The organism is Pseudomonas fluorescens, assembly GCF_000802965.1.
Lineage (GTDB): Bacteria > Pseudomonadota > Gammaproteobacteria > Pseudomonadales > Pseudomonadaceae > Aquipseudomonas > Aquipseudomonas fluorescens_A.
In genome coordinates this window covers 1-57,671 of the sequence record NZ_JSAK01000016.1, presented here as the reverse complement: position 1 = coordinate 57,671, position 57,671 = coordinate 1, and the positions used below count along the sequence as shown (strand labels likewise).

The 57,671-nt window shown below is 59.5% G+C and carries 42 protein-coding genes and 2 pseudogenes (1 of these 44 running past the window's edge); 14 read left to right on the top strand and 30 right to left on the bottom strand.

All coding sequences use genetic code 11. The features are described from left to right. On the bottom strand, window positions 1-277 hold the 5' end (the start) of the coding sequence (gene msbA, locus NL64_RS14195; protein WP_034148703.1) for a lipid A export permease/ATP-binding protein MsbA. Its footprint begins 1,529 nt before the window's first position; 277 of the gene's 1,806 nt are visible here — the first part of the coding sequence; the start codon lies at window positions 275-277; its stop codon lies beyond the left edge, outside the window. Window positions 278-292: 15 nt separating this feature from the next. Beyond that, complete coding sequence (locus NL64_RS14190; RefSeq protein WP_034148702.1) at window positions 293-1,465, bottom strand: O-antigen ligase family protein; 1,173 nt, start codon at window positions 1,463-1,465, stop codon at window positions 293-295. Window positions 1,466-1,575: 110 nt separating this feature from the next. On the opposite strand from NL64_RS14190, the gene NL64_RS14185 reads away from it, so the two are divergent. Then, window positions 1,576-2,181: a serine/threonine-protein kinase gene (locus tag NL64_RS14185; protein WP_034148701.1), complete on the top strand. Its 606-nt coding sequence runs from the start codon at window positions 1,576-1,578 to the stop codon at window positions 2,179-2,181. On the opposite strand, the gene NL64_RS14180 is transcribed toward NL64_RS14185, so the two are convergent. The 17 genes from NL64_RS14180 to NL64_RS30135 all read right to left on the bottom strand — a co-directional run bounded on the left by NL64_RS14180 (window position 2,176) and on the right by NL64_RS30135 (window position 21,631). Further along, complete coding sequence (locus NL64_RS14180; protein WP_034148700.1) at window positions 2,176-3,270, bottom strand: glycosyltransferase; 1,095 nt, start codon at window positions 3,268-3,270, stop codon at window positions 2,176-2,178. The genes NL64_RS14185 and NL64_RS14180 overlap by 6 nt on opposite strands. Window positions 3,271-3,315: 45 nt before the next feature. Then, window positions 3,316-4,077, bottom strand: a complete 762-nt coding sequence (locus NL64_RS14175; RefSeq protein WP_034148699.1) for a hypothetical protein — start codon at window positions 4,075-4,077, stop codon at window positions 3,316-3,318. 55 nt (window positions 4,078-4,132) lie between these two features. Beyond that, window positions 4,133-5,089, bottom strand: coding sequence for a glycosyltransferase (locus tag NL64_RS14170; protein WP_034148698.1), 957 nt, complete (start codon window positions 5,087-5,089; stop codon window positions 4,133-4,135). An 83-nt stretch (window positions 5,090-5,172) separates the two neighbouring features. Beyond that, window positions 5,173-6,573, bottom strand: coding sequence for a PIG-L deacetylase family protein (locus NL64_RS14165; RefSeq protein WP_034148697.1), 1,401 nt, complete (start codon window positions 6,571-6,573; stop codon window positions 5,173-5,175). A gap of 8 nt (window positions 6,574-6,581) precedes the next feature. Then, complete coding sequence (locus tag NL64_RS14160; RefSeq protein ID WP_034148696.1) at window positions 6,582-7,478, bottom strand: antimicrobial resistance protein Mig-14; 897 nt, start codon at window positions 7,476-7,478, stop codon at window positions 6,582-6,584. Further along, window positions 7,478-8,608 (bottom strand): glycosyltransferase, encoded by a 1,131-nt coding sequence (locus tag NL64_RS14155; protein WP_034148695.1) that lies wholly within the window; start codon window positions 8,606-8,608, stop codon window positions 7,478-7,480. Before NL64_RS14155 ends, NL64_RS14160 begins: the two co-directional genes overlap by 1 nt. Then, complete coding sequence (locus NL64_RS14150; protein WP_034148694.1) at window positions 8,592-10,349, bottom strand: carbamoyltransferase family protein; 1,758 nt, start codon at window positions 10,347-10,349, stop codon at window positions 8,592-8,594. Before NL64_RS14150 ends, NL64_RS14155 begins: the two co-directional genes overlap by 17 nt. A gap of 165 nt (window positions 10,350-10,514) precedes the next feature. Beyond that, window positions 10,515-10,850, bottom strand: coding sequence for a YceK/YidQ family lipoprotein (locus NL64_RS14145; protein WP_080757975.1), 336 nt, complete (start codon window positions 10,848-10,850; stop codon window positions 10,515-10,517). Between the two features lie 230 nt (window positions 10,851-11,080). Continuing rightward, window positions 11,081-12,532, bottom strand: a complete 1,452-nt coding sequence (locus NL64_RS14140; RefSeq protein WP_034148692.1) for a lipopolysaccharide kinase InaA family protein — start codon at window positions 12,530-12,532, stop codon at window positions 11,081-11,083. Beyond that, window positions 12,532-13,284 (bottom strand): lipopolysaccharide kinase InaA family protein, encoded by a 753-nt coding sequence (locus tag NL64_RS14135; RefSeq protein WP_034148691.1) that lies wholly within the window; start codon window positions 13,282-13,284, stop codon window positions 12,532-12,534. Before NL64_RS14135 ends, NL64_RS14140 begins: the two co-directional genes overlap by 1 nt. Then, window positions 13,281-14,015, bottom strand: a complete 735-nt coding sequence (locus NL64_RS14130; RefSeq protein ID WP_034148690.1) for a lipopolysaccharide kinase InaA family protein — start codon at window positions 14,013-14,015, stop codon at window positions 13,281-13,283. The genes NL64_RS14135 and NL64_RS14130 overlap by 4 nt, the downstream gene beginning before the upstream one ends. Beyond that, window positions 14,015-14,821 (bottom strand): lipopolysaccharide core heptose(I) kinase RfaP, encoded by an 807-nt coding sequence (rfaP, locus tag NL64_RS14125; protein ID WP_034148689.1) that lies wholly within the window; start codon window positions 14,819-14,821, stop codon window positions 14,015-14,017. Before rfaP ends, NL64_RS14130 begins: the two co-directional genes overlap by 1 nt. Further along, window positions 14,821-15,942, bottom strand: coding sequence for a glycosyltransferase family 4 protein (locus NL64_RS14120; RefSeq protein ID WP_034148688.1), 1,122 nt, complete (start codon window positions 15,940-15,942; stop codon window positions 14,821-14,823). Before NL64_RS14120 ends, rfaP begins: the two co-directional genes overlap by 1 nt. Then, window positions 15,942-17,003, bottom strand: coding sequence for a lipopolysaccharide heptosyltransferase I (waaC, locus tag NL64_RS14115; RefSeq protein ID WP_034148687.1), 1,062 nt, complete (start codon window positions 17,001-17,003; stop codon window positions 15,942-15,944). Before waaC ends, NL64_RS14120 begins: the two co-directional genes overlap by 1 nt. Before the next feature lies 1 nt (window position 17,004). Continuing rightward, window positions 17,005-18,039, bottom strand: coding sequence for a lipopolysaccharide heptosyltransferase II (waaF, locus tag NL64_RS14110; RefSeq protein ID WP_034148686.1), 1,035 nt, complete (start codon window positions 18,037-18,039; stop codon window positions 17,005-17,007). Between the two features lie 341 nt (window positions 18,040-18,380). Next, entirely contained in the window at window positions 18,381-21,320 is a 2,940-nt protein-coding gene (gene glnE, locus NL64_RS14105) for a bifunctional [glutamate--ammonia ligase]-adenylyl-L-tyrosine phosphorylase/[glutamate--ammonia-ligase] adenylyltransferase (RefSeq protein WP_034148685.1), read from the bottom strand. Further along, a complete protein-coding gene (locus NL64_RS30135; protein ID WP_155292756.1) occupies window positions 21,317-21,631 on the bottom strand; it encodes a hypothetical protein in 315 nt (104 codons plus the stop codon). Before NL64_RS30135 ends, glnE begins: the two co-directional genes overlap by 4 nt. 72 nt (window positions 21,632-21,703) lie before the next feature. Here NL64_RS30135 and aceE point away from each other — a divergent pair, with 72 nt between their 5' ends. The 5 genes from aceE to msrA all read left to right on the top strand — a co-directional run bounded on the left by aceE (window position 21,704) and on the right by msrA (window position 31,730). Next, window positions 21,704-24,349 (top strand): pyruvate dehydrogenase (acetyl-transferring), homodimeric type, encoded by a 2,646-nt coding sequence (aceE, locus tag NL64_RS14100; protein ID WP_034148684.1) that lies wholly within the window; start codon window positions 21,704-21,706, stop codon window positions 24,347-24,349. An 11-nt stretch (window positions 24,350-24,360) separates the two neighbouring features. Continuing rightward, window positions 24,361-26,322 carry a dihydrolipoyllysine-residue acetyltransferase gene (gene aceF, locus NL64_RS14095; protein ID WP_034148683.1) on the top strand — a complete coding sequence of 654 codons (1,962 nt, stop codon included), beginning with the start codon at window positions 24,361-24,363 and terminating at the stop codon, window positions 26,320-26,322. A 342-nt stretch (window positions 26,323-26,664) separates the two neighbouring features. Then, complete coding sequence (locus NL64_RS14090) at window positions 26,665-28,071, top strand: alkaline phosphatase D family protein (protein WP_034148682.1); 1,407 nt, start codon at window positions 26,665-26,667, stop codon at window positions 28,069-28,071. A gap of 253 nt (window positions 28,072-28,324) precedes the next feature. After that, a complete protein-coding gene (locus NL64_RS14085; RefSeq protein WP_034148681.1) occupies window positions 28,325-31,018 on the top strand; it encodes a sensor domain-containing phosphodiesterase in 2,694 nt (897 codons plus the stop codon). Between the two features lie 64 nt (window positions 31,019-31,082). Next, on the top strand, window positions 31,083-31,730 hold the full coding sequence (msrA, locus tag NL64_RS14080; protein ID WP_034148752.1) for a peptide-methionine (S)-S-oxide reductase MsrA: 648 nt from the start codon (window positions 31,083-31,085) through the stop codon (window positions 31,728-31,730). 134 nt (window positions 31,731-31,864) lie between these two features. On the opposite strand, the gene NL64_RS14075 is transcribed toward msrA, so the two are convergent. From NL64_RS14075 to putP, 5 genes are all read right to left on the bottom strand, one after another. After that, on the bottom strand, window positions 31,865-32,701 hold the full coding sequence (locus tag NL64_RS14075) for a 23S rRNA (adenine(2030)-N(6))-methyltransferase RlmJ (RefSeq protein WP_034148680.1): 837 nt from the start codon (window positions 32,699-32,701) through the stop codon (window positions 31,865-31,867). Window positions 32,702-32,971: 270 nt separating this feature from the next. Further along, the gene (locus NL64_RS14070) at window positions 32,972-33,295 is read right to left on the bottom strand and encodes a hypothetical protein (RefSeq protein ID WP_080757973.1); all 324 of its coding nucleotides are present in this window, start codon (window positions 33,293-33,295) and stop codon (window positions 32,972-32,974) included. 321 nt (window positions 33,296-33,616) lie between these two features. After that, the gene (locus NL64_RS14065; RefSeq protein ID WP_034148678.1) at window positions 33,617-34,351 is read right to left on the bottom strand and encodes a DUF4123 domain-containing protein; all 735 of its coding nucleotides are present in this window, start codon (window positions 34,349-34,351) and stop codon (window positions 33,617-33,619) included. Then, a complete protein-coding gene (locus NL64_RS14060; RefSeq protein ID WP_034148677.1) occupies window positions 34,341-36,341 on the bottom strand; it encodes a type VI secretion system Vgr family protein in 2,001 nt (666 codons plus the stop codon). The genes NL64_RS14065 and NL64_RS14060 overlap by 11 nt, the downstream gene beginning before the upstream one ends. Before the next feature lie 352 nt (window positions 36,342-36,693). Continuing rightward, window positions 36,694-38,178: a sodium/proline symporter PutP gene (gene putP / locus NL64_RS14055; protein ID WP_034148676.1), complete on the bottom strand. Its 1,485-nt coding sequence runs from the start codon at window positions 38,176-38,178 to the stop codon at window positions 36,694-36,696. A gap of 524 nt (window positions 38,179-38,702) precedes the next feature. On the opposite strand from putP, the gene putA reads away from it, so the two are divergent. Together putA and NL64_RS14045 are read left to right on the top strand one after the other, a co-directional pair. Then, window positions 38,703-42,653, top strand: coding sequence for a trifunctional transcriptional regulator/proline dehydrogenase/L-glutamate gamma-semialdehyde dehydrogenase (putA, locus tag NL64_RS14050; protein ID WP_034148675.1), 3,951 nt, complete (start codon window positions 38,703-38,705; stop codon window positions 42,651-42,653). A gap of 255 nt (window positions 42,654-42,908) precedes the next feature. Then, window positions 42,909-44,711, top strand: coding sequence for an acyl-CoA dehydrogenase (locus NL64_RS14045; protein WP_034148674.1), 1,803 nt, complete (start codon window positions 42,909-42,911; stop codon window positions 44,709-44,711). A gap of 158 nt (window positions 44,712-44,869) precedes the next feature. On the opposite strand, the gene NL64_RS31120 is transcribed toward NL64_RS14045, so the two are convergent. From NL64_RS31120 to NL64_RS14030, 4 genes and pseudogenes are all read right to left on the bottom strand, one after another. Continuing rightward, window positions 44,870-45,601 (bottom strand): methyl-accepting chemotaxis protein, encoded by a 732-nt coding sequence (locus NL64_RS31120; RefSeq protein WP_437176919.1) that lies wholly within the window; start codon window positions 45,599-45,601, stop codon window positions 44,870-44,872. 132 nt (window positions 45,602-45,733) lie between these two features. Further along, window positions 45,734-46,762 (bottom strand): annotated as a pseudogene (locus NL64_RS31115) (HAMP domain-containing protein); the annotation flags it as partial. 145 nt (window positions 46,763-46,907) lie between these two features. Next, window positions 46,908-47,210: a cell division protein ZapA gene (locus NL64_RS14035; protein ID WP_034148672.1), complete on the bottom strand. Its 303-nt coding sequence runs from the start codon at window positions 47,208-47,210 to the stop codon at window positions 46,908-46,910. Continuing rightward, window positions 47,207-47,437, bottom strand: a complete 231-nt coding sequence (locus tag NL64_RS14030) for a hypothetical protein (RefSeq protein ID WP_034148751.1) — start codon at window positions 47,435-47,437, stop codon at window positions 47,207-47,209. The genes NL64_RS14035 and NL64_RS14030 overlap by 4 nt, the downstream gene beginning before the upstream one ends. Before the next feature lie 275 nt (window positions 47,438-47,712). On the opposite strand from NL64_RS14030, the pseudogene NL64_RS31110 reads away from it, so the two are divergent. The 5 genes and pseudogenes from NL64_RS31110 to selO all read left to right on the top strand — a co-directional run. Further along, window positions 47,713-48,483: pseudogene (locus tag NL64_RS31110) on the top strand (MCP four helix bundle domain-containing protein); the annotation flags it as partial. After that, a complete protein-coding gene (locus tag NL64_RS31105) occupies window positions 48,466-49,338 on the top strand; it encodes a methyl-accepting chemotaxis protein (protein ID WP_437176918.1) in 873 nt (290 codons plus the stop codon). The pseudogene NL64_RS31110 and the gene NL64_RS31105, both read left to right, overlap by 18 nt. A gap of 268 nt (window positions 49,339-49,606) precedes the next feature. Continuing rightward, window positions 49,607-51,349 (top strand): potassium/proton antiporter, encoded by a 1,743-nt coding sequence (locus NL64_RS14020; protein WP_034148670.1) that lies wholly within the window; start codon window positions 49,607-49,609, stop codon window positions 51,347-51,349. Between the two features lie 34 nt (window positions 51,350-51,383). After that, on the top strand, window positions 51,384-54,734 hold the full coding sequence (gene mscK / locus NL64_RS14015) for a mechanosensitive channel MscK (protein ID WP_034148669.1): 3,351 nt from the start codon (window positions 51,384-51,386) through the stop codon (window positions 54,732-54,734). A 48-nt stretch (window positions 54,735-54,782) separates the two neighbouring features. Beyond that, window positions 54,783-56,246 (top strand): protein adenylyltransferase SelO, encoded by a 1,464-nt coding sequence (gene selO / locus NL64_RS14010; RefSeq protein WP_034148668.1) that lies wholly within the window; start codon window positions 54,783-54,785, stop codon window positions 56,244-56,246. A gap of 7 nt (window positions 56,247-56,253) precedes the next feature. On the opposite strand, the gene NL64_RS14005 is transcribed toward selO, so the two are convergent. Both NL64_RS14005 and NL64_RS14000 read right to left on the bottom strand, forming a co-directional pair. Beyond that, window positions 56,254-56,655, bottom strand: coding sequence for a helix-turn-helix domain-containing protein (locus NL64_RS14005; RefSeq protein ID WP_034148667.1), 402 nt, complete (start codon window positions 56,653-56,655; stop codon window positions 56,254-56,256). Beyond that, the gene (locus tag NL64_RS14000; RefSeq protein ID WP_034148666.1) at window positions 56,652-56,948 is read right to left on the bottom strand and encodes a type II toxin-antitoxin system HigB family toxin; all 297 of its coding nucleotides are present in this window, start codon (window positions 56,946-56,948) and stop codon (window positions 56,652-56,654) included. The genes NL64_RS14005 and NL64_RS14000 overlap by 4 nt, the downstream gene beginning before the upstream one ends. Window positions 56,949-57,142: 194 nt before the next feature. Between NL64_RS14000 and trxC the strand changes: the two genes are divergently transcribed. Beyond that, window positions 57,143-57,577 carry a thioredoxin TrxC gene (gene trxC, locus NL64_RS13995; protein ID WP_034148665.1) on the top strand — a complete coding sequence of 145 codons (435 nt, stop codon included), beginning with the start codon at window positions 57,143-57,145 and terminating at the stop codon, window positions 57,575-57,577. Window positions 57,578-57,671: the final 94 nt, after the last annotated feature.

The window sequence follows — 57,671 nt, the reverse complement described above, 5'->3', positions numbered from 1 at the left end:
GCCACGCAGCGATCAGGATGATCAGCAACGGCACGGCCATCAGTAACTGCAGATCCTTCAAATAAGGAACGTTGGGGAAGAGCACCGCTTCCGGGTTACTCAGGCCATCGACGAAATATTTGAGAATTCCCGCAAGCATCGGCTGAGTAGAGGCAAAGATCACGAAGCCCACGATACTCACCAGGAAAAGGCCGATGTAGGGTTTCACATACCCCAACAGCCGAAAATAGATTTTCAGGCTGGAATCCTGTCCCGCTTTGGGCGGTGCGTCACTCATCGTAGAGCTCACTGGTTAGGAAGAACGCGAAATTTTATCACAAGCGTCGGGCTTGGCCCGTGCCCATACCAAAACACTGGCCAGCCCTACGGGCAACCAGCTGATGAACCATTCAGCCCTCGGTGTCCCGGTCAAGCTTGCAGCATCGAATTGCATGGCCAGGGTCGAGAACAACCAGATGCCGATCATTCCCCGGCCATAGAGTGTTTCCCGTACCTTCCAGGCCTCGCGCAGCACCGCGAGCCAAAGCGCACACCACAACAACAACCCTGGCAGCCCGAGCACAATGGTTACATGGGTAAACAGGTTGTGGGCGTGATCAAAATACAATCCCGCTGTGAACACTTTGTAGTCAGCACCGAGACCCAACCCGCGCCACGGGTGTTCAGCGATCATCTGCAAACTGGCCATCAGGATCTGCGGACGGTACGACACCCCACGCGCCACGACCAAAGCCTCGAAAAACCAGAACGCCAACATTGCTACGATCAAAGCGGCCGCCGCGACAATGCGACTGCGTCGGTCACGGCACCAGATCGGCATGGCAAGTATTGTGATGAACATGGCCAGACCGGCACCACGACTCTGACTGAGGAGTACAAACACGCCAAGAAAAGCCAATGCAATCGCACAGACTATCTGCATCCAACCAGTGCGTGGCGCCCAGAGGATCATCCACACTGCTGCCAGACCAATGACATAGCCACCTAAAATCGGATGGGCCAATTCGCCCAGACCCTCAGCGCGCGCGATCAAGGCGTTGCCATCAACTGCATAAAACTTGGTCATGGCCACTACCGCGGTCAACGCCAACCCGATCCCACCCCACTGCATGACGCGAATCACTCGCTCTGGTCGACCGTTGGCAAAAACCGGAAAGAACAGCAGAAACACCAGGATGTATAGCAGGCGCTTGGTTTCGCGACCGATGTCCGGGGCGTTCGTCCATGAAAGGCTGATCAATGCCCAGATCACTAGGCCGAGCATCGGCAGGTAGATCCAGCGCTGCTCCTGGAGCATCACCTTTAGCCGGCTGCGCGTGGCCCAGGAGAATATAATTGCCGGCAACCAGAGCAATACCACCAAACCTTGCTGGTAAACCTTGTTGGAAGGCGCAATGGCGATGGCCAGCAAGAACCACAACAGACCTATCGCCATCCATGCTTGCGCCCAACGTGTTTCCTGCATCAAATTGCTCCTGAGAAAGTTCATCCGCACAACCCGGCGTGGTTAAAGCTGAATTTTTTCGGCATCATTGCCCGCCACAGCGCCCCGTTCTTCCAACAAGGCTTTCTACAATGCAATGTTCACGGCTTCCGCAAGCCGCTCTAAATCAAATGATTGACGGCGCCAAAATACTGGAGGCCGACAGCTACGGGCCGAAAGTCTACCTGTTGCAGGATGGGAATATTCTCAAACTGTTTCGTCGCAAGCGTTTTTTTTCATCCGCATTGATCCGCCCCTATTCGAAACGCTTCATCGACAATGCCTTCAAACTGCAAAAGCTCGGCGTACCTACCTTGCAGGTTCTGCAGTATTACCGACTGGAAGCACCAGGCATGACGGCCGTGCTTTACCAGCCGCTGCCAGGAGAGACCCTGCGTCAGATCTCCAGCAAGGAAGGGTTCAATTGGCCACAGGCGTTGCCAGAACTGGCCGGGTTGATTCGCAGTCTTCATCGATCGGGGATTTATTTTCGGTCGCTGCACCTGGGCAACATCGTGATCACCCCGGACAACCGAATGGGTCTCATTGATGTCGCGGACATGCGCTTCCTGCGCGGGCCGTTGCCGCGGCATTTGATCAAGCGCAATCTGCAGCATTTCGCCCGCTACATTGCCCGCGAGAAGCTGAACGACACCTTTCCGATGCAGGCTCTCGAGCAGGCAGTGCTGCCATCATGAAAGTAATGTTCGGGCGGCCTGGCTGAAGTCCAGCCAGGCTTGATCCGGTGCAAGAGCCTGGTATTGCTCTGCGGCGACCGTCTCGGCAGAAGCGCTGAATGCACGCACGATTGCATCCTTCCAGGCACTGACATCATTGGCCACGGCATACCTGCCAGTATCTGCCAACTGTTCACGAAACACGGGAAGCTCACTGGACAGCACCGGAACACCTGACATGACCGCTTCCTGCATGATCAATCCCAGGCCCTCTTCGAGCGACGGTATCGCAATCCAGTCGAATGCACGGTAGAGCCGCGCCGCGTCATTCAGATGACCCGGCAACAAGACTTTGCCGCGCAAGCCCAGTTCCTCAATCCGCGCTTCCAGGCCAGCACGGTTCGTGCCTTCACCAATAATCACCAATCGCAGATCGGGCGGCTCATGCGTTGCCGCAGAAAACGCGTCGAGCAGGCAGCGAAAACCTTTTTCGGAGACCAGGCGCCCTACTGCACCGAGCACCAGTCCCTCGTCCAGGGGCAGTCCCAATCGGATCCGAGCTTCCTTTCGCGGGAGCAGGGCGGAACGGAACGCGACAGGTTCGAACGCGCTGCGCAACGTCATGACCGGTACTTGCAGGCCCCTGCTCAGCGAGTCTGCGAGGGTGTTCGATACCGCAGCCAATGTCAGCCGGGATGCCGGGATCTGTTGGAAAAGCGATTGATCGCCAGAGTGCAGTCGTGGCGAGCCATGAAAAATCACCACCGCACGGATATGCGGCAATGTTTTAAGTATCGGCAACAACGCTCGCGCTACACCCAATCCATCCAGCATCACCAGATGTGCATCGCTGTCTACAAGCGCGCGCTTGAATCGGGCTCGCATCCAGGGCTTGGTCAGGCGCCAGAAATGTCGCCCTTTCAATCGGGCGGAAGACAGTCCCCACTCCCGCACCTCACCGACGTTCACCCTACATTCGGACGCCACCCCCTGAAGCAACCAGGTTTTGACCGGGGTAGAAGGCTCGGCCTGGGACAAAATCTGCTGATGCACCTTGTGAATGGAGGCAAACGGAGCGCCGCCGGCCCACATGACATTAAGAATATTCATAGGGCGAACAGCCAATGCATGGGTTGAAGATAAGCTGCTGTGTCGTTAGTTGATGAACCAGCCAATGCAGACTCCCAACAACAAAACCAAGGCGAACTTAATCTGTTCGCGCCGACTGCGGCGCGCCTTGCGCTGACGCTCGATAGGTGTTTGCACATGCAAGCCAAAACCGGTGTGCATGACAGCGTCCGCTTCGAGCGTCAGCGCCGTCAAATCCAGCTCTGCGTATCGAAGCGACAGAGCCTTCTCCCCACTGTAGCTGGTAAATGGCGCACACAATCGATAATCCTTGATTCGCCGCAGACCTGGGTTCAGCGAGAAGCCCTGCCATTCCGGTTTGTCAGAGATCAACGGGTAACAGGCCACTCCACCGACGATCTCACGCGCCCCCAGACGAATGTAAGGGCTGTGAACTCGCAGGTCATGATTATAGCTACGCAGCCACACCTGGAGGATTTCCGGGCGCGATTCGAGGATGGTCATGGAGTCTTCGACAAACCCGGGACGATAGAACTCCCAGTCATCCTCACAATGAAAGATGTACGCCGTGTTGACGTGCGAGTAGGCCAGATCAATCGATGCCAACTGGCCCAGTTTTGGCCGGTTGACGAACACCGTGCAGTGATCCTTCCAGCTTTCTGGAATGATCGCGTGCACACCTTCGTCACCCGCATCTTCAGTAATGAAAACTTCGCGAATGGCTGCGGTATTGAATCGATCGAAGCTCTCGAGGGTCATCTTGAGCAGATCGAGCCTGCCGCAGCTGGTGACCACCAATGTGATGTCACTTTCTTTTGAAAATCGCACTGGAATCCCAATCAGGTAAAAGTCGCCAGCAATATCAATGGCCGGCCAACGCTTGTCAAATGCCTAGTTTCAGGCGGATTTTTTCTAATAGTTTCAGAGGCGCACGAGCCCGCAATGGTGGCTCAAGCTCCTCGACGATACGCTGGCCTATGCGTGAAAAACTGAACTGGCTGACGGCCAGCTCGCGGCCATTGCGCGCGATACGCTGCGCCAGCTCCGGGTCGCCTCGCAACAACACCAGTTTTTCCTGAAGCTGCGCAATGCTCTGATAGAACACCACGTTGTGCATATCCTGCAAACCCAGCGCCTGGCTTTCCGCCGCGCCCTGGTCATAGGCCAGCAATACGCAACCGCAGGCCATGGCCTCGAAATTCTTGATCATGAACTCGCCCATGCCAACATCGGCACTGACGAAAAAGCGAATTCGGTTGAGCGTATCGCGGTACTCCTCACCGGACTTGGTGCGCGTCACCACCAGGTTTTCGACTCGCCCCAACTCGTCAAGCAGCGCCTTTCGACCGCTGTACGCGACACTGTTGGTGCTACCGACAAACGCCAGTTCGATATCCCGCTCGCGGCCCTGATCCTCCAGTTGCGTCTGGTCATAGCCCTTGGGAACGAACACCGCATCGAAACCTTCCCCGCGCAAGCGCTCGGTAACGACGAAACCGGAACTGATCACCCGCGCCCACGGCAAACGACGGTAGTGAGCGCTGAACTTTCCGGTGTACTTGCAGGGAATGTAATTCTGGTAAGCGTCGTGCTCGAGAATCACCAGGTTGGGAATCGTGCGAATGAATCCGACTTGACGGATCTCCTGCTTGAAGCGCAGGAAAAACACGATCCGGTCATAGCGCGAGACATCGACTTCACGCCGGAAATAGCGACGCAGGTTGCGCTGTTCATCACTGTTCAGCCAGCGCAAGTCACACTCACAATGCGCCGCCACGCCGTCGTACAAACGGTCAAGAATGGCTCGCTGATCTTTCTGCACCAGAAATAGAACTTTCATCGTCTTCCTTGCCGCAACGGCAAACCGAGCAACACCTGAAACCCTCTGCCTTCAAAGGCAGACGCATTCAGGTCCATGACACCTTACAAACGCCAGAACAATTCATGGCGACGCACAGCCTTGCGAAAAAATTCGTTTTCGCCATAAGGCGATCCGGAACGCCCTGCCAACAGGCGCTGTAACCCACGGCGCAAACGACGTTTGAATGGGGCTGGGGGCTGCAAGTCATGCATCATCCCCAATGCCATGGCCTTGTCACACTGCTGCGCCCGATCAAGCAAGAGGCAGTAGGGGCGGAGTGTCCGGGCCGCATCGAAAACCGGAGGAAGTGCCGTACCGTCTCCTGAGTTGCCCATTGGCCAGCGATCATTGTCGTGCAGGTGGTTGGCGTAACCCAGTAGCGTCGGTTGCCATTCCAGCCCTTTCAATGCTTCGAGTACGGCTTCTTGAGCACAAATATGATCGGGATGAGGATCGAGGGTCGGGTGTGGCAGCACGATCACTTCAGGTTGCGCCCGCAGCAGCAAGGCTCGCAGGTCCGCCAGCAGTTTGTTCCATGTCGGCGCGCCGTCGACATCTCCCGGCAGCGCAAAGGCATTCAACCGGCGAAACAGTCGGGTGTCGCTCAGATCCGCTTCCCGCGAGCCCATTGGCTGAGTCGGCGAGGCCTGCATCGCCGCCAGTTGCAAACAGAAATAACCCAGTTGCACGCAATGGGCTTCGGGTACCCCGGCCCAACGCGGCACGGCAATACTGTCCCAGGCCCGCAACCGGCCCTTCAAACGCGCCGCGTCGACCTTGCTCAGGTTCATCTGCTGATAGTGTTCGGCTTCGATCTCTCCGGCAGTGAGCGTGACGATCCAGGCCTCATCGGCCTGACTGTACAAACCGTAGGCCGCCAACTCCGCGTCATCGGCGTGCGGTGCAATCACCATCACCCGCTGACGGCGATAATCCGGATGTTCAAATGCCCACAACACAGGCTCACCAAGCAACTGGCAGAAGCGCCCGCGCAAGCGCAACTCGCCTCGTGACAACACTTGCGCCTGACCACTCAGATTGAAATACCGCAGCCCGTTCACACCCCGTTCGAAGGTCTGCCGGTCTGGATTCTCGCCACCCAATAATTCAACCACCGGATCGAAAAAGCGCCCCAACCAGGTGCTTTTTACCCGCAGCGCCAGAACAAGGGTAGCGTCATCAACCAGCATGACGCCTTCGTCCAGCCGCAAATGCTCACCGTTCAGATGGACCTTGGGCTGCGGGGTGTACGGCGGGAAGCTGTATTGGTAATCGTCTTGGGGGGAATAGAACAGGTGGTCGGCAAACCAGGCTTCGTGGGCGATCCAGCCTAGGACCGCGAGCATCAGCGGCAACCACCAGGCCACCAGCACGCCCACGACAATCAACAGCACGAGCGCGATCAACAGACCGATACGTTTATTGCGGCGATGGCGCTTGAGCAGTTGTTGTTTGCGACTCATGGGCTGACTCATACGGTGAAGACCGGCACGGGGTTGCACCAGCGATCCTTGTATTCCCGGTCAGCGCGACCAAAGGAAAAACGCAAGGGTTTGTCCAGCGCCCGGGCATGCTCCCAGGCGCTTTGGGTATTGAGAAAACTCAGCACGCTGCCAGGGCTGAATGCGCGGGTTTGCGGGTCGACCCCACCATTGATGTATTCGACGCTGATCCACTGCGGCGTCTCGACGCGGTACACCAGTTGAATCGCAATCGGCGCATCATTGAGGAAAATTACCGAGCCGATCAGCAACTCGCGCAACAACTCAATGACCTCGGCCATTCGCTCGGCACCCGTGGCCGCAAATCCCCAGCGGCGCTGGAACAAGTCGCAGTAGATCGCCGCCAGTTCGGCACTGGAAAACTCGGCAACCGGTCGCACCACCCCGCCCGCTTCTTCCAGCAGCCGTAGTTCGCGGCGCTGGTTGTAACGAAACTTCTTCGACAATTCTTCGGGTGTGCGAGCCATGGCCAGTTGCTCGGTTTGCAGCTTGATACCGGTGAAACGGCTTTCGTTCAGCGCCGACAAATAACGACCACGATGACGCAGGGGGGCCTGAGCATCGTCAGCGGCTGGCAAAATGATTTCCGCGTTGCCGAGGTCGAACAGGCCTTTTTTGCCGCGGCGTTTGAGCACGTCTTTGGACAGCGCAAGATCGCGGCCCCAGGTAGGGATCGCCGCTTTGACGTCGCCGCCTTGCTCCCAGGCCAGGTAGCGCACCGGAATGTCGGCCAGATGCGCCAGTCGCTCGACCACCAGCGGATGAGTCGCAACACTGCCGCCAAAACGTTGCCAGGCCTCGGCGTAGGTCGAGGCGTCGGTTACCGACCAGCCACGTTCGCGCCAGCCTTGAAATCGGTTGAGCATCAGCCCCTCGGTGCCAGTTCGATAACGTGTGGCAAATGCCAGAAGGCATCGCGTACCGCGCGGTCGGAGAAGCGTTCATGCAGGCGCTCGAGCATCAGCTCGGCGCATTGCTGACGTTGCTGCTCGTCCATCGCGGCCAGATGCTGCAGCCCTTGAGCCAGGTGCTCGGCATCGCCCAATGGGAACAGAATGCCAACGCCTTCGACCACTTCCTTCGCCCCGCCGCATGCGGTGGCGAGCAACGGCACGCCGGCGGCCATGGCTTCCAGTAGCACCATACCGAACGGTTCGTGATCGGAACTCAGGGCAAACACGTCGAAAGCACGGAAATAACGTCGGGCCTCGGGCACCTGACCAAGGAACAGCACGCGATCGCCGATTCCCAATTCACGGGCCTGGGCCTTGAGGTCTTGCTCAAGACGACCGCTACCCAGAATCACCAGTTGGCTGTTGGCCGGCAACCCAGGCAGCGCCGCAGCAAAACCATCCAGCAACGTCGCCTGATCCTTGTCCGGGTGCAGACGTCCGACGTTGCCGACAATCCAGGCATCCACCGACAGGCCGAGAATCTCCCGAGCCTCACTCGCCGACACCTGACTGTCCTGCAAGGCTTGCACATCGATGCGGTTATAGAGCGTGCGAATGCGTCCCGCCGGCCATTTAGGCAGGCATTGGCGCATGTCGTCGCGCACCGCATCGGACACCCCGAGCAGGCTCAGGCGCTTGCGAAAGATTTGCGCGAAGAGCTTGCGGCTGCCGCGTTTGTAATCGCCAAAGGCGTGATGTACGCCAATCACCGGCAACGAAGTGCCAAGCAAGGCGATGTAGATAGGCTTGAAACGGTGGGCGATACAGAAACTGAAGTTGCGCGAAGCGGCGATCTTGCGCAGATCGCCGATGGCGCCCAGCTTAAGGCCACGAATGGCTCTGGAGCTGTACTCCATGAACAACACTTCATCGGAAGCGCAGGCCGCAGCGACTTCGGCATCGGCAACCCCGGTCAGAAACACCGTGGTCACCCGATAGCCGGTCCCCGCGAACAGGCTGGCGTACTGCCGCGCGCAGTCCAGAAACGGCCCGTCATAGCCGTGGCAGAACTGCAGCACATGGCGTTCAGCCGAGCGTGTCATATGCGTTCGCGCCCTCTTTGACCACCAGAATGTCTTCCATGATCAGGTACTGTAGATCGGAACCGAAGAACATGTTCAGGGCATCGGTCGGCGAGCAGATCATCGGCTCGCCACGACGGTTGAGCGAAGTGTTCAGCGACACGCCGTTACCGGTCAGCACTTCCAGCGCTTTCATCATGTCGTAGTAGCGCGGGTTGTATTCACGCTTGAGCACCTGGGCCCGGGAAGTACCGTCTTCGTGGACGACTTCCGGCACGCGGGTTTTCCACTCTTCAGCCACTTCGAAGGTGAAGGTCATGAACGGCGCCGGGTGATCGATCTTGATCATCTGTGGTGCCACGGTGTCGAGCATCGACGGGCAGAAAGGCCTCCAGCGCTCGCGGAACTTGATCTGGTGGTTGATGCGATCCGCCACACCCGGCACGCTCGGGCAACCGATGATCGAACGACCACCCAGTGCACGCGGACCAAACTCCATGCGCCCCTGGAACCAGGCCACCGGATTGCCGTCGACCATGATCTTGGCGATCTGCTCCGGCATGTTGTCGAGCTTGCGCCACGTCGGCTTGTTCTCGTGACGGGCGCAGGCGGCGATCACGTCTTCGTTGCTGTACGAAGGGCCGAGGTAGACGTGTTCCATCTTCTCGACCGGTACGCCACGGGCGTGGGACACATAGGCTGCGGCGCCGACTGCGGTGCCGGCATCGCCGGACGCCGGCTGTACGAACAGCTCTTTGACGTCGTCGCGGGCGATGATTTTCTGGTTCAGCTTGACGTTCAACGCACAGCCACCGGCGTAGGCCAGTTTGCCGGTTTCCTTGAGCACGTCGCCCAGGTAGTAGTCGATCATCTGCAGCGAAATTTTTTCGAACAGCGCTTGAATGCTGGCAGCGTAGTGGATGTACGGCTCGTCGGCGATGTCGCCTTCGCGCTTCGGACCCAGCCACTCGATCAGCTTCGGCGAGAAGTAGTAACCCTTGCCCTTCTCTTTGTAGCGACGCAGGCCGATGACGTTGGCGTAGTCGGTGTTGATCACCAGTTCGCCGTTTTCAAACGAAGCCAGGCGCGAGAAATCATATTTGCTGGCGTCGCCGTACGGCGCCATGCCCATGACCTTGAACTCACCGTCGAGCATATCGAAACCGAGGAACTCGGTGATCGCGCCGTAGAGGCCGCCGAGGGAGTCGGGATCGAAGAATTCCTTGATCTTGTGAATCTTGCCGTTTTCGCCATAACCGAAGAAGGTCGTGGCGTACTCACCCTTGCCGTCGATCCCGAGGATCGCGGTTTTCTCTTTGAAACCGGAGCAGTGGTAGGCACTGGAGGCGTGAGCCAGGTGGTGTTCGACCGGCTCGATCTTGATCTTCTTCGGATCGAAACCCAGTTGCTCCAGGCACCAGACAATCTTGTTGCGATAGCGCTTGTAGCGACGGTTGCCCATCAGGATCGCGTCGAGTGCGCGGTCCGGGGCGTACCAGTAACGCTTGGCGTACTGCCAGCGGGCCTTGCCGAACAGGCTGATCGGTGCGAATGGAATCGCGACCACGTCAACGTCGGAGGGTTTGATACCGGCCTGCTCAAGGCAGAACTTCGCCGATTCGTAGGGCATGCGGTTCTTTGCATGTTTATCGCGCACGAAGCGCTCTTCTTCGGCAGCCGCGACCAGCTTGCCGTCGATATACAGGGCTGCGGAAGGATCATGGCTAAGGGCGCCGGACAGGCCAAGAATCGTCAATGCCACAGGGGTCTAGCCTCTTTAGTCTGCATGCAGGCGCAATGCGCCTCGAAAATTAATGTGCCCTCGCAAGGGGCGAGAGACAGCTAAAGGGCGGGATTATAGCTTAAAAGCAGCTTCAAGCCTCTAGCTGCAAGCGGCAAGAGAAAGCAGTGGTGACCTTGGCATGGGTTATCCGCGCGCGGGCCGCCAGTAAATGCGGATATTGCCATCCACACCCTGCCGATAAATTGTATAGGGCAAGACGGCGGTATCCAGCGCACCAGACAAGGCCAGATCCAGCAAAACGAGTGGGACGAGCATGCCCGTGGGATCGGGCGGCGCATTCAATACGCAAAAATCGTAGGCCAGGCCGCTATAGACCCGAGGGATGGACTGACAATAGGTTTTTTGTCGTCGAAGCCCCTGGGCCGCGTCGGCATCGTCCTGCAAGACCGTTACGGCGGTCCCGCATCCCGTCAGAGCCAGTGAGATAACGCCTGATGCGACTGCCGTCTTGATCGTCAAAATTTGCCCTCCGAGTACGTCAGGCAAACTAGCATCGTGATCATTCAGGCCACAGTTCATGGCTTCCCAAGATTGTGTAGGACAGCTCTTAAGAAACTGTCCCTAATCTTCGCTGGCAGTTCGGGCCTCATCGCGGGCAAGCCCGCTCCCACAGGTTTTGTGGTTGCCAGAGATCGCATTCTCGGACACCGTGGGAGCGGGCTTGCCCGCGACAGGACCGAAGGTCCGATTCAGGCAGCGCTGGAAATGTCTTTAGGCAAACGCTGATCAATGACCTGATACAGCGCACTACTCTCCGGCCAATTACGCATAAATCGCGCCCGATCCCGCGCATACGCCGGGGCAAAGCTGCCGAGCGAACCGTGCTGACACATCGAATCCAGATCGATCAGCGCCCAGCGATCTTCCTGCCAGAACAGGTTGTGGCCCTTGAAGTCGCCGTGGCTGATGCGCTCTCGAATCAATTCGGCGAACAGGTGATCCAGCGCCAACAGCTCGGCCTCCGGAGCGTCGCCGCTTTCAATATACGGCGCAAAGCGCTCGATGATATCCGGCCCCGGCAGATGCTCGGTGATCAGGTAGGCCCGGCTGCGCAGCCAGAAAAAACGCTTCTCCAACAATGCCAGCGGCTTGGGCGTGGCGATGCCGAGGAACGACAGCCGATTGCCTTCGCGCCAGGAATGCCAGGCACGGCTCGGGCGCCAGAAGCGCTTGAGCCAGTGGACGAAACCCTTGATGTTGTAGCGTTTGATCACCAGCGTGCGGCCGTCCACCTCGACCTTGCCAACGCTCGCCGCGCCGCCGGTCTTGTACAGGTGCCCCTGATCTAGCAAGGCATCGGCCTGAGCCAATATCGGCAGCATCGCTGCTTCTTCCTCGCGACGGATCGCGCGCAAACCGAACGCGCCGCGCTGGACGCTGAATAGCGTGCATTCACGACCCACTTTGATCAGATAGTCCTTGAGACGCCAGCTACGAACCTTGTCGATCTGCTTCTGCAAGGCTTCCATCGGCAAGGCGTGCTCGCCGTTGCTAAGCAGGTAATACACCAGCAACTCTTCAATGAAGGGTTCTATCGACTTCGGCAACTGGGCAAAAAACACCCCGAGGTTTTCCAGGACTTTCTGCAGTGACAGTGGCTGGCCAGGGGTTTCGCTGCGAATCCCGGCGCCGTCGATCAAATACAGACGACCACGCTGGCGCAACAAGTTGTCCAGGTGCAGGTCCTCCTGCCACAGCCCTTTGCGGTGCATTTGACCGATGGCACCTAACGCCTCAGCCAATACCGCTCCCTGCCCGTCGGACAAAACCGGTAAATTTTCGACCTGCTTCCAGGTATCACCCAGACTTTGCGCGCCCTCCAGAAACTCGAACAGCAGCCAGCCACCCTCGCCTTCCTTCAGGCCATCGGCCAACAGCTGCGGCGTGGTCAGGCCTTGAGCGGCGAGCAAGCGCACGCCATCCAGCTCACGCTGAAAATGCCGAGCGGCCTTGCTGCCAACCAGCAACTTGGCCAGCACCGGACGGCCGCGCCAGACACCGGCTCCGACATAGCGCTGCCCCGGCAACACCCGCAACAGGCTCAACAACTGCAATTCGGCGGGGCCGGCGGCATCGGCCAGGGAAAGACTCAACGGCAGGCTCGGTGTACGGCCGGCGTTTTTCAGTTCAGACAAACGCATCAGCGCTTCTCCTTATGGCCGCGGCGCGCGGTCAGTCGCTGCAGCCAGTTGTCGATCAACGAACTGTCCTGCGCCTGATCCAGATAAGCAGCCAACAAAATACGCAACTGCGCTTCGCTCCACTCCGGCGCTCGACGCAGCAATGGCTCCAGATCCTTCACCCGATCGCGCTGGCCAAGCAGCAATGGCCGGGTCTTTTCCAGGTCGATCAACTGGGCCTGGTAGCCGTCACCGCTGGCCTGGAGAAAAATGTGTTTGGGGTAAAAACAGCCGTGAACCTGACGCTTGCCGTGCAGACACTGCGCCAGTTGCCCGCAGGCCTGGAGAATGGCCGTGTGCTGCGTTTCGCTCAGGTCCGACCAGCGCTGCAACAACGAATCGAGGTCATCCCAACCGTCCAGGGCGCGAGTCAGCAGAATCGCGCGGACTTCACCTTTGACTTTGCGCTCACCGAAGAACACCGCTTTCAGCGCCGGGATGCCAAGCTTTTCATAGCGGCTGATGTTGCGAAACTCACGGGCGAAACTCGGCTCGCCGAAAGGCGCATGCAACGTGTGCATCTGGTAGTTGCTCTGGCGCTTGAGGTAGTAGCCATGACCTTCCAGATCCAGTCGAAACACACTGCTCCAGCCACCGCGAACGGAGTTGGGCTCGTCCACGGCATCAAGCTCCCGGGCCCAGAGCGCATCGAAAGTGCCGAGGCCGTGGCGCTCAAGCAGCGCACGGTCTTCAGCGGCCAGGAAATCAGTCATTCGCGTCCCTCGAAAAATCTCACCACATGCCGGATCCGTTTTTTATCCGCGGCGTTGAGCCGGGTCCGTTGGCGGTATTGCAGGTAAAAGCGCAGGCGCTGGGTGGCCGACAAGTGATACTTGGCCACTTTGTCGAGGCACGCCAGGTCTTTGGTAATGCGATATTTGAGCCAGAAACCGCGCCAGAAATCACCGTTGGGGCAATCGATCAGAAAAAGTCTGGCCTGATCGTCGATCAGCAGGTTGCGCCACTTCAAATCATTATGGGTAAAACGATGGTCGTGCATGGTCCGGGTGTAGCCGGCCAATTGGCGGCTGACGGTGTCAACCCAGGCGCGGTCCGCGAGCTTGGAGTCATGCCGGTCGGCCAATGCGGACAAGTCTTCGGTGTGCGGCAATTCGCGAGTGATCATCGCCCCGCGATCATACGCAGCGCCGCGTCGCTCCAGGCCCCAGGCGATGACTTCGGCGGTGGGAATGCCCCATTTGGCGAAGCGCTTGAGGTTTTGCCATTCCATTTTCACCCGAGGCTTGCCCAGGTAGCGACGCAAGCCTTTGCCCGCGCCCACATAGCGTTTCACGTAATAATTGACGCCATTGCGCTTCACGCGAATGACTTCGGACAGCGGATCCCGGGTCAGACGTTCGCCTTGAAGTGCAAACACCGCCTCAAGACTGCCGAAGTCTTCGGCCAGATCACCGTAAGCAGGCTCCAGATTCCAACCCGCCATCAGAGCGCGTCCCCGTATCGCTGTTTACGGTCGTAGAGTTTGTTGGCCTTGCCTTCAAGCCAGCTCAGCAGTGCCGCTTCCTCAGCCAGGATCTGGCGCAGCGGTTGCTGGAAGTAACCTTTGAGGAAACGCATTTTGTCGCGCTGGGTCAGGCCGATATCCAGGGCCGAAAAGTACAGCGCCGCCAGATCCTTGTTGCGCCAGCGCTGGGTAATGGCCGGACGGGTCTGGGCGCGGTGCAGGTCGATCACCGAGAGCTTGAAGTCTTCTGCGGTCACCGGTTTATCGGTATGCAGCAGGAAGTGGCAGATGTAGCAGTCGCGGTGGTTGACCCCGGCGCGATGCATCATGCCGGTCATGCGCGCGACCTCGGCGATCAGCGCGCGCTTGAGTTTTGGCTCGGGCGGCTGTTTGACCCAATCGATGCTGAAATCTTCAAGACTGATGGTTGGCGCCAGTTCTTCAGTGACGATAAACGAATGCTGGTCGGCCGGGTTGCTGCCCTTTTCGCCGTAAGCGACGGCGGTCATGGTCGGCACACCGACTTCCTGCAAGCGCTGGATCGCCTTCCACTCCTGGCCCGCGCCGAGTACCGGCAGCTTGGCGGTGAGCAGGTTCTTGAAGATCTCGCCCCAGCCGATGCCACGGTGGATCTTCACGAAAAACCCGTTGCCGTTCACTTCAGTGCGCAGGGTGCGGCGAGCTTCAAGTTCGCGGTACACCTCGCCCTGCAAGCTCTCGACTTCGGCGAACGGGTCACGTCCGGCCCAGAGGCTCTTGAACGGTTCAGCCAGCATCAACTTCATTAAGCGTGCTCCGCCAGAATCACATCGGCCGCGTGCTGCGGCATGCTATAGAGGTCGGCCGTCTCGGCAAAGGCCACACCGTTGCGGCTCCAGGCCGCCCGCGCTTGAGCGTCGCTCAACATGCCGGTCAGGTACTGCGTCAGTTGCGCCTGATCGAACGGTTCGTCCAACACCAGACCAGCGTCGGCCTCGGCAATGTAATGGGCGTAACCGCACACCGCGCTCACCAGCACCGGCAACCCGGCTACCAGCGCTTCGAGCAACACGGTGCCGGTGTTTTCGTTGTACGCCGGGTGGATCAACAGATCGGCGCCCAGCAGGAAGCGCGGGATATCGCTGCGACCCTTGAGGAACGTCACGTTGTCGCCGAGCCCCAGCGTGGCGCTCTGCATCTGGAATAACTTGGGGTCATCCTGGCCAATTACAAACAGCCGGGTACGCTTCTTCAGATCAGCGGGCAGCGCGGCCAATGCCTTGAGGCTGCGATCCACACCCTTGGTCTTGAACCCGGAGCCGATCTGCACCAGCAGCAAGTCGTCATCCTTGAGATTGAATTCGGCGCGAAACCCGGCACGAATTTCATCGGCATCCGCCGGGCGGCGACGATCCTGGGCGATGCCCGGCGGCAGCAAGTGGAAGCGCTCCAGCGGCGTGTCGTAATGCTTGATAAATAGCGGTTGCTGGACTTCGGAAATCATCAGCACTTCGGTCTTGGCGTCCTTGGCGAACACCGCGCGCTCGTACTCGGCGAAGTGGCGATAGCGGCCCCAGCGACGGTACAGCGAATTGCGCAGATTCTGCGCCTTGTCTTCGAAGCAGCCGTCGGCGGCGTAGTAGACGTCCAGGCCTGGCATTTTGTTGAAGCCGATCAGGCGATCCACCGGACGCTTGGCCAGGTCCGCTTCCATCCATGCGCTGAGCTTTTCGTTACGACGGTGGTTGAAGAACGCCTTGACCGGCGCCACCAGCACTTCGAAACCGGGTGGCACGTCACCCTCCCAAATCAGCGTGTAGACGCGAATCTGGTGGCCACGTTTTTGGCACTCCAGGGCAATGCGCATGAAATCGCGCTGCAAGCCGCCAAACGGAAAATACTTGTACAGGACAAATGCCAATTGCATCAGCGCAGCTCCTCAGCCAGTAACAACGTGCTCAGTCGGCTCGCGACACGCTCGGGATTCAGACGCGTGAAGCACAGTGGCCACTCGCGTTTCAGGTCGAACCGGCGGGCATCTTCGGCCGTCGGTTGATAGGTGCATTTCTTTTGCATACAGGGCGCGCAAGGGAAGTCGCTGGCCAGATGAATCTGCGACTTGCCGTATGCGCCGGTCAGGCCCGGGTTGGTCGGACCGAACAGCGACAAGGTCGGCACGTCCAGCGCGGCGGCCAAGTGACCGAGGCCGGTGTCCACCGCCACGCAGGCTTGCGCGCCGGCCAGCACTTTGCCGACGCCGGCCAGGTTCAGCTTGGGCAACACTTCGACATGCTTCATGTCTTTGGCGATGCGCTCGGCGCGCGCCTTCTCGATCGGGTTGCCCCACGGCAGTTTCACCCCGACACCGAGATAACCGACCCGCTCGGCCAGCTCGCGCCAGTAGGCTTCCGGCCAGTGCTTGGTGTCCCACGTGGTGCCATGCAGGAACAGCACGTAAGGATTCTTGCGCGGCAATTCCACCAGACGCTCGACGCTCAGACCGTAATCGCCCAGGCCTTTGGGCAGGTCATAACCCAAGGCCACGGCAAACAGCTGACGCACTCGCTCTACCGCGTGCTGCCCACGGGCCACGGCCAAACGGCGGGAATAGAAACGTGCGGCAATCGGCTCGCGTGCGGAGTCCTTGTCGAGCCCGGCGACCGGGGCTTTGACATAGCGGGTGAGCAAGGCGCTTTTCAGCAGGCCCTGGGCATCGATGACCAAATCGTATTTCGTGGCGCGAATGCTTTGCTTGAAGCGCTTCCACTCACCGCTCTTGATCGTCTGCCAGATGTTCTTGCGCCAGCGACGGATCGCCACCGGAATCACCTTGCCCACGGCCGGGTGCCAGGTCGGAATTTCGGCGAAGCCCTCTTCCACCACCCAGTCGAACTTGATGCCGGGAATCGCCCGCGCCGCGTCGGTCAGCGCCGGCAACGCGTGAATCACGTCGCCCAGCGATGAAGTCTTGATCAGCAGTACCCGCAAACTATTTGACCTCGACCACAGTGCCCTGCAAACGCTGCAAGGCTTCGTTCACCGCTTGCGGCATGAGCTGGCGCAAGCAGTTGTAATGGCCGAAACGGCACGTGCGGTCGAAGCATGGGCTGCATTCGATGCCCAGGCGCACGATCTCGACATGCTCGGCCAATGGCGGCGTGAAACCCGGCGACGTCGAACCGTAGACCGCCACCAGCGGACGATTCAGCGCGGCGGCGACGTGCATCAGGCCGGAGTCGTTGGAGACCACCGAATCGGCGCAGGACAACAGGTCGATCGCTTCGGCCAGCGACGTGCCGCCACTGAGGTTTACCGATTCTTCACGCAAACCGGGAATCAACCGCGAACGGATGTCTTCGCCCACGGCGTGATCGTTTTTCGAACCGAACAGCCAGACTTGCCAGCCCTCGCGAATCTTCGCTTCGGCGACTTTCGCGTAGTGCTCGGATGGCCAGCGTTTGGACTCGCCAAACTCGGCGCCGGGGCACAGCGCAAGCACCGGACGATCGAGGCTCAGGCCAAACTTGGCCAGCGCCGCCTCGCGGGTGACCGGGTCGATTTGCAGGCTAGGTCGCGGGTACGGCGTCGGCAGTTCAAAACCGGGCTCGTAGGCCAAAGCCATGAAGCGCTCAATCATCAACGGATAACGTTCTTTATCCAGCGTGCGCACGTCATTGAGCAGGCCGTAACGGAACTCGCCGCGCCAGCCGGTGCGCTTGGGAATGCCGGCAAAAAACGGCACCAAGGCTGACTTCAGGGAATTGGGCAGCAGGATCGCCTGGCTGTATTGGCCGGCCAGGGATTTGCCGATGCGCCGACGCGTCGCCAGCTCCAGCGCGCCGTGACCGAGCGGGAAGCTCAAGGCCTGGCGAACTTCGGGCATGCGCTCAAGAATCGGCCGGCTCCACTCGGGGGCCAGCACGTCGATTTCGCATTGCGGGTGGCGTTGTTTGAGACACTGAAACAGTGTCTGCGCCATCACCATGTCACCGACCCAACTGGGCCCAACGATCAGAATTTTCATGTAGTTTCCAAAAACGAACCGGGGAGGCTTATGCCTCCCCGCCTCNNCGGGGGAGCTTTACCCCCCCCCGCCTCGAGAATCCATCACCTGCGGGTTGAACCATCAGGTCATTTTGGACGAGCCGGTTGGGGCTCGTCGGATCAATTTAATACACATTCATGTCAGTCAGCATAAACCCCTGTGGCGAGGGAGCTNNCTTGCTCCCGCTGGACTGCGAAGCAGACCCAAAACCCGCCACCGTATTCTCATCTGACAAACCGCAAAAGCTGATTTGGGAGCGCTTCGCACTCCAGCGGGAGCAAGCTCCCTCGCCACAACAGCCCGCCACGCTTCAAGTCAGCTCAGCTTAGCCCCAGCTCACGCCAGATCCGCATGACCTGTCGCCGTTCGTCCGCGAACTGGTCGCCCGTGATTACCCCCGCATCTTTCTGCAAGGCCTGCCGGTGGGCGGCGGAGCGGTAAGCTTTATAGGCTTCACGCAACAGGCTGGCGTCCTCGACGGGCATCAACCCTGCCCTCTCCAGCTCTTCCAGAATGCGGATATTGTCCGTCCAGCGCAGCAGTGGCGGGTGCGTTTGCGACCACGCCAGGGCCGCGTATTGCACCATAAATTCAATATCGACGATACCACCGGCGTCCTGCTTGAGATCGAATGGCGCCGTGGCCTCGAAGGCATTCGCCCCAGTGCCGGCCGCCGTGCTCTTGCTGCCGAGGTTATCGCGCATCTTGGCGCGCATCTCGCTGACCTCCTGGCGCAGGGTCGGCAAATCACGTGCCTTGCCCAGGATAGAAGCGCGAACCTGCTCGAACGCCTGACCGACATCCTCGCTGCCCACCAGCACCCGAGCCCGTACCAATGCCTGATGTTCCCAGGTCCAGGCTTCGTTCTCTTGATAGCGGGCAAATGCCCCTAGCGAACTCACCAGCAACCCCGATGCACCGGACGGTCGCAGACGCATGTCCACTTCATAGAGCTGACCGGAGTTGGTCTGCGCCGTGAGCAAGTGAATGATCCGCTGCCCGAGTCGGGTGAAAAATTGCGCACCATCGATAGGTTTCGGCCCGTCGGTTTCCGCCTGCGGATCGCCGTCGTGGATGAACACCAGATCCAGGTCCGAACCATGCCCGAGTTCCAGACCGCCGACTTTCCCGTAACCGACAATGATGAAGCCGGGATCGCACAGCGTGCCGTCAGTGCGCAGCGGCGTGCCGTACTTGGCCACGGTCTGGCGCCAGGCCAGGGCCAGCACTTGCTCCAGAATCGCTTCGGCAAGCCAGGTCAGGTAATCGCTGACTTTCATCAGCGGCAGGCTGCCGGCAATTTCCGAGGCCGCGACGCGCAAACGGTGCGCCAGTTTGAAATGGCGCAGGGCTTCCATTTGCTGTTCGAGATCGTCCTCGGGAATTCGCGTCAGGCGCTCGCGCAATTCGGCGGCCAGTTCCGGCGCCAGGGGCGGTTTGAACAGTCGACCTTCATTCAGCAGTTCGTCGAGCAGCAACGGGAAACGGGTGATTTGCTCGGCGATCCACGGACTCGCCGCGCACAACGTCAGCAAGCGCCGCAGCGCGCCGGGGTTTTCGGTCAGCAACACCAGATACGCAGAACGGCGCGCCACGGCCTCAACCAGCGGCAGCACCCGTTCCAGCACCAGATCCGGATTGGCGTGCTCCACAGCCTGAGCCAGCAAGCGCGGAATAAAGGCATCAAGACGTTCACGCCCCAGACGTTGCATGGCGCGCAATTGCGGACTGCCGCGCAGACCGGCCAAGGCTTTCAGGGCCTTGGTGGCATCGCTGAAACCGCCTTCCTGCAACTGCCGGCAAGCCGCCTCTTCATCCTGAGCCTCTTCCCACAACGGCAGCCATTCACCGCCGACCACCACTTCGCTTTCGGCACCTTGCTCCTCGTCTGGATCGGCGATCACCTGAGCGAAGTGCCAGGCCACGCGGCCACGCCAGTACATCAGCCGCTCATGGAAAGCAGCCCAATCGTCGAAGCCCAGCATAAAGGCAATGCGCGCCTGATCCTGTGCGCCATCCGGCAGCATCTGGGTCTGGCGGTCGGCAATCGCCTGGATCGCATGTTCGGTGTAGCGCAGGAATTCGTAACCTTCACGCAGTTCGCTGATCACCGCTGGCGGCAGGTAACCCTGACCTTCCAGCGTGCTCAGCACTTTCAATAGCGGACGTTGTTGCAGGCTGAGGTCGCGACCGCCGTGAATCAGCTGGAACGCCTGGGCAATAAACTCCACTTCGCGGATGCCGCCGGAGCCGAGCTTGATGTTGTCGGCCATTCCCTTACGCCGCACTTCCTGCTGAATCAGCTGCTTCATGGTACGCAGCGCTTCGATGGCAGAAAAATCCAGGTAACGCCGGTAAACGAACGGACGCAGCATCTCTTGCAATTGCGCGCCAGCGACTTGATCGCCGGCCACCACCCGCGACTTGATCATCGCGTAGCGTTCCCAGTCGCGACCCTGATCCTGGTAATACTGCTCCAGCGCGTTGAAGCTCAAGACCAACGCGCCCGACGATCCATAGGGCCGCAGGCGCATGTCGACGCGGAACACAAAACCGTCGACGGTCATCGGGTCCAGCGCCTTGATCAAACGCTGACCGAGACGAATGAAGAACTCCTGGTTATCCAGCGAGCGTTTCACACCAACGGTTTCGCCACCCTCGGGGTAGGCGAAAATCAGGTCGATGTCCGACGACAGATTCAGCTCAACGGCACCGAGCTTGCCCATGCCAAGCACAACCATCTGCTGCGGCTCGCCGCTGCGGCGGCCGGTCGGCACGCCGAACTGCTGACAGTGCCGCGCGTACAACCATTGATAGGCCTGATCGATACTGGCATCGGCCATGTCCGAAAGGTCGCGGCAGGTTTGAACAAGATCGGCCTGGCGGGTCAGGTCGCGCCAGATGATCCGCACTTGGTGGCGAGCGCGTTGGCGGCGCAACGCTCGCCCGAGTTGATCATCGGTTTCAGCCACATTCGAGGCTGCCGCAATCTGCGCGCACAACTCGCCGGGCGCGAAGCTGCGGTCCAGTTCGCCGGACTGCACCAGTTCCAGCAGCATCAGCGGATCACGCACGGATTGTTCGGTTACAAAGTCGCTGGCCGCCGTGACGCGGGCAAATTGTGCCCAGCGTTCAGGCGTCCATGCGGGCAGTCCATGGTCGTCATCCAATGCCTCGACGGCGGTACGGAACGACTGCTCGGCGCGGGTGACAAACGGCAGGAGAATGGCGGGCAGTTCAACAAGCGAAGGGAGGCTCATGGTCTATCCTTGATCGGCGTATAGAAGGCGGCATGTAGTGATTTTGCAAAACTCACTACCTGATCGACTGTCGAACAAAGGTTAGAAATAGCTGAAAATTCTTTTTTATTGGCAGACCGCATCAAGCTTTCACCTTTCTCGGTTGGAAAAATTCCAACCTTAACGATTATTCTCACAACGTAGTCGGAGGCCACAAGCCGCTCATCTGTAGTTTTACTACTCGTATATACATTCGGATAGCTGAAATGCCCGAAGATTTGTAGTAAAACTACACGCCGCCGGAACAACCTATCGGCAATCCAAGAATTCATAACGTCTGCCCACAAGGCCAGTCGCTAACTCAGGCAACCGATTCTGGTAGCCTTTCCGCCCTGGAGCAAGCCATGCAAGACCTCGATCCCGTCGAAACCCAGGAATGGCTGGACGCCCTGGAATCGGTTCTCGACAAAGAAGGCGAAGACCGTGCTCACTATCTGATGACCCGTATGGGTGAACTCGCAACCCGCAGCGGTTCGCAGTTGCCTTACGCCATCACCACGCCTTACCGCAACACGATCCCCGTAACCCACGAAGCACGCATGCCTGGCGACCTGTTCATGGAACGCCGCATTCGCTCGTTGGTGCGCTGGAACGCGATGGCCATGGTAATGCGTACGAACCTGAAAGATTCTGACCTGGGTGGTCACATCTCCAGCTTCGCTTCCAGTGCGACCCTGTATGACATCGGCTTCAACTACTTCTTCCAGGCCCCGACCGACGAACACGGCGGCGACCTGATCTACTTCCAGGGCCACACCTCGCCAGGCGTTTACGCCCGCGCATTCATGGAAGGCCGCATCACCGAAGACCAGATGAACAACTTCCGCCAGGAAGTCGACGGTCAGGGCCTGTCGTCCTACCCGCACCCTTGGCTGATGCCTGACTTCTGGCAGTTCCCGACGGTATCCATGGGTCTGGGCCCGATCCAGGCGATCTACCAGGCGCGCTTCATGAAGTACCTGGAAGCCCGTGGCTTCATTCCTGCCGGCAAGCAAAAAGTCTGGTGCTTCCTGGGCGACGGCGAGTGCGACGAGCCGGAATCCCTGGGCGCTATCTCCCTGGCTGGCCGCGAGAAGCTCGACAACCTGATCTTCGTCATCAACTGCAACCTGCAGCGCCTCGACGGCCCGGTTCGCGGCAACGGCAAGATCATCCAGGAACTCGAAGGCGTGTTCCGCGGTGCTCAGTGGAACGTGACCAAAGTCATCTGGGGCCGTTTCTGGGATCCACTGCTGGCCAAGGACGTCGACGGCATCCTGCAACGTCGCATGGACGAAGTCATCGACGGCGAGTACCAGAACTACAAAGCCAAAGACGGCGCGTTCGTCCGTGAACACTTCTTCAACTCGCCAGAACTCAAGGCGATGGTTGAAGACCTGTCCGACGACGAGATCTGGAAACTCAACCGTGGCGGCCACGACCCGTACAAGGTCTACGCGGCGTACCACGAAGCGGTCAACCACAAAGAACAACCTACCGTTATCCTGGCCAAGACCATCAAGGGTTATGGCACCGGTGCCGGCGAAGCGAAGAACACCGCGCACAACACCAAGAAAGTTGATGTTGAAAGCCTGAAGCTGTTCCGCGATCGTTTCGACATTCCGGTCAAGGACGAAGAGCTGGAGAACCTGCCGTTCTTCAAGCCAGAGCCAAACAGCGCCGAAGCCCGTTACCTGAGCGAGCGCCGCACTGCACTGGGCGGTTTCGTGCCACAGCGTCGCGCGCAGAGCTTCAGCGTACCGACCCCGGACCTGGACACCCTCAAGGCGATCCTCGACGGTTCCGGCGACCGTGAAATTTCCACCACCATGGCTTTCGTGCGCATCCTGGCGCAACTGGTCAAGGACAAGGAAATCGGCCCGCGCATCGTGCCGATCATTCCGGACGAAGCCCGTACCTTCGGTATGGAAGGCATGTTCCGTCAGTTGGGCATCTACTCGTCCGTCGGCCAGCTCTACGAGCCAGTCGATAAAGACCAGGTGATGTTCTACAAGGAAGACAAGAAGGGCCAGATCCTCGAAGAAGGCATCAACGAAGCGGGCGCCATGAGCTCCTTCATCGCTGCCGGTACTTCGTACTCCAGCCACAACCAGCCAATGCTGCCGTTCTACATCTTCTACTCGATGTTCGGCTTCCAGCGTATCGGTGACTTGGCCTGGGCCGCTGGTGACAGCCGTACCCGTGGCTTCCTGATCGGCGGCACCGCCGGCCGTACCACCCTGAACGGTGAAGGCCTGCAGCACGAAGACGGTCACAGCCACCTGCTGGCCGCCACCATCCCGAACTGCCGCACCTACGATCCAACCTACGGCTACGAGCTGGCGGTGATCATTCAGGACGGCATGAAGAAGATGACCGAAGAGCAACAGGACGTCTTCTACTACATCACCGTGATGAACGAGTCGTACCAGCAGCCAGCCATGCCGGCCGGTGCCGAAGAAGGCATCAAGAAAGGCATGTACCTGCTCGAGGAAGACAACCGCGAAGCGGCGCACCACGTTCAGCTGATGGGCTCCGGCACCATCCTGCGTGAAGTCCGTGAAGCCGCGAAGATCCTGCGTGAAGAGTTCAACGTCGGCGCCGACGTGTGGAGCGTTACCAGCTTCAACGAACTGCGTCGCGACGGCCTGGCCGTTGAGCGCACCAACCGTCTGCACCCTGGCCAGAAGCCTAAGCTGAGCTACGTCGAAGAGTGCCTGAACGGCCGTAAAGGTCCGGTCATCGCTTCTACCGACTACATGAAACTGTTCGCCGAGCAGATCCGTCAGTGGGTACCGTCCAAGGAATTCAAAGTCCTGGGCACCGACGGTTTCGGCCGCAGCGACAGCCGCAAGAAACTGCGTCATTTCTTCGAAGTCGACCGTCATTTCGTGGTGTTGGCAGCCCTGGAAGCACTGGCTGACCGTGGTGACATCGAACCTAAGGTTGTGGCCGAAGCCATCGCCAAGTTCGGTATCAACCCGGAAAAACTCAACCCACTGGACTGCTGAGGAGAGATTCTGTGAGCGAACTCATTCGCGTACCTGACATCGGCAGCGGTGAAGGTGAAGTAATTGAACTGTTTGTGAAGGTCGGCGACCGTATCGAAGCCGACCAGAGCATCCTGACGCTGGAATCGGACAAGGCGAGCATGGAAGTGCCCGCGCCGAAGGCCGGTATCGTCAAGAGCCTGAAAGTGAAGCTGGGCGATCGCCTGAAAGAAGGCGACGAACTGCTGGAGCTGGAAGTCGAAGGTGCCGCTGAGGCGGCCCCTGCGGCTGCCGCTGCGCCAGCTGCAAAAGCAGAAGCCAAACCGGCTGCTGCTCCTGCCGCCGCCGCTCCTGCTGCTGCGCCGGCTGCCGCTTCGGTTCAGCAAGTGCACGTGCCGGACATCGGCTCGTCGGGCAAGGCCCAGATCATCGAGATCCAGGTCAAGGTCGGCGATACCGTCTCGGCTGATCAATCTTTGATCACCCTGGAATCCGACAAGGCCAGCATGGAGATCCCGTCGCCTGCCGCTGGCGTGGTCAAGGCCATCAGCGTCAAGCTCAACGACGAAGTCGGCACTGGCGACCTGATTCTGGATCTGGAAGTGGCGGGTGCTGCGGCACCGGCTGCTGCCGCGGCTCCAGCTCAGGCTGCTGCCCCTGCCGCCGCTGCTCCTGCGCCAGCCGCTGCCGCTCCGGCTGCACCGGTAGCCGACAGCGTCCAGGACATCCACGTTCCGGACATCGGTTCGGCGGGCAAGGCCAAGATCATCGAAGTCCTGGTCAAGGCCGGCGACACCGTTGAAGCCGATCAGTCGCTGATCACCCTGGAATCCGACAAGGCGAGCATGGAAATTCCATCGCCAGCCGCTGGCGTGGTGGAAAGCGTTTCCGTCAAGCTGGATGACGAAGTCGGTACTGGCGACCTGATCCTCAAGCTGAAAGTCAAAGGCGCGGCGCCTGCTGCTGCCCCGGCACCTGCCGCCGCTGCGAGCGCTCCTGCGCCAGCCGCTGCTGCTCCGGCTGCCGCTGCACCTGCTGCCGCCGCCCCGGTTGCCGCTCCAGCCAAGCCTGGCGCCAAAGTTCACGCCGGCCCAGCCGTACGTCAACTGGCCCGTGAATTTGGTGTGGAGCTGAGCGCTGTTGGCGCCAGCGGTCCGCACGGTCGCATCCTGAAAGAAGACGTGCAGGTTTACGTCAAAGCCATGATGCAGAAGGCCAAGGAAGCTCCGGCCGCTGCTGCTGGCGCAACCGGTGGCGCGGGCATCCCGCCGATTCCGGTCGTCGACTTCAGCCGTTTTGGCGAAATCGAAGAAGTACCGATGACCCGCCTGATGCAAATCGGCGCGTCGAGCCTGCACCGCAGCTGGTTGAACATTCCGCACGTGACTCAGTTCGATTCGGCTGATATCACTGAGCTGGAGGCGTTCCGTGTTGCGCAGAAAGCCGTTGCAGAGAAGGCCGGCGTCAAGCTGACCATCCTGCCGCTGCTGCTCAAGTCGTGCGCACACCTGCTCAAGGAGCTGCCGGACTTCAACAGTTCGCTGGCACCAAGCGGCAAGGCGATCATTCGCAAGAAATACGTCAACATCGGCTTCGCCGTCGACACCCCGGATGGCCTGCTGGTACCGGTCATCAAGAACGTCGACCAGAAGAGCCTGCTGCAACTGGCGGCCGAAGCCGCTGCGCTGGCCGCCAAGGCCCGCGACAAGAAGCTCACGGCTGACGACATGCAAGGCGCCTGCTTCACCATTTCCAGCCTCGGCCACATTGGCGGCACCGGCTTCACGCCGATCGTCAACGCGCCGGAAGTGGCGATCCTCGGTGTTTCCAAGGCAACCATCCAGCCAGTCTGGGACGGCAAAGCCTTCCAGCCGAAGCTGATGCTGCCGCTGTCGCTGTCCTACGATCACCGTGTGATCAACGGCGCCGCTGCCGCACGCTTCACCCAGCGTCTGGGCAGCCTGCTGGCGGACATCCGCACCATCCTGCTGTAACACCGGCCGGCCCTCCTTCGCTGGAGGGCCTGTCGCGTTTCACGTTTCCGAGCGCCACGCTCGTACCTCAACCCCGCCAATTTGGCGGGGCTTTTTTTTGCTCTCACACAATCCCGGGAAACCTGTAGGGGCCGGCTTGCTGGCGATGGTCGAAAAAGCACCGCGTCTATCCAGACCCTACGCGTTACCGTTAACGATCATCGCCAGCAAGCCGGCTCCTACGGGAAGCCTTTCCTACATTTGTGGCTGATATCGCCCACAACTTAAATCCATTTCGGCTCGATATTTTTTAAGGCTCAATAACTAGTCTTGAATCTCGTCTACTTTAATAGCAGAAACCGAATGGACTCGAACTTAGTTAAACCCACTGTTGGCCCAATAATCGGTCACAGCACAACTAATCATGTACGCATATTCTTGCGCGGAGATAAACAAAAGGATGCTTCGGTATTCGCCGGCATCCGTTATAGACGACTTGGAGAAGAACGCTGGTCAAAAGGTCTTTTCGCAAAACTCGATAATCTTCGCGACATGTGCGAAGTCTTTACCCTCAATGATCTTGCTGCTGATACTGACCATGAATACCAGGCCGGCTGGTTCAGCCCGATGAATCCGGTACACACGGTGGAAACGGTTGAAGAACTGCCCCTGCAATGGCCGCGGCAGATCCATCGCTTCCGCACCCGCTCCAGTCAGCCCACCCTGCCCCGAGCCTACGTCGTAGGATCTTGCCGCTATCTGCGAATCACCGCCGGCATCGCATCCGCACCTCATCTGGGCGACAGGATTTTCGCCTCGATATCAAAGCTGGTGGAACACGCCAACCCGCCCATCAGTGCAATGTTAATGACCGGCGACCAGATCTATGTCGATGACCTGAACATCGTTGCGCCCGACCGGGAACTCAAGGAAATCCTTCACAAGTATCGCGTGGCTTTTACCCAACCAAACATTGCAAAACTAATGTCCGGACTGCCAACTTACATGATCCTTGACGATCATGAGATTGAAGATAATTGGCCAGCTAAACGAAATAAATCCGATGACCTTCTATATACCAATGCCATAAAGGCCTACGAGTTATATCAAGCCAGCCATAGCCCGGCACAGCAACTGTCCGGCAGCGGCCAAATAAACAAGAAGCTGGACAAGTACTGGTATCAATTTACTGAAGGCGATATTGAATGGTTTATCACTGACAGCAGAACCCGGCGCAATCTTTCGGAAGTCGACCGGCGCATTCTGGATGTCGAGCAGGAACAGGCTTTGTGCCAATGGCTGATCCACAGCCCGGCCCGGGTCAAATTCGTGGTCACCAGTGTCATGTTTTACCCCGACCGTAAACGCCTGGGCGATGACGCGTGGCAAGCTTTTCCTGAGCAACGCCTGCGATTACTGGAGACGATTCGTACACACCGCATCAAGAACGTCTTCTTCGTCTCCGGCGATGTCCACGGCTCCTTGACGAGCCGGCTGACCCACAGCGAAGACCCGGACTTCGAGGTTCACACCATCGTCTCGTCACCGCTGTGCAACAGCAAACTGCTGCCCTATGCCAAAGCGTCCACCTTCATTCTCGATCAACCATTGGCAAGAACCGCCGCGGGCGATTATCGCCACGAATTGACCAGCAACGTGATCAGCCAGGACAACTTTGCGCATCTCATTGTCGATGCAGACCGGATCGATGTGCGCTACCACGACCGGGATGGCCACTTTTTAGAGTCGGCCAGCATTTTGTTGCGTTAAAAGCAAAAGATCGCAGCCTTCGGCAGCTCCTGCATTGGGACGGGAGCTGCCGCAGGCTGCGATCTTTTCGGTTTAATTCAATCTTTTGATCGTTTGCTGGAGAAATCTTCACCGCTGCCGACATATTCTTATAGCACTTGGCCTTCATGTCTCTTGTCAGTCGGTGTCGCAATGATGCAACCTTGCCGCAGCCAACCGTAAAGAGGGCGAGAGCCCGGCGCGTTCAGCATATTCGAAGCGAGTTTCCCTCCATATGAAAAGCCAACCCGATGCCGCCAGCCGTATGGTGGCCGAGGTAGTAACGCAGTTGCCTGTGCCCTCGCGGCTCGGCATGCTGCGTTTCGAACGGCTTAATGAACCCAGCTGGGCCCTGCTGTTTCTCGACCCCAATTGCGAACGCCAATTCGGCCTGCCGGCCATGGAGCTGTGCGCTCTGGTCGGCTCGCCCTATGCGAGCCTGATGGAGCCCGAAGCTCGCTATCAGTTGCATGACGCGATCCAGCAACAATTGAGCGAAGGCTCGCACTACCTGATCCGCTACACCCTGCACACCGCCTCAGGCTCGCTGACCCTGCTGGAAATGGGCGAACCCTTCAAACAACATAATCGACACCTGCTGCGCGGTTACCTGCTGGTGATCGACGGTTTGTTCGAAGATGACCCACTGTTGCCCGCCCTCGATCTGGAAACCCAGAACTCGCGCCTGCAAATCGCCCTCGAACTCAACCAGCGAGCCCAGCAGGAACAATTGCTGCACCTGGACCGGGTGCGCGCCCAGCAGGACTTGATCCTGTTGCTGACCCGTCAACGCTACAGCAGCAACAACTCCCTGCAAGAAGCCGCCGAACTGATCACCCGCAGCGCCTGCGATATCTACCAGATTGACTGCGCCAGCCTGTGGAACCTCGAAGGGCCGATGCTGGTGCCGATCTCGGCCTATCACCGCGTCAGCCAGGAATACCTGCTGCCGCAGCCGATCGACGTCAGTGGCTTTCCGGATTACCTCGACGCCTTGCACACCGGCCGCGCCATCGACGCTCACAACGCCCTGCACGACCCCCGCACCCGGGAAATGGCCGAACACCTGCGCCCGCGCGATGTGAACGCCATGCTCGACGCCAGCATCCGGGTCGACGGCCAAGTGGTCGGGGTGCTGTGCCTGGAACAAATTGGTGCTACCCGCGCCTGGCAGTCGGACGAAATTGCCTTTGCCGGCGAACTGGCCGATCAGTTTGCCCAAGTCATCAGCAACCACAACCGCCGCACCGCCACCAGCGCCCTGCACCTGTTCCAGCGTGCGGTCGAGCAAAGCGCCAACGCCTTTTTGCTGGTCAATTGCGACGGCGTGGTCGAATACGTCAACCCGAGCTTCACCGCGATCACCCAATACAGCACCGAAGAAGTCCACGGCCAACGGCTGTCGGAACTGCCGGCGCTGGAAAACCTCAGCGAACTGTTGTTCGACGCGCCTTCTGCGCTGGCCAAGAGCAACAGTTGGCAGGGCGAATTCAAGAGCCGCCGCAAGAACCTCGAACCCTACTGGGGCCAGTTGTCGATTTCCAAGGTCTACGGCGACAACCGTGAACTGACCCACTACATCGGCATTTACGAAGACATTACCCAGAACAAACTCGCGCAACAGCGCATCGAACGCCTGGCCTACACCGATAACCTGACCAACCTGGGCAACCGGCCGGCGTTTATCCGCAACCTCGACGAACGCTTTGCCCGCGACAGCGATGCACCGATCAGCCTGTTGCTGGTGGACATCGACAACTTCAAGCGGATCAACGACAGCCTCGGCCACCAGACCGGCGACAAGCTGCTGATCAGTCTGGCCCGCCGCCTGCGCAACAGCCTGATTCCGAGCGGCAGCCTGGCGCGGTTCGCCAGTAACGAATTCGCCGTATTGCTGGACAACAGCGACCTCTCTGTCGGCCAGCAAGTGGCCAATCAATTGCTGGCGACCCTCGACAAACCGATGTTCGTCGACAACCAATTGATCAGCGTCACCGGCTCCGTGGGCCTGGCCTGCGCGCCGCTGCACGGGCGCGACCCGCAAACCCTGATGCGTAACGCCGGGTTGGCGCTGCACAAGGCTAAGGCCAACGGCAAACACCAGGTGCAGGTGTTCACCGAAGCGCTGAATGCCGAGGCCAGTTACAAGCTGTTCGTCGAGAACAACCTGCGCCGCGCCCTGACCCAGAACGAGCTGGACGTGTTCTACCAGCCCAAACTGTGCCTGCGTAGTGGTCGTCTGCTGGGTATGGAAGCGCTGCTGCGCTGGGATCATCCGGAAAAAGGCATGATCCGCCCGGACCAGTTCATCAGCGTCGCCGAAGAAACCGGGCTGATCATTCCGATCGGCAAATGGATCGCCCGCCAGGCCTGCCGCATGAGCAAAGCGCTGACTGCCGCGGGACTGGGCAATCTTCAAGTGGCGATCAACCTGTCGCCCAAACAGTTCTCCGACCCGGACTTGGTGGCGTCCATCGCCAACATCCTCAAGGAAGAAGCACTGCCGGCGAACCTGCTGGAACTGGAGCTGACCGAAGGCCTGCTGCTGGAGGCCACCGAAGACACCCACTTGCAACTCGACCAGCTCAAGCGCCTGGGCCTGACCCTGGCCATGGACGACTTCGGCACCGGTTACTCGTCGCTCAGTTACCTGAAAAAATTCCCCATCGACATCATCAAGATCGATCGAAGCTTTATTCACGAAATCCCGGACAACCAGGACGACATGGAAATCACCTCCGCAGTGATCGCCATGGCCCACAACCTGAAAATCAAGGTCGTGGCTGAAGGCATCGAAACCGCCGATCAATTGGCCTTCCTGCGCCGTCACCGCTGCGATGTCGGCCAGGGTTACCTGTTCGACCGGCCGATCCCGGGTTCCGAGCTGATCGAAAAGCTCAAACGCTACCCGCGCGGTCCAATCGCCTGACAGCGAATCAACACTCAGGCAAACTGCACCTCTAATTATTTCAACCTGACTGAGAGGACTGATGATGGTTCTGCGCTCGGAAATCCTGGTGAACAAAAACGTGCTTCCTACCAAAGAACAAGCTCTGCCTGGCCGCGAAACTCCTATGACCGTGCCGGAAAAACACTTCGTCCACGACGCCCCGCTACTGGGCCCGTTCGCGATGGATGTGGACTTCGCGATCTTCGGCCTTGGCTGTTTCTGGGGCGCGGAACGCCGGTTCTGGCAGCGTGAAGGCGTGGTCAGTACGGCCGTGGGTTACGCTGGCGGTTACACGCCAAACCCGACCTATGAAGAAGTCTGCTCGGGCCTGACCGGCCATAGCGAAGTCGTGCTCGTGGTCTACGAGCCGGCAAAAGTCAGCTACGAAGAGCTGCTGAAGATGTTCTGGGAGCTGCACAACCCGACCCAGGGCATGCGCCAGGGCAACGACATCGGCACTCAGTATCGCTCGGTGATCTACGCCACCAACCCGGCTCAGTTGGCAGCCGCCAAGCACAGCGAGCAAGTGTTCCAGGGTGAGTTGACCAAGGCTGGGAAAGGCACGATCACCACTGAAATCGACGAAGCCCCGACATTCTTCTTTGCCGAGACCTATCACCAGCAATACCTGGCCAAGAATCCTGAAGGTTATTGCGGGATTGGTGGTACAGGCGTGACCTGCCCGATTTAATCGCTAAAAGCAAAAGATCGCAGCCTTCGGCAGCTCCTACAGTGTTTTGCGTACACCTGTAGGAGCTGCCGAAGGCTGCGATCTTTTGATCTTGCTGTTCTTACTTGCCGCTTGCCGCTTAAAACTCGCAGCTGCTATTCAGCAATCAACCAATCCATCCGCCACCCGCCCTGCGTCTGCCCAAGTTTCTCGGACAGCCACGGCAGCAACTCGCGCAATTCTTCCTCAAGCCCCCACGGCGGATTGGCAATCGCCAGACCGGAGCCGTTCAGGCTGTCGGGCGTATCCAGCGGATGCACCAGCAACTCCACACGCAACAGCTTCGGCGCACCGGTGCCGGCCAGGTCCTGGTAGAAGCGACGCAACGCGCGCTGGTCCTTCACCGGGTACCAGATCGCCGCCACGGTTTGGCGCATCCGGCCAATCGCTTCTTTCAACGACGCCGCGCAACGCTGCATCTCATCGAGCTTCTCGAACGGCGGATCGATCAACATCACCGCACGCTTCTCCTGCACCGGCAACATCGCACGCGGCACATGCCAGCCTTCGCCCAAATGCACCTTGACCCGACGATCACCGGCCATGTTGTCCTTGAGCAGCACGCCGTCTTCCGGGTGCTTTTCGTTGAGCATCACGCGATCCTGCGGACGGGTCAGGCGCCGCGCCAACTCCGGCGAGCCCGGGTAGTAGCGCAACTGGCCATCCGGGTTCATCTCGTGCAACACCTGCATGTAATCAGCGGTCAGGATCGGCAGATCCGGCTGATCCCACAAACGCGCAATGCCTTCCAGGTACTCGCCGGTACGGCTAGCCTGATCACCCTGCAGGTCATACAGACCAATGCCAGCGTGGGTATCGAGATAGGCAAACGGCTGCTCCTTGCGCGACATCAGGGCGATGAGGCGGGTCAAGGTCAGGTGTTTGAACACATCGGCGTGATTGCCGGCATGGAAGGCGTGACGATAATTCATGGCTGCTCCTGCGAAGGCCGGGAAGTTTACCTTTTACCGGCCGGCAAGTCAGGGCCTCACAGCCGAGCGGCCACCCACCCACTGTAGGAGCTGCCGAAGGCTGCGATCTTTTGACCTTGCTCCTGTGGCGAGGGAGCTTGCTCCCGCTGGACTGCGAAGCAACCCCAAAACCTGCAAACCGGCCTCTGCATGACACACCTCACTCCCCGGTTTACGACTGCTGCGCAGCCGAGCGGGAGCAAGCTCCCTCGCCACAAAAGCGCCTCTGCACTACGCCGAAGGCCGCGCCCGCAATCGCCGGCCAAGCACATCCAGCACATCACAGCCATCGCGCAACGGAATGGCACAGAGCAAGGCAAAGTCGCTGAGGATGAACGACTCGCACTCGATCGTGCCGCGCATGGATCGGTTTTTCAGCACTTGGGTGACGGCTTGAATGCGGTAGCTCGCAGCGTCATACAGGACACCGAGTGGCGCCTGGGTATCGACGAACAGGGTGGGCATGTCGTTGCAGTTGCTGGTGAGGGCCATGAAGCGGTTTTCGGGATGGGGGACTGGTTTTACGTACGGTGGATCGGGATGGAGCTTTGTCATTTTTCAGCTTCCTAACGTATGGACTGGAGCCGTCACCCTTCACTTCCACGCAATGGGTGGTGGCTGTACGCAGGTGTGGAAGACCGGGACGTTAGGCACCCAGCGCACTCGAAAGCGCCCCGCGCACAACCACCATAAAACACAGACGACGCCGAACTGGTGGCACTTGCGCGCCTAACGATAGAAGGGCTTCCACACCCTGTCACTGAATTTGCAGTGACAGCCAAAGACTATCCCTCCAATCCCTCACCCACCAGTTCACGCAATCCACTACAACTTGAAGGAAATCTCCGAGGACCTTGCCCGGAAATGTCCTAGGACCTACTGCATTTCCTCCACCAAGTACGCTAACAATTCATCTTTAGGCAGCGCCAACTCAGACTGAGATAGAAAATTCGCAACCTTGCTGCGCAGTACATTTTCAGAAAACGCCTCGAAAACACTCGGCTGCTCTTCACTCAGCCACTGCATCAAATTGCCGATACGGGTTGCAGCATCCTCGGCCCCGAGCTTTTGCAGCAGGGATTCAGACACCTGCCACCATGGAAACGCCTTCGCGCCCGTCTCTGCGCCGCCTTCGAAATCAAGGGGCTGACCATTGATCAAACACCGTCCAATCACCGGCAGCAGTTCAGCTGAATCCAACTCGCAACACCGAAGAATCGGCAGTAAATGGCGCCCATCCCAGAAACGGAAAAACACCGGATTGCCATCGGGCAGGAGTACTTGCGTGAGGCTGCGCAGATGCTCGGCCAACACTTCAAGGCTCACCGATGACACAGCCAGCCACCCCCAATCGTCAAATTCAGTGGCCGCCACCCACTCCAAAAACTCACTGTCCGCGGCGACAATTGCGACATAGGGCATCACCGGTTTCCACTCGGCGTAAGCCGTACCAGCCCATATCGGGCTCGGCGCTTGCGCGGCAATCGAACGCTGCCAGGCCTTGAGCGGTTCAGCGGCGCTCGCACTGCTGAAGACGGCGAAGAGTTGCTCCGATGGTTTCAGTGGCCGGGACGCCAGCCAAGCAAGGGGAGACAAGCGTTCAGGCTGCACAATAACCGTCCTTGCAGCGCTCGCATTGTTCGCAGAACGGCGCGTTGTTTTTCAGGTTGAGAATTTGAGCCGCGCTTAGCAAGGCTATTGGTGACGCCAGCGTTTTCTCCAAAGTGCCCACTGCGCTTGTCACCGTCATGGCCGCCATCGGCGCCCCACCGACCTCGATCGGTACACTGCTGAAAATCCCGCCAGGGCCAATGTTGATCCACTGCCCACCCGCCTGAATGGTCGCGCTCGCCCCGCCGTCGATCACCACTTGCTGGCCGGCGCTGACGTGAAACTGCTGACTGGCGTTGAGCGCCTGACTGGTTACGCGGATATAGCGGTCGCCGCAGACATGCAGATGATCGTTCTGTTTTAGCTCAGCCAGACGATCACCCCGCGTCTCGTTGCGGTCGACGCCACCGACGACCACGCTACGCTGGCTATCCACCTGGACATGCATGTCATGTCGCACCCACTGGTTCCAATTGCGCTGGGCACGCAGGTAGATTTCTTCAGCGCCCCGGCGATCCTCGATGCGCAATTCGTTGTAGCCTCGCACGCCATCAGGCTCAGCCGGGCTGGTCTGGCTGCGTAACACGCTGCTGGTTTTGTTGGCGGGCAAATCCAGTGCTACAGCGTTGGCTCCATTGGGTAAACACCCCATCACCAACGGTTTGTCTGCATCGCCATCAACGAACCCCACCAGCACTTCCATGCCAACGCGCGGCGTCAACACAGCGCCATAACCGTCGTGAGCCCAACTGCTTGCCACCCGCAACCAGCAACTGGAGCGATCATTGCGTTCGCCGTCGCGGTCCCAGGCCAGCTGAACCTTCACCCGACCGAATTCGTCGCAATGGATTTCGCTGTCTTTCGGCCCGGTGACCACGGCGGATTGATAGCCGGCGACCGGTGGTTTCTTGATGAGCGGTGGACGAAAGAAAACATCCCACGGCGTCGCCAGAAATGTATTGCGATAGCCTTGGAAATTATCCGAGTTATCGCTGCCCGCCGACTCTTCAAGCACTTGCGGTTGTCGGCCATGGTGTTCGATTTCAGTGAGTAGCCACAGGTCATTCCACTCCTGACGGGGGTGTTCCTCGAGTGACAGGAAATGCCCGCAAATCAGCGTCGATTGATCACCCTCACCTTGGGCCTGGCGGTAATCCGCGCGATGGCGCTCCAGTGTGCGCTGAGCCAGGTCCGCACCGATTTCGCGATCATTGAATTGCCCCGGAAATCCGTAGTCCTCCAGTGCCGGCAGCTGCTCGGTGTCGCGACTGCTTTGCATTTGAAGGCGCGGTTTATGGAAGTCGTAGTCACGGCGGGTAACGGCGGTCGTCCTGGTTTCCAGGCGTACGTTAAAGCGCTCAATGACAGGTTCATCTCCAGCCATGCCACTGCCGGGCCGGTAGGAAGTTGGTTCGGGAAGGCGCGGAAAAACCGTCTGGTCATCGCCGAACACTAGCAGGTGCCCATCAAGGCTGTGTTGGAAGTGGTAGTGAATGCCGATCTCGGCACACAACCGCTGAATGAACGCCAGATCGCTTTCCGCGTATTGCACGCAGTACTCGCGTTCCGGGTAGTCGCCGCCCAGCTGAAACGCGAAGGCATCGCCGAGGATGCCGTGGTCCTTGAAGATTTGGGTGATGATCGCAGGCACACTTTTGTGCTGGAAGATGCGCTGGTTCAGACGCTGGGCGAGATAAGCGAGACGCGGCACCAGGCTGATCTGGTAATGCGTCAGACGCTTGCCGGAATCACCCTGACCCACCCGAAAAATCTGACCATGGATTCCGCTACCTTGCGCATCAAAACTCAGAAACGCCTGACGATGCAAAAGGCTTTCGAGCTCGATGTCCGGCCGCTCGCTGACCAGTTGCAGATCAAAGCGGTAGGGCTGGCTGATGGCTTCCTTGCCCTTGAACTCAAGCACTTGGAGCTCACTCTGAACGCCGTCGACGGTCAGCGTGAAACGGGGTTGATTAGCAGAAGCGAACATCCGGTATGTCTCTGCAGAATGGAGTCGGGCGATTCTGCATGAGTGGCAAGAGGTCCAGGCCGATGCACAGGAAATTCAGATTTACCCTACTTCAACTGAAGCAATACCCTTCAGAAAACGGTTTTTCCGGCTACAGACAACCCCACAAGAACACCACGGAACCCTGTAGGAGCGAGCCTGCTCGCGATAGCGTCGGCCCAGTCGACATCAATATTGAAGGGGCTACCGCCATCGCGAGCAGGCTCGCCCCCACAAGGATTGTGAGTTTCGAAGGCACAAAAAAACGGCCCGCCTCCAAAAGGAAGCGGGCCGTTTTCATTCAAGCATGGGCTCAGCGCACGCGCTCAACCCATCACTTGTTCAGGCGGAAATCAGCCTCGGCAGCGGCAAAGCGCTGCAACATGCCGGCAGTCGGATTGCCCAGTTTGCTGACGATGTAGATCGCCAGGCTGGCGAAGATGAAACCAGGGATGATTTCGTACAGACCCAGCAGTTCGAAGTGTTTCCACACGATCACGGTGATCGCGCCGACCAGGATCCCGGCCAGTGCGCCGTTGCGGGTCATGTCTTTCCAGATCACCGAGATCAGGACAACCGGACCGAACGCAGCACCGAAACCGGCCCAGGCGTAGCTCACCAGACCCAGTACACGGTTTTCCGGGTTGGCCGCCATCGCGATGGCGATCAGGGCAACCAGCAGCACCATGGCGCGGCCGACCCAGACCAGCTCAACCTGGGAAGCGGATTTACGCAGGAAGGTCTTGTAGAAGTCTTCGGTCAGGGCGCTCGAGCACACCAGCAGTTGGCAGCTCAGGGTGCTCATGACGGCAGCCAGAATGGCCGACAGCAGGACACCGGCGACCCATGGGTTGAACAGGATTTTCGCCAGCTCGATGAACACGCGCTCGTGGTTTTCGGTCACAGCACCGGCTACTTCAGGGTGAGCCGAGAAGTAAGCGATACCGAAGAAGCCTACTGCCACGGTGCCGCCCAGGCACAGAATCATCCAGGTCATGGAGATGCGACGGGCGTTGGCGATCGATTTAACCGAGTCGGCTGCCATGAAACGCGCCAGGATGTGCGGCTGACCGAAGTAGCCCAGACCCCAGCCCATCAGCGAGATGATGCCGATGAAAGTGGTGCCCTTGAGCATGTCGAAGTTGCTTGGATCTTGCGCTTCGATAGCCAGGAACGTGGTGTCGACGCCACCGGTGGCCAGCAGCACGATGATCGGCGTCAGCAACAGGGCGAAGATCATCAGGGTCGCTTGTACGGTGTCCGTCCAGCTCACTGCCAGGAAACCGCCTACAAAGGTGTAGGCAATCGTCGCAGCAGCACCGGCCCACAGCGCAGTCTCGTAGGACATGCCGAAGGTGCTTTCGAACAGACGGGCGCCGGCGACGATGCCGGAAGCGCAGTAGATGGTGAAGAACACCAGGATCACGACGGCGGAAATGATCCGCAGCAGGCCACTTTTGTCTTCGAAACGGCTGGAGAAGTAATCCGGCAGGGTCAGGGCATCACCGTTGTGCTCGGTCTGCACGCGCAGACGGCCGGCGACGAACAGCCAGTTCAGGTAGGCACCGACGATCAGGCCGATGGCGATCCAGCTTTCAGACAGACCAGACATGTAGATGGCGCCCGGCAGGCCCATCAACAACCAGCCACTCATGTCGGAAGCACCGGCAGACAGCGCGGTCACGACGCTGCCCAGGCTACGGCCGCCCAGAATATAGTCAGAAAGGTTGTTGGTGGAGCGATAGGCCATGAAGCCGATCAGCACCATTGCTGCGATGTAGATCACGAACGTGATCAGGGTTGGGTTGCTTACGCTCATTTAAGTGACGCCCTGGCTTTGTTTTTATGTAGCGGCGGCTGGTGAACCGCTCGCAAACGATGACGTTTGACAGACGATTCGGGATCCCGCGCATTTATGAATTCCCTGTAGGAGCTGCCGAAGGTTGCGATCTTTTGACGTTGATGCTTGAAAGCAAGATCAAAGGATCGCAGCCTGCGGGAGCTCCTACAGGTATTGCGTGATGCAGCTGGGTTGCACCTTGGGCGCGAATCCTATTCAACAAAGCAAATGAGGTGCAACCCATTTCTTGAGAATTAGTTGCACCCGGTCAGATTTGCAGCGAAACCGGTTGTTTTTGCTCCCTTTTAGCGCAGTCCAACCTCATTTCTAGAAGTAAAAGCACCATGCATGCGCAGGACGTTCGTACCAGAATTTATTTCCTGACGAGCTGCGTAATATTCCGGCAAAAAAAAGGGTTGCACCCGGTTGCACCTCTTTCAACGCACGGCTAATCTTGCCGCCAGCTGATGCCACGCGATCGTGGCAAACATGAGGATAAAAACATGGCTACCACCACCCTTGGGGTCAAACTTGACGACCCGACCCGCGAACGCCTCAAGGCTGCCGCGACTTCGATTGATCGCACGCCGCACTGGCTGATCAAGCAGGCAATTTTCAATTACCTGGAAAAACTCGAGGGTGGTGCAACCCTGACCGAGCTGAACGGTTTGACCAAGGATTCCGACGACGCCGTCGATGCGCCTCTGGATCACGCCCACCAGTGCTTCCTCGAATTCGCCGAAAGCATCCTGCCGCAATCGGTACTGCGCGCTTCGATCACCGCCGCTTACCGTCGCCCGGAGCCGGAAGTGGTGCCGATGCTGATCGAGCAAGCGCGTCTGCCCGCCCCGATGGCCGAAGCCACCAACAAGCTCGCTGCCTCGATTGCCGAAAAACTGCGCAATCAGAAGAGTGCCGGCGGTCGTGCAGGCATTGTTCAAGGCCTGTTGCAGGAATTTTCCCTGTCGTCCCAGGAAGGCGTGGCGCTGATGTGCCTGGCCGAAGCGCTGCTGCGCATCCCGGACAAAGGCACCCGTGACGCGCTGATCCGCGACAAGATCAGCACCGGCAACTGGCACCCGCACTTGGGCAACAGCCCTTCGCTGTTCGTCAACGCCGCGACCTGGGGCCTGCTGCTGACCGGCAAACTGGTGTCCACTCATAACGAAGCCGGCCTGACCTCGTCCCTGAGCCGCATCATCGGCAAGAGCGGCGAGCCGATGATCCGCAAGGGCGTCGACATGGCCATGCGCCTGATGGGCGAGCAGTTCGTCACCGGCGAAACCATCGCCGAAGCCCTGGCCAATGCGAGTAAATTCGAAGCCAAGGGCTTCCGCTATTCCTACGACATGCTCGGCGAAGCTGCACTGACCGAACACGACGCGCAGAAGTACCTCGCTTCGTACGAACAAGCGATCCACTCAATCGGCAAAGCGTCCCACGGTCGTGGGATTTATGAAGGTCCAGGCATCTCCATCAAGCTGTCCGCACTGCACCCGCGCTACAGCCGCGCCCAGTACGAGCGCGTGATGGATGAGCTGTATCCGCGCCTGCTGTCGCTGACCCTGCTGGCCAAGCAATACGACATCGGTCTGAACATCGACGCCGAGGAAGCCGACCGCCTCGAACTGTCGCTCGATCTGCTCGAACGCCTGTGCTTCGAGCCGCAACTGACTGGCTGGAACGGCATCGGTTTCGTCATCCAGGCTTACCAGAAGCGTTGCCCGTACGTGATCGACTACGTGATCGACCTGGCTCGCCGCAGCCGTCATCGCCTGATGATCCGTCTGGTAAAAGGCGCGTACTGGGACAGCGAGATCAAGCGCGCCCAGGTCGAAGGTCTGGAAGGCTATCCGGTCTACACCCGCAAGGTGTACACCGACGTTTCCTACATCGCTTGCGCACGCAAACTGCTGTCGGTACCGGAAGTCATCTACCCGCAGTTCGCCACACACAACGCCCACACCCTGTCGGCTATTTATCACATCGCCGGTCAGAACTATTACCCGGGCCAGTACGAATTCCAGTGCCTGCACGGCATGGGTGAACCGCTGTACGAGCAAGTTGTAGGTAAAGTTTCCGAAGGCAAGCTGAACCGTCCATGCCGCGTGTACGCACCGGTCGGCACCCATGAAACCCTGCTGGCGTACCTGGTACGTCGCCTGCTGGAAAACGGCGCGAACACCTCGTTCGTCAACCGCATTGCCGACCAGTCGATTTCGATTCAGGAACTGGTAGCCGATCCGGTAGCCAGCATCGAGCAGATGGCGACCGTGGAAGGTGGCTTCGGCCTGCCGCACCCGCGTATTCCGCTGCCGCGTGACCTGTACGGTTCGGAACGCGCCAACTCCAGCGGCATCGACATGGCCAACGAACATCGCCTGGCTTCCCTGTCCTGCGCCTTGCTGGCAACCGCTCACAACCACTGGAAAGCCGCGCCGATGCTCGGCTGCGCTTCCAGCACTGAAACCCCTGCACCTGTGCTGAACCCGTCCGATCTGCGTGACGTGGTCGGCCATGTACAGGAAGCCACCGTCGAAGACGTCGACAATGCCATCCAGTGCGCGCTGAACGCCGCACCGATCTGGCAGGCCACTCCGCCCGCCGAACGCGCTGCGATCCTGGAACGTGCCGCCGATTTGATGGAAGGCGAGATCCAGCCGCTGATGGGCCTGCTGGCCCGCGAAGCCGGCAAGACCTTCGCCAACGCCATCGCCGAAGTGCGTGAAGCCGTGGACTTCCTGCGTTATTACGCGGTGCAGGCACGCAACGATTTCACCAACGACGCCCACCGTCCGCTAGGCCCAGTGGTGTGCATCAGCCCGTGGAACTTCCCGCTGGCAATCTTCAGTGGTCAAGTCGCCGCCGCACTGGCTGCCGGTAACCCGGTACTGGCCAAACCTGCCGAGCAGACTCCACTGATCGCGGCTCAGGCCGTGCGCCTGCTGCTCGAAGCCGGGATTCCGGAAGGCGTGCTGCAACTGCTGCCGGGCCGTGGCGAAACCGTCGGCGCCGGCCTGGTGGGCGACGATCGCGTCAAAGGCGTGATGTTCACTGGTTCCACCGAAGTCGCTCGCTTGCTGCAACGCAACATCGCCGGTCGCCTGGATGCCCAGGGCCGTCCGATTCCGCTGATCGCCGAAACCGGCGGCCAGAACGCGATGATCGTCGACTCTTCGGCGCTGACTGAACAAGTGGTCATCGACGTCGTGTCATCGGCCTTCGACAGCGCCGGCCAGCGCTGCTCGGCATTGCGGGTTCTGTGCTTGCAGGAAGATTCCGCCGACCGTGTCATCGAAATGCTCAAGGGCGCCATGGCTGAAAGCCGTCTCGGCAACCCGGAGCGTTTGTCCGTGGACATCGGCCCGGTCATCGACGCCGAAGCCAAGGCTGGTATCGAGAAGCACATCCAGGCCATGCGCGACAAAGGTCGCAGCGTGTACCAGGTGGCCATCGCCGATGCTGAAGAAGTCAAACGCGGCACCTTCGTGATGCCGACCCTGATCGAACTGGAAAGCTTCGACGAACTGCAACGGGAGATCTTCGGCCCGGTGCTGCACGTGGTTCGTTACAAGCGCAAAGACATCGACCAACTGATCGCTCAGATCAACGCTTCCGGCTACGGCCTGACGCTGGGCGTGCACACCCGTATCGACGAGACAATCGCCAAGGTGATCGACAACGTCAATGCCGGTAACGTCTATGTAAACCGCAACATCGTGGGTGCTGTGGTCGGCGTGCAACCGTTCGGCGGCGAAGGTCTGTCGGGTACTGGCCCGAAGGCCGGTGGTCCGCTGTACCTGTACCGCCTGCTGTCGACACGTCCTACCGATGCAATCGAACAATCCTTCGCTCGCGGCGACGCCATCGCAGCGCCGGACGTTCGTCTGCGTGAAGCCATGAGCAAACCGCTAACCGCCCTGAAAACCTGGGCCGACAGCAACAAGTTCGCCGACCTGAGCACCCTGTGCGTGCAGTTCGCCGCGCAATCGCAAAGCGGGATCACCCGCGTCCTGGCCGGCCCGACCGGCGAGCGCAACAGCTATGCGATTCTGCCGCGTGAACACGTGCTGTGCCTGGCGGAAGTCGAAGGCGATTTGCTGACGCAACTGGCGGCGGTATTGGCTGTCGGCGGTTCGGCGGTATGGCCGGAAGCTGACCTGACCAAGGCACTGTTCGCACGTCTGCCGAAGGACATTCAGGGGCGCATCAAGCTGGTTTCCGACTGGAACAAGGACGAAGTGGTGTTTGATGCAGTTCTGCATCACGGCCATTCCGATCAGCTGCGTGCGGTTTGCCAGCAAGTGGCCAAGCGTGCCGGCGCGATTGTTGGGGTTCACGGGCTGTCCCAAGGTGAGACCAACATTGCGCTGGAGCGTTTGGTAATTGAGCGGGCGTTGAGTGTTAACACGGCTGCGGCGGGTGGTAATGCCAGCTTGATGACCATCGGCTAAAACCGATAACCGGGCACTGCATAGGTGCCCGGTTCAGCAAAAAACCTGTGGGAGCTGGCTTGCCAGCGATAGCGATGTGTCAGTCACCCTCGATAGTGACTGATCTGACGCCATCGCTGGCAAGCCAGCTCCCACAGTTGTTTTGGGGTGTTTGCTAAGTCGGCGCCCGGCTCCAACATCACGCTCATCAATCATCCTGTTCAGCCTTTATTCCCACGCCTAGACTCGGCCCATCCCAATAAAAGGTAGGCCGCCATGTCCGAGACGTTGCTCAGTTCCCGCAATCTGGCTTTCGAGCTGTATGAAGTCCTCGATGCCGAGGGCCTGACCCAGCGTGAGCGTTTTGCCGAGCACAACCGCGAAACCTTCGATGCCGCCCTCGGCACCGCCCGTAACATCGCGGAAAAATTCTTCGCCCCGCACAACCGCAAGGGTGACGAGAACGAACCGCGCTATGAAGACGGTCAGGCGATTCTGATTCCGGAAGTGAAACCGGCGGTGGATGCCTTCCTCGAAGCCGGTTTCCTCAACGCGGCGCGCAGTTTCGAAGCCGGCGGCATGCAACTTCCTACACTGCTGTCCCAGGCTTGCTTTGCGCATTTCCAATCGGCCAACGCCGCGTCGACTTCGTACCCGTTCCTGACCATGGGCGCGGCAAACCTGATCGAGAGCTTCGGCACCGACCAGCAGAAACGCCGGTTTCTGCAACCGATGATCGACGGACGCTTCTTCGGCACCATGGCCCTGACCGAGCCGCACGCCGGTTCATCGCTGTCGGATATTCGTACACGCGCCGAGCCGGCGTCTGACGGCACTTATCGCCTCAAGGGCAACAAGATCTTCATCTCCGGCGGCGATCACCCGCTGTCGGAAAACATCGTGCACATGGTGCTGGCCAAGTTGCCAGATGCGCCGGCCGGGGTGAAGGGTATTTCGCTGTTCATCGTGCCCAAATTCCTGGTCAACGATGACGGCAGCCTCGGCAAGCGTAACGACGTATTGCTCGCAGGCCTGTTCCACAAGATGGGTTGGCGCGGCACCACGTCGACAGCGCTTAACTTCGGCGATAACGGTGAGTGTGTCGGCTATTTGGTGGGCAAGCCGCATCATGGCTTGAGCTACATGTTCCAGATGATGAACGAGGCGCGGATCGGCGTCGGCATGGGCGCGGTGATGCTCGGCTACGCCGGTTACTTGTATTCGCTGGAGTACGCCCGCGAACGTCCGCAAGGTCGCGTGCCAGACAGCAAGGACCCGAACACTGCGCCGGTGGCAATCATTCAGCACGCCGACGTCAAACGCATGCTGCTGACCCAGAAAGCTTACGTCGAAGGTTCGTTCGACCTCGGTTTGTACGCCGCACGACTGTTCGATGACACCACCACGCTAGAGACTGAAGCCGAACGCAAGCAGGCTCATGAGCTGCTGGATCTGCTGACGCCCATCGTCAAATCCTGGCCGTCGGAGTTTTGCCTGAAGGCCAACGAACTGGCGATCCAGATTCTCGGCGGTCACGGCTACACCCGCGAATATCCGGTGGAGCAGTACTACCGCGACAACCGCCTGAACCCGATCCACGAAGGCACCCACGGCATTCAATCGCTGGATTTGCTTGGGCGGAAACTGGCGCAGAACGGCGGTGCCGGGCTCAAGCAACTTATCCGCCTGATCGGCGACACTGCCGAACGCGCACAGGCCCATGATTCACTGACCGCACTGCGCGAGCCGCTGGAGCAACTGGTGGCCCGCCTGCAAACCGTGACAATCGGCCTGCTGACCGATCTGGCCCAAGGCAAGGTCAACAGCAGCCTGGCAAACTCGGCGCTGTACTTGAAGGTGTTCGGCCACACCGTCATTGGCTGGCGCTGGCTGGAACAGGCGATTCGCGCCGAGGAAGGTTTGGCCAAGGGCAATGCGGCGGATGTGAGTTTCTATAAAGGCAAGTTGCAGGCGGCACGGTACTTCCTGACCTGGGAAGTACCGGGTTGCCATCATGAACTGGCGATACTTGAGGCTCGGGATGATGTTTGCCTGGGTATGCAGGATGAGTGGTTCTGACGACTGGCAAGTTTTTGTGGCGAGGGAGCTTGCTCCCGCTCGGCTGCGAAGCAGCCGCAAATACAGGCAACTCGGTGCATCACATATACCCGGGTTGCCGGATTTGGGAGCGCTTCGCACTCCAGCGGGAGCAAGCTCCCTCGCCACAAAGTTGTCTCTTAACTCAGCTTGAACCCACCCATCTGCCGTGCCAGATCATCTGCCAACCGCTGCAACGTCTGGCAATCCTCACGACACGCCCTGACCTCCCCCGCCGTCGCCCGGGCCAAATCGGAAATCCCCTGCACGTTGCGGTTGATCTCTTCAGTCACCGCCGACTGCTCTTCCGTCGCCGTCGCCACCTGATGGTTCATGTCGCTGATGCGCTCGACCTGTCCGGTAATCGCCGTCAACGAAGCCCCCGTACGCTGGCTCGACTCAACGCCGGTGCCGGTCGCCGCTTGCCCGGAATGCATCGATGACACCGCGTTTTCCGCGCCTTGCTTGAGACTGCCGATCATTTGCTGAATCTCATCGGTGGACGATTGCGTGCGCCGCGCAAGGGTCCGCACTTCATCAGCCACCACCGCAAAACCGCGCCCCATGTCGCCAGCCCGCGCCGCTTCAATGGCCGCGTTGAGCGCCAGCAAGTTGGTCTGCTCGGAAATCCCGCGAATCACCGCCAACACCTGATCGATGGACGCGACCTGATTCGCCAACTCACCCACCGCGCCCGCCGCGAGGCCGATTTCATCGGACATGCTTTCTATATGGCGGATCGAACCGCCGACCACTTCCCGCGCCTGCATCGCCTCGTCCCGCGCATTTTGCGAAGCGACGGCCGCGTTGCCGGCGTTCTGCGCGATTTCCTGCACGGTCAGGCCCATTTCATGGACAGCCGTGGCGACCATGTCGGTCATTTCCTGCTGGCGTCCCGAGCGTTCGGCGGTGTTGTCCACCACCCGCGCCACTTGGCCAACAGCCGTGCGCAAGCGTTCGCTGGTGGTCAGCACTTCACCGATCATGTCGCGCTGACTGTCGAGGAACCGATTGAAACCGCGCGCCAGATCACCCAATTCATCGGCGCGGCTGGCATCCAGACGATGGGTCAAATCCCCACCACCGCTACCGATAGCGACCAGCGCTGCTGTTACCTGCCGAATCGGTCGCACCAGCCCACGGGCCAGCAACACCACCAGCAACAGGCACACCAGCGCCACCGCCAGGCCGATGCCGCTGCTCATCCACATGGCGCGGCGGGCCTCGGCGTAGATTTGCGACTGCGGCACTTCGGCCACCAGGGTCCAGCCGAGATCGCGCAGTGGCAGACTCAACGCGAGAAAGTCTTCGCCGTCACGTTGGAAGCCACTGTTGGTGGCATTTTTTTGACCCATGACCGCTTGTGCCGCCGGGTCACCAATCTGTTCAGCCAAGGTGCGTTTGCCGCTGAATTGCGCCTCAGGATGAACCTGGATCAAACCGTCAGAACGCACGAGATAGACCTTGCCGCGCTCCCCGAAGCTGAAGTTGTGAATCAGCTCCGACAGCTCTTTCATGCTCAGGCCAAGCCCGGCAACGCCCACGACTTTGCCGGCCTTCTCGACTTTAAGGTCGATGAAAAGCGCCAATTCTCCGGTGGCCGTGTCGTTGTCGATATTGAGGGTGCGCGGCTGGTTGCTGTCGAGAAACGCATAGAACCAGGCGTCCTTGGGGTTGGAGCGACTGAGGGTGCGGTCCAGACCTTTCTCGGTGTAGTAATGATTGGATGCGGTGCCGACGATCAGCGCGGTAAAGGCTTTGTGTTCGGCGCGGATGCCTTCGAGGTAAGTGGTGAACGTAGCGCTCTGGGCACTGTTTTCACCCTCGGCCAGCCAGTCGCGCACCATGCTGTTGCTGGCGATGTCCTTGGCGGCGGTGAGTGGTTGAACGAGGATGCGCTCGATGTCGTTGCGCATCGCTTCGATGCTCGACGGCAGCGCTTGTTCGACCAGATAGCTCTGGGCGAGGCGGTTGACCACGAGGGTATAAATGCCAACCACGATCAGGATACTGACCAGCAGGGCGGTGCCCATGCTCAGGATCAACTGCCACTGAATACTGCGTCGCCAGAACTGCATGGAGCACCCCCAAAGAATAAGAGGCTGAAACACTGCAACAGCCGTGCCGATTGTATACAACGCAACCGACAATTTATTCTTTGGTTGTGCGCAAAGCCGATCAGGCCTGATTGATCGTCTTGGAGATCACTTCAACCGTGGCGCTGACTTGCTCTTGGTAACGGTCGAGTTCGAGCTTGTGTTGCTTCTGCATTTCGATCTGCTGGGAGCACAGATTCATCGCGGCCAGTACCAGCAGGCGGTCACCGATCAGCGTCGGGTACTTCCGTTTGGTGTCGGCCAGGGCAGCTTTCAACATTAATGCAGCGTCCAGCAGGGTTTGTTCTTCCCCGGCCGGCGCCTTGATCGAATAGTCCTCTCCCAGGATCGAGACGACTTTTACCCCTGCGGCGTTGTAACTCATGCGCTGACAGGGCCAGCGCTGACGCGCTCAACCAGGGCCTGAATGCGTGCGGCGGTAGCGCCTTGTTTCTCTTCCTGTTCCATCAGGCTCAGTTGCAGGCTTTCGTTTTCATCCTTGGCCTGGGCCAGTTCGGCGCTCAGGGTCTGGTTGGTGCTGACCAAAGTCTGGTTCTGTTGCACCAGGTCGCTGACCAGTTGTTCCAATTGGCTTAGGGATGTTTCCAACATTTTGATTTTCCAGGCATTTTCAAAGGGCGCGTACGATAAAGAAAAGTCACCACGGATGCCAGGGTTATCCAGGCGCAAAGCCTTGATTTTCCTGAGGGGTGACCTCCCTCGCGAACTTTAAAGACTGTGATTGGCGATTCTGGTTCCTGCACTTCGTCGCCACAGTGTTTGTGCGGCAAAACCGCGCAGGGGCTCAAGACTTTAGTCGTACGACCGATAAGGCATTCATACGTCAGCCTCGGCACCGCTCAGGTGCGCTCTTTTCGGTAATCCCAATGTCCCTTCGTAATATGAATATCGCCCCGCGAGCGTTCCTCGGCTTTGCCCTGATTGGCGGCTTGATGCTGCTGCTGGGCGTGTTTGCCCTGAACCAGATGAGCAAGATCCGCGACGCCGCTGAAGACATCACCGTGACCAGCGTGCCGAGTATCAAGAGCCTCGACGAGTTCACCCAACTGACCCTGCGTTTGCGAGTGCTGTCCTACCGCTTGCTGGTGAACCGCGAACCAGACGTGCAGCAGAAAACCATGGAGCTGCTGGATATGCGCAACCAGCAGATCCGCACCGCCCAGGCCACCTACGAAAAACTGATCAGCAGCCCGCAGGAACGTGCGGCCTACGATCAATACGTGCAGTTGCTCGGGCAATACCGCCAGATTGAAGACCGCATGAAGACCCTGTCGCGCAACAATCAGGTCGACGAACTGCGCAGCCTGCTCAACGCCGATCTGCTGAGCAACTCCGAAGCGGTCAACGCGGTATTGAACAAGCTGCTGGAGATCAACACCCAGCAGACCCTCGACACCAACCAGCAAGCCGCCGACCAATATGAATCGGCCTTTAACCTGGTAATCACTCTGCTGGTCATCGCCACCGGCCTGACCATGCTGTTCGCCTGGTTGCTGACCAACAGCATCACCAAGCCCATCGCCAACGCCCTGGACGCCGCTGAACAGATCGCCGAAGGCAACCTGACGCGTCCGATCACCGTCGATGGCGAAGACGAGGCCGGTCGCCTGTTGCTGGCGATGTCGAAGATGCAGGAAAAACTGCGTGACACCCTGCAACGAATTTCCGGCTCGGCCACGCAACTGGCGTCGGCTGCGGAAGAGCTCAACAGCGTCACCGACGAAAGCGCCCGTGGCCTGACCCAGCAGAACAACGAAATCGAGCAAGCCGCCACTGCGGTCAATGAAATGACCAGCGCCGTGGAAGAAGTCGCGCGCAACGCCGTCAGCACGTCCGAAGCGTCGAAAAACGCCACCACTTCCGCCGGTGACGGTCGCGATCTGGTGCAGGAAACCGTCAGCGCCATCGAACGCATGAGCGCTGATGTGCAGAGCACTGCGTCCTTGATTGGCGACCTGGCCAATGAGTCCCGCGATATCGGCAAGGTACTGGATGTGATTCGTGGCCTGGCCGATCAGACCAACCTGCTGGCCTTGAACGCGGCCATTGAAGCGGCGCGGGCCGGTGAAGCCGGGCGCGGCTTTGCCGTGGTGGCGGACGAGGTTCGCGCGTTGGCGCATCGCACCCAGCAGTCGACCAGCGAAATCGAACGCATGATCGGCAGCATCCAGAGCGGTACCGAGCACGCCGTGGATTCGATGCGCAACAGCACCGAGCGCGCCGAGTCGACGCTGAACATCGCCCGTGGCGCCGGGATGTCGCTGGACACGATCAACAGTGCGATTGTCGAAATCAACGAACGCAACCTGGTGATCGCCAGCGCCGCCGAAGAACAGGCGCAAGTGGCCCGGGAAGTGGACCGCAATCTGGTGAACATTCGTGATTTGTCGGTGCAATCGGCGACCGGTGCCAACCAGACGAGTGCGGCGAGTAGCGAGTTGTCGCGTCTGGCGGTGGACCTGAACACGATGGTTGGCCGGTTTAGCCTGTAACTGGACCCCACAACCCCTGTGGCGAGGGAGCTTGCTCCCGCTCGACTGCGCAGCAGTCGCAATCGATCTTGCAAAATCTGTCTGAAACAACTCGGGGGGTCGCTACGCGGCCCAACGGGAGCAAGCTCCCTCGCCACAGGGTTCGCGCGCGGCGCGTCAAACCGTCAAAAGCTTTTTGACAGCATCACATTTCAACAGGTTAGAATCGCTGGCACGCAGACTGCATGGTCAGTTTGTGCCCGCCTTTCAGCTTTCTGGAGTACTGCCTTTGAATGCGACGACCATCAACAGCCTGTTCTTGATCGGCGCGTTGCTGGTAGGTGCGAGCATTCTGGTGAGTTCACTATCGTCCCGCCTCGGTATCCCGATTCTGGTGATTATCCTGGCCGTGGGCATGGCCGCTGGCGTCGACGGCGGCGGCATTATCTTCGACAACTACCCCACGGCTTATCTGGTCGGCAACCTTGCATTGGCGGTGATCCTGCTCGATGGCGGGTTGCGCACCCGGGTGTCGAGTTTCCGTGTCGCATTATGGCCCGCGCTGTCGCTGGCGACGGTCGGGGTGCTGATTACCACCGGGCTGACCGGCATGGCCGCCGCCTGGCTGTTCGACCTCAATATGATTCAAGGCCTGCTGATCGGCGCCATCGTCGGTTCCACCGATGCCGCGGCAGTATTCTCGCTGCTGGGCGGCAAAGGCCTGAACGAACGGGTGACCGCCAGCCTCGAAATCGAATCCGGCAGCAACGACCCGATGGCGGTGTTTCTCACCGTGACCCTCATCGATATGCTCGCCAGCGGCCAGACCGGCCTGCACTGGAGCCTTCTGACGCACCTGCTGCGCGAGTTCGGCATCGGTGGTGTGATTGGTCTGGGCGGCGGCTGGCTGATGTTGCAACTGGTCAACCGCATCAACCTGGCCACCGGCCTCTATCCAATCCTGGTCATCGCCGGCGGTCTGGTGGTGTTCGCGCTGACCAACGCCCTGCACGGCAGCGGTTTCCTGGCGGTTTACTTGTGCGGTCTGGTGATCGGCAACCGCCCGGTGCGCAGCCGCCACGGCATTCTGCACATGCTCGACGGCATGGCCTGGCTGGCACAGATCGGCATGTTCCTGGTGCTGGGCCTGCTTGTCACGCCCCACGACTTGCTGCCGATTGCCCTGCCGGCCCTCGCCCTAGCGCTGTGGATGATCCTGTTCGCCCGGCCGCTGTCGGTGGTGGTCGGACTGTTACCGTTCAAGGCGTTCCACGGACGCGAAAAGGCCTTCATTTCCTGGGTCGGCTTGCGCGGCGCGGTCCCGATCATTCTGGCGGTGTTCCCGCTGATGGCTGGCCTGCCGAACGCCCAGCTCTACTTCAACCTCGCCTTCTTTATCGTGCTGGTGTCGCTGCTGGTGCAGGGCACGAGCCTGCCGTGGGTGGCGAAGCTTTTGAAAGTGACCGTTCCGCCAGAGCCTGCGCCGATCTCTCGTTCCGCCCTTGAAGTACATGTCACCAGCGAATGGGAGCTGTTCGTTTATCGCCTCGGCGCCGAAAAATGGTGCATCGGCTCCCCCCTGCGCGAGCTGAAAATGCCCGAAGGCACCCGCATCGCGGCGCTGTTTCGTGGCCAGCAACTGCTCCATCCGTCGGGTAGTACGGTGCTGGAAGTCGATGATTTACTGTGTGTAATCGGCCATGAACACAACCTTGCAGCCCTCGGAAAACTCTTCAGCCAGGCGCCGCAACGGGGCCTCGATTTGCGCTTCTTCGGCGACTTCGTACTCGAAGGAGACGCCCAGCTGGCCGCGGTTGCTGCCCTGTACGGATTGAAGGTCGAAGGCATCGATCCGGAGATGTCCCTGGGCAAGTTCATTGCCCAGAAAGTGGGCGGTGCGCCAGTAGTTGGCGACCAGGTGGAATGGAACAACACCATCTGGACCGTCGCGGTCATGGACGGGAACAGAATCGGCAAAGTGGGCGTCAGATTCCCCGAAGGAAGTCGCCCGGGTCCGGGCTTGTTCCTCTAAACTCCACTCTTCGCCTCGTATTTGATCGGTCTCTATGTCAAGCCTGCGCACCTTTTTCGTCATGGTCCTTTTGGGCCTGAGTCTCTCTGTCGGTACGTTACAAGCCGCCGAACCACCCACCCGCGAATCCGTGCAGGCGAGCCTGGACAAGATCGCCGACCGCAAACTGCCGGAGGCCGATCAAAAGGCCCTGCAATCGGTCCTGCAAAGCACGCTGACTCAGCTCAGCAACCAGAGCGATTACGAGCAGAAGCTGGTCGCCCTCAAGCAACAACTGGCGACCGCGCCCAAACAGACCATCGAAAACCAGCGTGAGCTGACCCGTCTCAAGGCCAGCAGCGTAGTACCGGTGGCGCAACGCTTTGCCAAGGAGTCGATTCAGCAGCTCGAGCAAATGCTCACCGAGCGTTCGACCCAGCAAAGCGATCTGCAAAAGGCGTTGGGCGACGCCAATAGCTTGATCATTACCGCCCAGACTCGCCCCGAACGCGCCCAGGCGGAAATTTCCGCCAGCCAGACGCGCATCCAGCAGATCAACAACATCCTCAAGGCCGGCAAAGACGCCGGCAAGACCTTGAGTGCCGAGCAGCGCGACCAGCTCAATGCCGAGCTCATGGCCCTGAACGCCCTGATCCCGCTGCGCCGCCAGGAACTGGCCGGCAACAACCAGCTGCAAGACCTGGGCAACAGCCAGCATGACCTGCTATCCGAAAAGTCCGATCGCCTGGATCAGGAAATCCAGGAGCTGCAAAACCTGATCAATGAGAAGCGCCTCGCGCAATCTCAAGAAACGGTGACCCAGCAATCGATCGAAGCGCAGAAGGCCGGCGGCAGCAGCCTGTTGGCTACCGAAAGCACGGCCAACCTGAAGCTTTCGGACTACTTGCTCAAAAGCACCGACCGCCTCAACGTGGTCACCCAGAAAAACCTGCAAACCAAGCAACAACTGGACAGCCTGACCCAGAGCGATTCCGCCCTGGATGAACAGATCAACGTCCTCAAGGGCAGCCTGCTGCTCTCCAAGATTCTCTACAAGCAGAAACAGGCCTTGCCGCGACTGCGGGTCGACCGCGACCTGGCGGACCAGATCGCCGACATTCGTCTGTATCAATTCGAAGTCAGCCAGCAACGCGAACTGCTCAGCAACCCGGCCACCTACGTCGACAACCTGCTGGCGGCTCAACCGCCGGAACAGGTCACCCCGCAGCTGCGCAAAAGCCTGCTGGAACTGGCCACGACCCGCGCCGATCTGCTGGAACGCCTGAACCGCGAACTAAGCGCGGTACTCAACGAATCCATCACCCTGCAACTGAACCAGAAGCAACTGCTCAGCACTGCGCAAAGCCTGCGGGCGACCCTCGATGAGCAGATGTTCTGGATTCCCAGCAACAAGCCACTGGATCTGGAGTGGATGCATGCGGTGCCGGATCGCCTGAAGCGTCAGGTCGATACCCTGCCCTGGGCTTCGAGCCTGAGTGAATTGGTCGACGGCCTGACCCAGCGCCCGCTGCTGTTCCTGCCACTGGCATTACTGATTGGCGCACTGCTGTGGCGACGCAAGCAGTTGTATGCGCGCCTGAACAAGGTTCACCAGGACATCGGCCACTTCAAGCGTGACAGCCAGTTGCACACACCCCAGGCCATCTTGATCAACATTCTGCTGGCGATGCCGGTGTCGCTGGGCCTCGCCCTATGTGCCCTGGCCCTGCAAATCGACGCCCGCGGGCAAAACGCAAGCATGGGTGCGGCATTGCTGCAAATGGCCGGGGCCTGGCTGGTGTTCTACACCGCGTACCGGATTCTGGCGCCGGGTGGCGTGGCGGAATTGCATTTCCGCTGGGAAAAACCCCAGGTCGAATTCCTCCGGGGCTGGGTCCGTCGCCTTGGCATGGTGGTGATGGCTCTGGTTACCGTGGTGGCGGTTGCGGAACTGCAACCGGCGGCACTGGCCGATGACGTGCTCGGCATGCCCGTGGTGCTGATCTGCTACGCCTTGATGACCTGGTTGCTCAGCCGCTTGCTGATCAGCAGCCCGACCCACGAAAACGCCTCGCTGTTCCGCAAGGTTCTGGGCATTCTGTTCACCGCGCTGCCCATCGCGTTGTTCGTGGCCGTGTGCTTCGGCTACTACTACACCGCGCTCAAACTCAGCGACCGGTTGATTAACACCCTTTACCTGCTGATGTTCTGGCTGGTGATCGAAGCGACTTTCGTGCGCGGCCTGAGCGTCGCGGCACGGCGCCTGGCTTACCAACGCGCCCTGGCCAAACGTCAGGCGGCGAAAGAGGCCGGCGACGGCGAAGCGGTCATCGAAGAACCGACGCTGGACATCGAGAAGGTTAACGAGCAATCCCTGCGCCTGATCCGCCTGGCGCTGCTGGGCGGCTTCATCGCCGCGCTGTACTGGGTCTGGTCGGACTTGATTTCGGTGTTCTCGTACCTGGACAACATCACCCTCTACGAATACACCAGCGGCACCGGCGCCAACATGAGCATGGTGCCGATCAGCATCGGCGACATGCTCGGCGCGCTGATCATCATCGGCATCACCTTTGCCCTGGCGCGCAACCTGCCCGGTCTGCTGGAAGTGTTCGTGCTGTCAAAGCTGAACCTCGCCCAAGGCAGCGCCTATGCCACCACCACGTTGCTGTCGTATGTGATCGCCGGCATCGGTTTTGTCTCGACCTTATCCACGCTCGGCGTGAGTTGGGACAAGCTGCAATGGCTGGTCGCAGCGCTCTCGGTCGGCCTCGGCTTCGGCATGCAGGAGATCTTCGCCAACTTCATCTCCGGCATCATGATCCTGTTCGAACGCCCGGTGCGGATCGGCGACACCATCACCATCGGCAACCTGTCGGGCACGGTGAGCAAGATCCGCATCCGCGCCACGACCATCACCGACTTCGACCGCAAAGACATCATCGTCCCGAACAAGACGTTCATTACCGGGCAACTGATCAACTGGTCCCTGACCGACACCATCACACGGGTGACGCTCAAGCTCGGGGTCGATTACGGCTCGGACCTGGACCTGGTGAAAGAACTGCTGCTGAAAGCCGCGCGGGAAAACCCACGGGTACTCAAAGAACCCGAGCCGCACGTGTATTTCCTGAATTTTGGCGAAAGCACCCTCGACCACGAGTTGCGCATGCACGTGCGCGACCTCGGCGACCGAAACCCGGTGCTCGATGAGGTCAACCGCTTCATCAATCGCGAGTTCAAGAAGCAGCACATCAACATCTCGTTCCGGCAGATGGAGGTCTACCTCAAGAATCTCCACGGCCAGGAATACAAGATGGTGCCGATCGAGCCGGAAGCGAAAACCATCGTGCCGCTGGTCGACGGCAAGCCGGTGCAAGAGCCGCCGCCCGCCAAACTCGACTAACCGGTCTTTCCCCAGCAGAATGCTCGGACATTCTGCTGGAGCCGGCCCTTGAAAGCCCTCGACGAACTGACCTTCGATAATCGCTTCGACCGCCTGGGCGATGCGTTTTCCGCCCACGTGCTGCCCGAGCCCATCGACAACCCGCGCCTCGTAGTCGCCAGCCCCGCCGCCATGGCGTTGCTGGATCTCGACCCGACTGTGGCCGAAACGCCGGAGTTCGCCGAGTTATTCAGCGGCCACAAGCTCTGGGCCGATGCGATTCCCCGGGCGATGGTCTATTCCGGCCATCAGTTCGGCTCGTACAACCCGCAACTGGGCGACGGTCGCGGCCTGTTGCTGGGCGAGGTGTACAACGAGGCGGGCGAGCACTGGGACCTGCACCTCAAGGGCGCCGGCCAGACACCGTTTTCACGTATGGGCGATGGCCGCGCGGTGTTGCGCTCGTCGATCCGCGAATTCCTCGCCTCCGAAGCGCTGCATGCCCTGAACATCCCGACCACCCGGGCGCTGTGCGTGATCGGTTCCGACACGCCGGTGTGGCGCGAGAAACAGGAACGCGCAGCCATGGTGCTGCGCCTGGCGCCGAGCCACGTGCGCTTCGGGCATTTCGAATATTTCTACTACACCAAACGCCCGGAGAAGCAGAAAGAACTGGGCGAACACGTGCTGGCCATGCACTTTCCCGAGTGCCTGGAGCAACCAGAACCGTATCTGGCGATGTTCCGCGAAATCGTCGAGCGCAACGCCGAACTGATTGCCAAGTGGCAAGCCTACGGCTTCTGCCACGGCGTGATGAACACCGACAACATGTCGATCCTCGGCATCACCTTCGACTTCGGCCCGTTCGCCTTCCTCGACGATTTTGACGCCAACTTCATCTGCAACCACTCCGACGATCAGGGCCGCTATTCCTTCAGCAACCAAGTGCCCATCGGTCAGTGGAACCTCAGCGCATTGGCTCAAGCGCTGACACCGTTCATCAGCGTCGAGGCCCTGCGCGAGACCCTAGGCCTATACCTGCCGCTGTTCCAGGCCCATTACCAGGACCTGATGCGCCGCCGCCTCGGCCTCACCACCGCCGAAGACGACGATCAAAAGCTTCTGGAACAACTGCTGCAACTGATGCAAAACAGCGGCGTCGATTACAGCCTGTTCTTCCGTCGCCTGGGCGATGACTCACCGCGAGCAGCCATCGCCCGTTTGCGCGATGACTTCGTCGACCTCAAGGGCTTCGATGCCTGGGGTGAGCTGTACGTTGCCCGAGTTGCCCGGGAAGGCGAACTGGATCAGGAACAACGCCGCCAACGCATGCACGCGGTCAACCCGCTGTACATCCTGCGTAATTACCTGGCGCAAAAAGCGATCGATGCGGCGGAAAATGGCGACTATTCGGAAGTTCGACGACTGCACGCAGTGCTGAGCAAGCCGTTCGAGGAGCAACCGGGGATGGAAAGCTATGCCGAACGGCCGCCGGAGTGGGGCAAGCATTTGGAGATCAGTTGTTCTTCCTGAACCCCCATCAGATAAAGGTTTCCACCGACACACCAAAGCGCTCGGCCAACCAGCGGATCTGCCGCAGGTTGAGCTGACGCTTGCCACTCAGAATCTCGGATACGACCGATTGGGTGCCGACTCCTGGCAGGTCACTCTGCGTGAGGCCGTGTTCGCGCATCAAGTAGCCGAGGACGTCGGCACCGCTAGGCTTCGGCATTGGGTGATGCTTGTTATCCCATTCCTCAATCCAGTCACCGATGATATCCACCAGGCTCATCAGCGGATGGGTCTCATCATCGCCAGTCATCTCGAGCAACTCGTCCAGCGCCCGTACCAGCATGTCATAGTCGTCTTCGTTTTTTGGTTTGCGCAACACAGGGGAGACGAACTCCCAATGTTCGGCCGCTCTTTTGATCAGAACACTCATACTCTTCCCTCCTTCCATTTGCCGCGGTCGTATTCGCGGTGATCCAGCAAATGCTTGATATAAAGCTTTTGGGACCGAGACCTGACGAAAGCGATCAGTCGCAATTTGTTGCCACCGATATCGAAAACGTGAAATTCGCCCACCTTGTCGATAGCAGGGAATAAGGCCTTCATCGTCGCGAAATCCGCCGGCGTACTTCCTTTAGCCAATTGATACCAGTGATCCAAAGCGTTGGCTGCCTGTGGCCATTTTGCCTTTGCTTCACGTATTCGTTTTTCGGTGATGACATGCATGCAACATCCTTATCGCATTCTGCTATGGGGAGTTAATCACAGATCAAAAATATCGCAATATGCGATAATCCCAAACAGACCAATGGTCTCGCCAGGTACGTTTCAGCCTAGTTTTATCGACTGGCATCGCACGATTGAAAATATGAGCAAACGTCTCCAAATAGGAGTGATCGGCTTCTTAACAGGATCAACCCATGACCGACCCTCTCCTCATCCCCTGCCCCCACTGCAACGGCCTCAACCGCATCCCCGCCGAGCGCCTGGGAGACCATCCCAAATGCGGCCGCTGCAAGGCTGAGGTTTTGCTGAACAAGCCTTTTGAATTGAAGCAAGGCGATTACGCCAGCCAGATCAAGGGCGACCTGCCGCTACTGGTAGATGTGTGGGCGGACTGGTGCGGGCCGTGCAAGTCGTTTGCGCCGGTGTTCGAGCAGGCGGCGGGGCAATTGGCGGGCAAGTGTCGGCTGGCCAAGTTGGACAGCGAGGCGAACCAGCAGTTGTCGGCGCAGTTGGGGATTCGCTCGATTCCAAGCCTGATTCTGTTCAAGAACGGTCGGGAGGTTGCGCGCCAGAGCGGGGCGTTCCCGTTGCCGCAGCTGATGAGCTGGTTGCGTAGTCAGGGAATCTGAAGATACACGGAACCAATGTGGGAGCCTGCTTGCGATGGCGGCGGATCAGTCAACAGAGATGTTGAATGTGAAGCCCTCATCGCGAGCAGGCTCG

What these genes read in the sequence shown, in the direction of transcription:
- NL64_RS14140 (WP_034148692.1), bottom strand. Translation starts at nt 12,532, where the DNA reads ATGCGTTTGTCTGAACTGAAAAACGCCGGCCGTACACCGAGCCTGCCG.
- NL64_RS14165 (WP_034148697.1), bottom strand. Translation starts at nt 6,573, where the DNA reads ATGAGTCGCAAACAACAACTGCTCAAGCGCCATCGCCGCAATAAACGT.
- NL64_RS14075 (WP_034148680.1), bottom strand. Translation starts at nt 32,701, where the DNA reads ATGAATTATCGTCACGCCTTCCATGCCGGCAATCACGCCGATGTGTTC.
- NL64_RS14070 (WP_080757973.1), bottom strand. Translation starts at nt 33,295, where the DNA reads ATGACAAAGCTCCATCCCGATCCACCGTACGTAAAACCAGTCCCCCAT.
- NL64_RS14120 (WP_034148688.1), bottom strand. Translation starts at nt 15,942, where the DNA reads ATGCAATTGGCATTTGTCCTGTACAAGTATTTTCCGTTTGGCGGCTTG.
- NL64_RS31105 (WP_437176918.1), top strand. Translation starts at nt 48,466, where the DNA reads ATGTCGAAGATGCAGGAAAAACTGCGTGACACCCTGCAACGAATTTCC.
- rfaP (WP_034148689.1), bottom strand. Translation starts at nt 14,821, where the DNA reads ATGAAGTTGATGCTGGCTGAACCGTTCAAGAGCCTCTGGGCCGGACGT.
- NL64_RS14135 (WP_034148691.1), bottom strand. Translation starts at nt 13,284, where the DNA reads ATGACTGATTTCCTGGCCGCTGAAGACCGTGCGCTGCTTGAGCGCCAC.
- NL64_RS30135 (WP_155292756.1), bottom strand. Translation starts at nt 21,631, where the DNA reads ATGAATTCTTGGATTGCCGATAGGTTGTTCCGGCGGCGTGTAGTTTTA.
- NL64_RS31120 (WP_437176919.1), bottom strand. Translation starts at nt 45,601, where the DNA reads ATGGTCGCCACGGCTGTCCATGAAATGGGCCTGACCGTGCAGGAAATC.
- NL64_RS14085 (WP_034148681.1), top strand. Translation starts at nt 28,325, where the DNA reads ATGAAAAGCCAACCCGATGCCGCCAGCCGTATGGTGGCCGAGGTAGTA.
- NL64_RS14090 (WP_034148682.1), top strand. Translation starts at nt 26,665, where the DNA reads ATGGACTCGAACTTAGTTAAACCCACTGTTGGCCCAATAATCGGTCAC.
- waaF (WP_034148686.1), bottom strand. Translation starts at nt 18,039, where the DNA reads ATGAAAATTCTGATCGTTGGGCCCAGTTGGGTCGGTGACATGGTGATG.
- putA (WP_034148675.1), top strand. Translation starts at nt 38,703, where the DNA reads ATGGCTACCACCACCCTTGGGGTCAAACTTGACGACCCGACCCGCGAA.
- NL64_RS14155 (WP_034148695.1), bottom strand. Translation starts at nt 8,608, where the DNA reads ATGACACGCTCGGCTGAACGCCATGTGCTGCAGTTCTGCCACGGCTAT.
- NL64_RS14160 (WP_034148696.1), bottom strand. Translation starts at nt 7,478, where the DNA reads ATGCTCAACCGATTTCAAGGCTGGCGCGAACGTGGCTGGTCGGTAACC.
- NL64_RS14190 (WP_034148702.1), bottom strand. Translation starts at nt 1,465, where the DNA reads ATGCAGGAAACACGTTGGGCGCAAGCATGGATGGCGATAGGTCTGTTG.
- trxC (WP_034148665.1), top strand. Translation starts at nt 57,143, where the DNA reads ATGACCGACCCTCTCCTCATCCCCTGCCCCCACTGCAACGGCCTCAAC.
- mscK (WP_034148669.1), top strand. Translation starts at nt 51,384, where the DNA reads ATGTCAAGCCTGCGCACCTTTTTCGTCATGGTCCTTTTGGGCCTGAGT.
- NL64_RS14030 (WP_034148751.1), bottom strand. Translation starts at nt 47,437, where the DNA reads ATGTTGGAAACATCCCTAAGCCAATTGGAACAACTGGTCAGCGACCTG.
- NL64_RS14185 (WP_034148701.1), top strand. Translation starts at nt 1,576, where the DNA reads ATGCAATGTTCACGGCTTCCGCAAGCCGCTCTAAATCAAATGATTGAC.
- putP (WP_034148676.1), bottom strand. Translation starts at nt 38,178, where the DNA reads ATGAGCGTAAGCAACCCAACCCTGATCACGTTCGTGATCTACATCGCA.
- glnE (WP_034148685.1), bottom strand. Translation starts at nt 21,320, where the DNA reads ATGAGCCTCCCTTCGCTTGTTGAACTGCCCGCCATTCTCCTGCCGTTT.
- NL64_RS14170 (WP_034148698.1), bottom strand. Translation starts at nt 5,089, where the DNA reads ATGAAAGTTCTATTTCTGGTGCAGAAAGATCAGCGAGCCATTCTTGAC.
- NL64_RS14060 (WP_034148677.1), bottom strand. Translation starts at nt 36,341, where the DNA reads ATGTTCGCTTCTGCTAATCAACCCCGTTTCACGCTGACCGTCGACGGC.
- NL64_RS14035 (WP_034148672.1), bottom strand. Translation starts at nt 47,210, where the DNA reads ATGAGTTACAACGCCGCAGGGGTAAAAGTCGTCTCGATCCTGGGAGAG.
- NL64_RS14005 (WP_034148667.1), bottom strand. Translation starts at nt 56,655, where the DNA reads ATGAGTGTTCTGATCAAAAGAGCGGCCGAACATTGGGAGTTCGTCTCC.
- NL64_RS14130 (WP_034148690.1), bottom strand. Translation starts at nt 14,015, where the DNA reads ATGGCGGGTTGGAATCTGGAGCCTGCTTACGGTGATCTGGCCGAAGAC.
- msrA (WP_034148752.1), top strand. Translation starts at nt 31,083, where the DNA reads ATGGTTCTGCGCTCGGAAATCCTGGTGAACAAAAACGTGCTTCCTACC.
- NL64_RS14180 (WP_034148700.1), bottom strand. Translation starts at nt 3,270, where the DNA reads ATGAATATTCTTAATGTCATGTGGGCCGGCGGCGCTCCGTTTGCCTCC.
- aceE (WP_034148684.1), top strand. Translation starts at nt 21,704, where the DNA reads ATGCAAGACCTCGATCCCGTCGAAACCCAGGAATGGCTGGACGCCCTG.
- NL64_RS14000 (WP_034148666.1), bottom strand. Translation starts at nt 56,948, where the DNA reads ATGCATGTCATCACCGAAAAACGAATACGTGAAGCAAAGGCAAAATGG.
- NL64_RS14045 (WP_034148674.1), top strand. Translation starts at nt 42,909, where the DNA reads ATGTCCGAGACGTTGCTCAGTTCCCGCAATCTGGCTTTCGAGCTGTAT.